Source organism: Streptomyces sp. NPDC049585, from assembly GCF_040675615.1.
Taxonomy (GTDB): Bacteria; Actinomycetota; Actinomycetes; order Streptomycetales; family Streptomycetaceae; genus Streptomyces; species Streptomyces luteosporeus.
The window spans coordinates 1-57,374 of record NZ_JBFAPE010000023.1 but is presented as its reverse complement, the minus strand read 5'-3'; the positions used below and the strand labels follow the sequence as shown (position 1 = coordinate 57,374).

At 73.9% G+C, this 57,374-nt stretch carries 47 protein-coding genes (1 of these 47 running past the window's edge); 22 read left to right on the top strand and 25 right to left on the bottom strand.

The genetic code is table 11. The annotated features are described in order from the left end of the window. A protein-coding gene (locus tag AB0K17_RS22355; protein ID WP_365983997.1) for an acyl-CoA dehydrogenase family protein crosses the window boundary here: on the bottom strand, positions 1 to 1,070 show its 5' portion. It extends 67 nt beyond the left edge of the window; only the first 1,070 of its 1,137 coding nucleotides appear in the window; its start codon is at positions 1,068 to 1,070; its stop codon lies beyond the left edge, outside the window. A 12-nt stretch (positions 1,071 to 1,082) separates the two neighbouring features. After that, positions 1,083 to 1,958: an enoyl-CoA hydratase gene (locus AB0K17_RS22350; RefSeq protein WP_365983996.1), complete on the bottom strand. Its 876-nt coding sequence runs from the start codon at positions 1,956 to 1,958 to the stop codon at positions 1,083 to 1,085. A 45-nt stretch (positions 1,959 to 2,003) separates the two neighbouring features. Here AB0K17_RS22350 and AB0K17_RS22345 point away from each other — a divergent pair, with 45 nt between their 5' ends. The 3 genes from AB0K17_RS22345 to AB0K17_RS22335 are packed head-to-tail and all read left to right on the top strand — an operon-like array spanning position 2,004 to position 4,604. Next, positions 2,004 to 2,795, top strand: coding sequence for an SDR family oxidoreductase (locus AB0K17_RS22345; protein ID WP_365983995.1), 792 nt, complete (start codon positions 2,004 to 2,006; stop codon positions 2,793 to 2,795). Between the two features lie 14 nt (positions 2,796 to 2,809). Continuing rightward, a complete protein-coding gene (locus tag AB0K17_RS22340) occupies positions 2,810 to 3,412 on the top strand; it encodes a TetR/AcrR family transcriptional regulator (protein ID WP_365968545.1) in 603 nt (200 codons plus the stop codon). A gap of 34 nt (positions 3,413 to 3,446) precedes the next feature. Further along, positions 3,447 to 4,604, top strand: a complete 1,158-nt coding sequence (locus AB0K17_RS22335; RefSeq protein ID WP_365968544.1) for an acetyl-CoA C-acetyltransferase — start codon at positions 3,447 to 3,449, stop codon at positions 4,602 to 4,604. Positions 4,605 to 4,614: 10 nt separating this feature from the next. Here AB0K17_RS22335 and AB0K17_RS22330 read toward each other — a convergent pair whose 3' ends face one another. Genes AB0K17_RS22330 through AB0K17_RS22305 form a run of 6 tightly spaced genes read right to left on the bottom strand, consistent with a single transcriptional unit; the run spans position 4,615 to position 9,609 of the window. Next, on the bottom strand, positions 4,615 to 5,265 hold the full coding sequence (locus AB0K17_RS22330; RefSeq protein WP_365968543.1) for an HAD-IA family hydrolase: 651 nt from the start codon (positions 5,263 to 5,265) through the stop codon (positions 4,615 to 4,617). Between the two features lie 22 nt (positions 5,266 to 5,287). Beyond that, positions 5,288 to 6,127 (bottom strand): hypothetical protein, encoded by an 840-nt coding sequence (locus AB0K17_RS22325; protein WP_365983994.1) that lies wholly within the window; start codon positions 6,125 to 6,127, stop codon positions 5,288 to 5,290. Positions 6,128 to 6,147: 20 nt separating this feature from the next. After that, positions 6,148 to 7,194 carry a nitronate monooxygenase gene (locus tag AB0K17_RS22320; protein WP_365984037.1) on the bottom strand — a complete coding sequence of 349 codons (1,047 nt, stop codon included), beginning with the start codon at positions 7,192 to 7,194 and terminating at the stop codon, positions 6,148 to 6,150. A gap of 29 nt (positions 7,195 to 7,223) precedes the next feature. Beyond that, positions 7,224 to 7,988, bottom strand: coding sequence for a CoA-transferase (locus AB0K17_RS22315; protein ID WP_365983993.1), 765 nt, complete (start codon positions 7,986 to 7,988; stop codon positions 7,224 to 7,226). Next, positions 7,985 to 8,833 (bottom strand): CoA-transferase, encoded by an 849-nt coding sequence (locus AB0K17_RS22310; RefSeq protein ID WP_365984035.1) that lies wholly within the window; start codon positions 8,831 to 8,833, stop codon positions 7,985 to 7,987. Before AB0K17_RS22310 ends, AB0K17_RS22315 begins: the two co-directional genes overlap by 4 nt. 14 nt (positions 8,834 to 8,847) lie before the next feature. Next, positions 8,848 to 9,609: an enoyl-CoA hydratase family protein gene (locus tag AB0K17_RS22305; RefSeq protein WP_365983992.1), complete on the bottom strand. Its 762-nt coding sequence runs from the start codon at positions 9,607 to 9,609 to the stop codon at positions 8,848 to 8,850. A gap of 85 nt (positions 9,610 to 9,694) precedes the next feature. Here AB0K17_RS22305 and AB0K17_RS22300 point away from each other — a divergent pair, with 85 nt between their 5' ends. Next, the gene (locus AB0K17_RS22300; RefSeq protein WP_365983991.1) at positions 9,695 to 10,492 is read left to right on the top strand and encodes an SDR family oxidoreductase; all 798 of its coding nucleotides are present in this window, start codon (positions 9,695 to 9,697) and stop codon (positions 10,490 to 10,492) included. Further along, the gene (locus AB0K17_RS22295; RefSeq protein WP_365983990.1) at positions 10,489 to 11,400 is read left to right on the top strand and encodes an SDR family oxidoreductase; all 912 of its coding nucleotides are present in this window, start codon (positions 10,489 to 10,491) and stop codon (positions 11,398 to 11,400) included. Before AB0K17_RS22300 ends, AB0K17_RS22295 begins: the two co-directional genes overlap by 4 nt. Here AB0K17_RS22295 and AB0K17_RS22290 read toward each other — a convergent pair. Beyond that, positions 11,385 to 11,972, bottom strand: coding sequence for a hypothetical protein (locus AB0K17_RS22290; RefSeq protein WP_365983989.1), 588 nt, complete (start codon positions 11,970 to 11,972; stop codon positions 11,385 to 11,387). The genes AB0K17_RS22295 and AB0K17_RS22290 overlap by 16 nt on opposite strands. Before the next feature lie 789 nt (positions 11,973 to 12,761). On the opposite strand from AB0K17_RS22290, the gene AB0K17_RS22285 reads away from it, so the two are divergent. Both AB0K17_RS22285 and AB0K17_RS22280 read left to right on the top strand, forming a co-directional pair. Beyond that, the gene (locus AB0K17_RS22285; protein WP_365983988.1) at positions 12,762 to 13,241 is read left to right on the top strand and encodes a hypothetical protein; all 480 of its coding nucleotides are present in this window, start codon (positions 12,762 to 12,764) and stop codon (positions 13,239 to 13,241) included. A gap of 462 nt (positions 13,242 to 13,703) precedes the next feature. Continuing rightward, a complete protein-coding gene (locus AB0K17_RS22280; protein ID WP_365984034.1) occupies positions 13,704 to 13,934 on the top strand; it encodes a transposase in 231 nt (76 codons plus the stop codon). 197 nt (positions 13,935 to 14,131) lie between these two features. Here AB0K17_RS22280 and AB0K17_RS22275 read toward each other — a convergent pair whose 3' ends face one another. Both AB0K17_RS22275 and AB0K17_RS22270 read right to left on the bottom strand, forming a co-directional pair. Further along, positions 14,132 to 14,554 (bottom strand): TipAS antibiotic-recognition domain-containing protein, encoded by a 423-nt coding sequence (locus AB0K17_RS22275; protein WP_365983987.1) that lies wholly within the window; start codon positions 14,552 to 14,554, stop codon positions 14,132 to 14,134. A 379-nt stretch (positions 14,555 to 14,933) separates the two neighbouring features. Then, positions 14,934 to 15,986 carry a LacI family DNA-binding transcriptional regulator gene (locus AB0K17_RS22270; protein ID WP_365983986.1) on the bottom strand — a complete coding sequence of 351 codons (1,053 nt, stop codon included), beginning with the start codon at positions 15,984 to 15,986 and terminating at the stop codon, positions 14,934 to 14,936. 369 nt (positions 15,987 to 16,355) lie between these two features. Here AB0K17_RS22270 and AB0K17_RS22265 point away from each other — a divergent pair, with 369 nt between their 5' ends. The 8 genes from AB0K17_RS22265 to AB0K17_RS22230 all read left to right on the top strand — a co-directional run bounded on the left by AB0K17_RS22265 (position 16,356) and on the right by AB0K17_RS22230 (position 29,577). Further along, a complete protein-coding gene (locus AB0K17_RS22265) occupies positions 16,356 to 17,654 on the top strand; it encodes a sugar ABC transporter substrate-binding protein (RefSeq protein WP_365983985.1) in 1,299 nt (432 codons plus the stop codon). Positions 17,655 to 17,663: 9 nt separating this feature from the next. Further along, entirely contained in the window at positions 17,664 to 18,557 is an 894-nt protein-coding gene (locus AB0K17_RS22260) for a sugar ABC transporter permease (RefSeq protein ID WP_365983984.1), read from the top strand. A gap of 2 nt (positions 18,558 to 18,559) precedes the next feature. Next, complete coding sequence (locus AB0K17_RS22255; protein ID WP_365983983.1) at positions 18,560 to 19,387, top strand: carbohydrate ABC transporter permease; 828 nt, start codon at positions 18,560 to 18,562, stop codon at positions 19,385 to 19,387. 20 nt (positions 19,388 to 19,407) lie between these two features. Then, positions 19,408 to 20,631 carry a glycosyl hydrolase gene (locus AB0K17_RS22250; protein ID WP_365983982.1) on the top strand — a complete coding sequence of 408 codons (1,224 nt, stop codon included), beginning with the start codon at positions 19,408 to 19,410 and terminating at the stop codon, positions 20,629 to 20,631. Positions 20,632 to 20,767: 136 nt separating this feature from the next. After that, complete coding sequence (locus AB0K17_RS22245; RefSeq protein ID WP_365983981.1) at positions 20,768 to 22,774, top strand: endo-beta-N-acetylglucosaminidase; 2,007 nt, start codon at positions 20,768 to 20,770, stop codon at positions 22,772 to 22,774. A 41-nt stretch (positions 22,775 to 22,815) separates the two neighbouring features. Next, entirely contained in the window at positions 22,816 to 25,827 is a 3,012-nt protein-coding gene (locus tag AB0K17_RS22240; RefSeq protein WP_365983980.1) for a glycoside hydrolase family 38 C-terminal domain-containing protein, read from the top strand. Positions 25,828 to 26,038: 211 nt separating this feature from the next. Continuing rightward, entirely contained in the window at positions 26,039 to 28,717 is a 2,679-nt protein-coding gene (locus AB0K17_RS22235; RefSeq protein WP_365983979.1) for an alpha/beta fold hydrolase, read from the top strand. Next, positions 28,714 to 29,577 (top strand): ABC transporter permease subunit, encoded by an 864-nt coding sequence (locus AB0K17_RS22230; protein ID WP_365965899.1) that lies wholly within the window; start codon positions 28,714 to 28,716, stop codon positions 29,575 to 29,577. The genes AB0K17_RS22235 and AB0K17_RS22230 overlap by 4 nt, the downstream gene beginning before the upstream one ends. A 41-nt stretch (positions 29,578 to 29,618) precedes the next feature. Here AB0K17_RS22230 and lysX read toward each other — a convergent pair whose 3' ends face one another. After that, positions 29,619 to 32,981 (bottom strand): bifunctional lysylphosphatidylglycerol synthetase/lysine--tRNA ligase LysX, encoded by a 3,363-nt coding sequence (gene lysX, locus AB0K17_RS22225; protein ID WP_365965898.1) that lies wholly within the window; start codon positions 32,979 to 32,981, stop codon positions 29,619 to 29,621. A 222-nt stretch (positions 32,982 to 33,203) separates the two neighbouring features. Between lysX and AB0K17_RS22220 the strand changes: the two genes are divergently transcribed. After that, complete coding sequence (locus AB0K17_RS22220; RefSeq protein ID WP_365965897.1) at positions 33,204 to 33,398, top strand: hypothetical protein; 195 nt, start codon at positions 33,204 to 33,206, stop codon at positions 33,396 to 33,398. Between the two features lie 39 nt (positions 33,399 to 33,437). Here the strand turns inward: AB0K17_RS22220 and AB0K17_RS22215 are convergent, their stop codons facing one another. The 3 genes from AB0K17_RS22215 to AB0K17_RS22205 form a co-directional block, all read right to left on the bottom strand. Further along, entirely contained in the window at positions 33,438 to 34,841 is a 1,404-nt protein-coding gene (locus AB0K17_RS22215; protein WP_365965896.1) for a family 2B encapsulin nanocompartment shell protein, read from the bottom strand. 176 nt (positions 34,842 to 35,017) lie between these two features. After that, on the bottom strand, positions 35,018 to 36,430 hold the full coding sequence (locus AB0K17_RS22210) for a family 2B encapsulin nanocompartment shell protein (protein ID WP_365983978.1): 1,413 nt from the start codon (positions 36,428 to 36,430) through the stop codon (positions 35,018 to 35,020). A 151-nt stretch (positions 36,431 to 36,581) separates the two neighbouring features. Next, positions 36,582 to 37,823 carry a phosphodiester glycosidase family protein gene (locus AB0K17_RS22205; RefSeq protein ID WP_365983977.1) on the bottom strand — a complete coding sequence of 414 codons (1,242 nt, stop codon included), beginning with the start codon at positions 37,821 to 37,823 and terminating at the stop codon, positions 36,582 to 36,584. Positions 37,824 to 38,025: 202 nt separating this feature from the next. Here AB0K17_RS22205 and AB0K17_RS22200 point away from each other — a divergent pair, with 202 nt between their 5' ends. Further along, the gene (locus tag AB0K17_RS22200) at positions 38,026 to 38,883 is read left to right on the top strand and encodes a phosphatidylinositol-specific phospholipase C/glycerophosphodiester phosphodiesterase family protein (protein ID WP_365983976.1); all 858 of its coding nucleotides are present in this window, start codon (positions 38,026 to 38,028) and stop codon (positions 38,881 to 38,883) included. Here AB0K17_RS22200 and AB0K17_RS22195 read toward each other — a convergent pair. Continuing rightward, positions 38,831 to 39,328 carry a hypothetical protein gene (locus tag AB0K17_RS22195; RefSeq protein WP_365965892.1) on the bottom strand — a complete coding sequence of 166 codons (498 nt, stop codon included), beginning with the start codon at positions 39,326 to 39,328 and terminating at the stop codon, positions 38,831 to 38,833. The genes AB0K17_RS22200 and AB0K17_RS22195 overlap by 53 nt on opposite strands. 153 nt (positions 39,329 to 39,481) lie before the next feature. On the opposite strand from AB0K17_RS22195, the gene AB0K17_RS22190 reads away from it, so the two are divergent. Next, positions 39,482 to 39,964 carry a hypothetical protein gene (locus AB0K17_RS22190; RefSeq protein WP_365983975.1) on the top strand — a complete coding sequence of 161 codons (483 nt, stop codon included), beginning with the start codon at positions 39,482 to 39,484 and terminating at the stop codon, positions 39,962 to 39,964. 258 nt (positions 39,965 to 40,222) lie between these two features. Here AB0K17_RS22190 and AB0K17_RS22185 read toward each other — a convergent pair whose 3' ends face one another. The 6 genes from AB0K17_RS22185 to AB0K17_RS22160 all read right to left on the bottom strand — a co-directional run bounded on the left by AB0K17_RS22185 (position 40,223) and on the right by AB0K17_RS22160 (position 47,822). Then, positions 40,223 to 41,167, bottom strand: coding sequence for an SWF or SNF family helicase (locus AB0K17_RS22185; RefSeq protein ID WP_365983974.1), 945 nt, complete (start codon positions 41,165 to 41,167; stop codon positions 40,223 to 40,225). Next, positions 41,164 to 44,064 (bottom strand): DEAD/DEAH box helicase, encoded by a 2,901-nt coding sequence (locus AB0K17_RS22180; protein WP_365983973.1) that lies wholly within the window; start codon positions 44,062 to 44,064, stop codon positions 41,164 to 41,166. The genes AB0K17_RS22185 and AB0K17_RS22180 overlap by 4 nt, the downstream gene beginning before the upstream one ends. A 112-nt stretch (positions 44,065 to 44,176) precedes the next feature. Continuing rightward, complete coding sequence (locus tag AB0K17_RS22175; RefSeq protein WP_365983972.1) at positions 44,177 to 45,208, bottom strand: TolB-like translocation protein; 1,032 nt, start codon at positions 45,206 to 45,208, stop codon at positions 44,177 to 44,179. Then, positions 45,205 to 46,491 (bottom strand): MFS transporter, encoded by a 1,287-nt coding sequence (locus AB0K17_RS22170; RefSeq protein ID WP_365983971.1) that lies wholly within the window; start codon positions 46,489 to 46,491, stop codon positions 45,205 to 45,207. The genes AB0K17_RS22175 and AB0K17_RS22170 overlap by 4 nt, the downstream gene beginning before the upstream one ends. 2 nt (positions 46,492 to 46,493) lie before the next feature. Next, positions 46,494 to 47,291, bottom strand: a complete 798-nt coding sequence (locus tag AB0K17_RS22165) for an alkaline phosphatase family protein (RefSeq protein ID WP_365984032.1) — start codon at positions 47,289 to 47,291, stop codon at positions 46,494 to 46,496. Positions 47,292 to 47,558: 267 nt separating this feature from the next. Then, positions 47,559 to 47,822 carry a hypothetical protein gene (locus AB0K17_RS22160; RefSeq protein WP_365965918.1) on the bottom strand — a complete coding sequence of 88 codons (264 nt, stop codon included), beginning with the start codon at positions 47,820 to 47,822 and terminating at the stop codon, positions 47,559 to 47,561. A 269-nt stretch (positions 47,823 to 48,091) separates the two neighbouring features. Between AB0K17_RS22160 and AB0K17_RS22155 the strand changes: the two genes are divergently transcribed. Continuing rightward, entirely contained in the window at positions 48,092 to 48,472 is a 381-nt protein-coding gene (locus tag AB0K17_RS22155; RefSeq protein WP_365965886.1) for a roadblock/LC7 domain-containing protein, read from the top strand. A 108-nt stretch (positions 48,473 to 48,580) separates the two neighbouring features. Next, a complete protein-coding gene (locus AB0K17_RS22150) occupies positions 48,581 to 49,528 on the top strand; it encodes a DUF6397 family protein (protein ID WP_365983970.1) in 948 nt (315 codons plus the stop codon). A gap of 53 nt (positions 49,529 to 49,581) precedes the next feature. On the opposite strand, the gene AB0K17_RS22145 is transcribed toward AB0K17_RS22150, so the two are convergent. Further along, positions 49,582 to 52,095, bottom strand: a complete 2,514-nt coding sequence (locus tag AB0K17_RS22145; RefSeq protein ID WP_365983969.1) for a DUF3516 domain-containing protein — start codon at positions 52,093 to 52,095, stop codon at positions 49,582 to 49,584. 133 nt (positions 52,096 to 52,228) lie between these two features. On the opposite strand from AB0K17_RS22145, the gene AB0K17_RS22140 reads away from it, so the two are divergent. Beyond that, positions 52,229 to 53,020, top strand: a complete 792-nt coding sequence (locus AB0K17_RS22140; RefSeq protein ID WP_365965883.1) for a metal-dependent hydrolase — start codon at positions 52,229 to 52,231, stop codon at positions 53,018 to 53,020. 99 nt (positions 53,021 to 53,119) lie between these two features. On the opposite strand, the gene AB0K17_RS22135 is transcribed toward AB0K17_RS22140, so the two are convergent. After that, positions 53,120 to 54,901 (bottom strand): ABC transporter ATP-binding protein, encoded by a 1,782-nt coding sequence (locus AB0K17_RS22135; protein ID WP_365983968.1) that lies wholly within the window; start codon positions 54,899 to 54,901, stop codon positions 53,120 to 53,122. After that, positions 54,898 to 56,739: an ABC transporter ATP-binding protein gene (locus AB0K17_RS22130; protein ID WP_365983967.1), complete on the bottom strand. Its 1,842-nt coding sequence runs from the start codon at positions 56,737 to 56,739 to the stop codon at positions 54,898 to 54,900. The genes AB0K17_RS22135 and AB0K17_RS22130 overlap by 4 nt, the downstream gene beginning before the upstream one ends. A gap of 195 nt (positions 56,740 to 56,934) precedes the next feature. On the opposite strand from AB0K17_RS22130, the gene AB0K17_RS22125 reads away from it, so the two are divergent. Continuing rightward, a partial coding sequence (locus tag AB0K17_RS22125; RefSeq protein WP_365983966.1) for a peptide-N4-asparagine amidase occupies positions 56,935 to 57,374 on the top strand: 440 nt, incomplete at its 3' end.

Below are 57,374 nucleotides of genomic sequence, written 5' to 3'. Positions count from 1 at the left end.
GTGCCGGCGTAGATCGGCCCGGCGAGGGCGAAGAGCCAGCCCTCCGCCCATGGTTGCCCCGCCACCTCGCCCTCGGGGCCCAGCAGGTCCAGGGCCGTCTCGTGCAGCGCGAGGTCCAGCTCGGACCAGAAGACCTTCGTCAGGCTGGCCTGCGCACCGGGCGCCGACGGGGGGCGGGACGCCTGCGCGTACCCGTACAACTGGTAGGCGCGGGCCCGGATCAGTGCGTCGGCGACCCGCTCGCGCAGGGCCGGATCGCCGCCGCGGGCGCGCCACAGGGCGGCCAGGCGCCGCGCGGCCGCACCGAAGCGGCCGGGGCTGCGCAGCATCAGCCCGCGCTCGTGGCCCGCCGTGCTCATGGCCACCCGCCAGCCCTGCCCGGGCTCGCCCACCACGTCCTCGTCGGGCACGAAGACGTCGTCCAGGAAGATCTCGGCGAAGGCCGGCCTGCCGTCCAGGCGGCCGACGGGCCGCACCGTCACGCCCGGCGCGCGCAGCGGGAACAGCAGGTACGTCAGCCCCTCGTGCGGCCGCCCCGCACGCGGATGGCTGCGGAAGAGCCCGAAGGCGCGGTCGGCGAACGCGGCCCGCGACGACCAGGTCTTGTGGCCGCGCAGCAGCCAGCCGCCATCGGTGCGGACGGCGGCCGAGCGCAGGGAGGCGAGGTCGGAACCGGCCTCCGGTTCCGACCATGCCTGCGCCCACACCACTTCGCCGCTCGCCATCGCCGGCAGGATCCGCGCCCGCTGCGCGGGCGTGCCGTGCGCGAAGAGGGTCGGCGCGAGCAACTGGGTGCCGTTCTGCGAGACCCGGGCGGGGGCGCCGGCCGCCCAGTACTCCTCCTCGAAGACCAGCCACTGCAGCAGGGAGCAGCCCCGCCCGCCGTACTCCTGCGGCCAGGACACCACCGACCAGCCGGCCTCGTGCAGCGTTCGCTCCCAGGCGCGGTGCGCGGCGAAGCCCGCTGCAGTCTCCAGCGACGGCAGCGGCCCCGGGGGCACGTGGGCCGCGAGCCACGCGCGGGCCCCGGCGCGCAGGGCGGCGTCCTCGGGTGCGAGGTCGAGGTCCATCCCGGCGTCCTTCTACGTGTCCTTCGCGGCCCGGGCCATGGCCTTGGCGTCCAGGCCGGCCAGCGGGTCCGCGGAGGTCTCGGCGTTGTGCGCGTGGGCGAGGTGGTGCAGCGCGAACGCCGCGTCCAGGCCGGTGTGCAGGCCCTGCAGGTCCTCGGCCTGGTTCACGGCGCGCTTGGCGAGCGCGAGTCCCAGGCGCGGCATGGTGGCCACGCGCTCGGCCAACCGGAGGGTGGCGGCGGCGAGTTCGGCGCGCGGCACCACGCGGTTGACCATGCCCAGCTCGTGCGCCCGCCGGGCGTCCATCCGGTCGCCGGTGTACAGCAGTTCCTTGGCGACGCGCGGCGGCAGCACCCACGGGTGCGCGAAGTACTCGACGCCGGGGATGCCCATGCGCACCACCGGGTCGGCGAAGAAGGCGTCGTCGGCGGCGACGATCAGGTCGCACACCCAGGCCAGCATCAACCCACCCGCCACGCACGCGCCCTGCACGCTCGCGATCATCGGCTTGGGCAGCTCGCGCCAGCGTCGGCACATGCCCAGGTAGACCTCCGCCTCGCGGGCGAAGCGCTGCTCGGCGCCCGCCTTGTCCGCGTGGTCCCACCACAGCCCGGCCACGCGCGCGTGCGGCAGGTGGGCGTCGCGCTGGGGCGTGCCGATGTCGTGACCGGCCGAGAAGTGCTTCCCGGCGCCCGCCAGGACGACCACCTTGACGGTGTCGTCGGCCGCCGCCGTGTACAGCGCCCGGTCCAGGGCGTAGGTCATCGCGGAGTTCTGGGCGTTGCGGTACGCGGGCCGGTTCATGGTGACCGTGGCCACGGGGCCCCGCCGCTCGTAGCGCACCACGTCGGAAGGGCTGTCGTCGAAGGGTGTCGGGTCAGCGGACATCAACCGTCCTTCCCTAACAAGTGTTTGGTAGGTTACCGTACGGCCATGAGCAGCGTCGAGGTGCCGTCCTACGTGCCCGGCCACGGCTTGCTCGCCGGCCGCGCCGCCGTCGTCACCGCCGCCGCCGGCACCGGCATCGGCGGGGCCACCGCCCGCCGCTTCCTGGAGGAGGGCGCCCACGTCGTCCTCGGCGACGCCCACGCACGCCGCCTCGCGCAGGCCGTGGACGCGCTCGCCGGCGAGTTCGGCGCCGACCGCGTCACCGGCACCCCCTGCGACGTCACCGACGAGCACCAGGTCGCCGGCCTGCTCGACCTCGCCGAGGCCCGCCACGGCCCCCTCGACGTCCTCGTCAACAACGCCGGGCTCGGCGGCACCGCCGAGCTCGCCGACATGAGCGACGAACAGTGGCACCGCGTCCTGGAGACCACCTTGACCGGCACCTTCCGCTGCACCCGCGCCGCTCTGCGCCGCATGCGGGCCCACGGGCACGGCGGCGTCGTCGTCAACAACGCCTCCGTCGCCGGCTGGCGCGCCCAGCGCGGCCAGGCCCACTACGCGGCCGCCAAGGCCGGCGTCATGGCCCTCACCCGCTGCGCGGCCCTGGAGGCGGCCGACTTCCACGTGCGCGTCAACGCCGTCGCCCCCAGCCTCGCCGCCCACCCGCACCTGGCCAAGGTCACCACCCCCGCCCTGCTGGAGGAGCTCACCGCACGCGAGGCCTTCGGCCGGGCCGCCGAGCCGTGGGAGGTCGCCAACGTCGTCGTCTTCCTCGCCAGCGACTACTCCTCGTACATGACCGGCGAGACCGTCTCCGTCAGCAGCCGCCACCCGTGACGGACAATGGCCGCGTGCCCACCACCACCCCCAGGCCCCACCCCGGGCGCCGCTCCGAACTGCTGGCGACGGCGGCGTCCGTCTTCGCCGAGCACGGCTACAGCGCCACCACCGTCCGCCGCATCGCCGACGAGGCGGGGATCCTCGCCGGCAGCCTCTACTACCACTTCGACTCCAAGGAGTCGATGCTCGACGAGATCCTCTCCGCGTTCCTCGACGAGCTGTGGGCCGGCTACGACGCCGTCCTCGCCGCCGGCCTGACGCCCCGCGAGACCCTGCGGGCCCTGGTCACCGAGTCGTTCCGGGAGATCGACCGGCACCGTGCCGCCGTCGCCATCTACCAGCGCGAGGCCCGCCACCTGGCCGGCCACCCGCGCTTCGGCTACCTCGCCGCCTCCCAGGAGCGCTTCGAGGACATGTGGCTGACGGTGCTGCGGCGCGGCGTCGCCGAGGACGCCTTCCGCGCCGACCTCGACGTCCGGCTCGCCTACCGCTTCCTGCGCGACACCGTGTGGGTCGCCGCCTCCTGGTACCGGCCGGACGGCACCCACGGCCCCGAGGAGATCGCCGAGCAGTACCTGTCCATCGTCCTGGAGGGCATCGCCCTGCGCGAGTGAGGAAGACGCCCTGCGCGAGTGAGGAGAGACGGTCATGGCCGAGGCCTACATCGCAGGAGCCGTACGCACCCCCGTCGGGCGGCGGGGCGGGGCCCTCGCCGGCGCCCACCCCGCCGACCTGGCGGCCCACGTCATCACCGAACTCCTGCGGCGCACCGGGGCCGACCCCGCCGCCGTCGACGACGTGGTCCTCGGCTGCCTGGACACCGTCGGCCCGCAGGCCGGCGACATCGCCCGCACCGCCTGGCTCGCCGCCGGCCTGCCCGAACACGTCCCCGGCGTCACCGTCGACCGGCAGTGCGGCTCCGGCCAGCAGGCCGTCCACTTCGCCGCCCAGGCCGTGCTCTCCGGCACCCAGGACCTCGTCGTCGCCGGCGGCACCCAGAGCATGTCGCAGGTGCCCATCGGCTACGCCTTCCACCGCGCCGCCGAACCCCTCGGCCTGGTCCAGGGCCCCTTCGCGGGTTCCCGCGGCTGGCGCGCCCGCTACGGCAACAAGCCCGTCAACCAGTTCCACGGCGCGGAGCTGATCGCCGACCAGTGGGGCATCACCCGCGAGCAGATGGAGGAGTACGCCCTGCGCTCCCACCGGCGGGCCGTGCAGGCCGCCGACGAAGGGCGCTTCGCCCGCGAGAGCGCCGCGTACGAGGGCATCGGCGCCGACGAGGGCCCGCGCCGGGACACCTCGGCGGCGGCCATGGCCGCCTTGCGCACCGTGGTGCCCGGCGGGCGGCTCACCGCGGCCGTCTCCTCGCAGGTCTCCGACGGCGCGGCGGCCCTGCTCCTCGCGAGCGAACGGGCCGTGCGCGACCACGGCCTCACCCCGCGCGCCCGCATCCACCACCTCTCCGCCCTGGGCGAGGACCCCATCCGCATGCTCACCGCCCCCATCCCCGCCACGGCCCGCGCCCTGCAGCGGGCGGGCCTCGGCGTCGACGACATCGACCTCTTCGAGGTCAACGAGGCGTTCGCGCCGGTGGTCCTGGCGTGGCTGAAGGAGACGGGCGCCGACCCCGGGCGCGTCAACGTCAACGGCGGCGCCATCGCCCTGGGCCACCCGTTGGGCGCCACCGGGGCGCGCCTGATGACGACGCTCCTGCACGAACTGGAGCGCACCGGTGGCCGCTACGGCCTGCAGACGATGTGCGAGGGCGGCGGGCAGGCGAACGTGACGATCATCGAGCGGCTGTAGGTGTTCTCCCTCAGCCGACCGTGACCCGGAGCCGTCCGTCCGGCGCGACGCGCACGGTGATCCCGGTGAGGTCCTCCACCGTCGCATCCGCCTCGAGATCGTGTGCGGCGTGGGTGGTCGTCAGGGCGATGGTCGTCATGCCCGCCGCCCGCCCGGAGGCCAGGCCGGCGGGGGAGTCCTCGACGACGGCGCAGCGGGCCGCATCGAGGCCGAGTCGCTCGGCTGCCAGGAGGAAGGGTTCCGGGTGGGGCTTGTGGTGGGTGATGTCGTCGACGGTGACGAGCACCTCGGGCAGCAGCCCCAGGTGGGCCAGGCGCGCCTCGGCGACGCGGCGGGAGCCGGAGGTCACCACGGCCCAGCGGTCCGCGGGCAGCGAGGCGATGAGCTCGGCGGCCCCGGCCACCGCGGTGACGTTGCCGGCCAGCGCGTCCGCCACCTCCGCCTCCTCCAGGCGCCGGACGGCGCCGGCCACGTCGGGGCCGGGCAGGAGCTCCGCGATGATCGCCCGGGCGGGCCGGCCGTGGACGGGGACCCGGGCCTTCACCTCGTCGAGGCTCATGCCGTACGACTGCGCCCACTGCCGCCATACGCGGGAGACCAGACGCGTCGAGACCACTGTGTCGTCACTGTCGAATAAAAGAGCGTCAACCGAAAAGTGCACGATGGGGGAGCGTACTCAAAGGTCAGCCTGCCGCGGGCAGGCGTGGCAGGCCGATCGGGTTCGGGAAGCGCAGGGCCGCCGTGCAGGCGCGCGCCAGCGGCGCGAGGGCGGCCGCCAGTTCGGCGTCCGGTGCTCCCTCCAGCGCGCGGCCCGCCGCCCGGTCCGTCGCCTCCTCCACAGCGGCCAGCAGCGCCCGTCCCTCCTCCGTCACGCGCGCGTCCGCCCTGAGCAGGCCCCGCGCCGCAAGCCGGCGCGCGGCCGCCTCCCACTCCTCGTCCGTCCAGCCCCGGTACGGCTGCAGCTCGGAGCGGGGCACGTCGCTGCCCGCCCGGAGCACCAGGGACTCGCAGCCGTCGAGGCCGGCGGCGACGAGGGCCGCGACGTGGCCGTCGCCCCGGTGCTCGCGCAGCACCGTCGCCGCGTGCCACAGGCGCTCCAGCGGGTCGTCCGGCAGGGCGAGGGCGGCGTTGGCGGCGGCCAGGACGCGCCCGGCGCAGTCGAGCCCGTCCACCACCGTGCTCAGCAGCCCGGCCGCCCGTACGGTCGCCTCCTCGTGCCCGGCGAGCAGGCGGCCCAGCGCGGCGCGGGCGCCCGTACGCCGCAGCCGCAGTGCGGCGTACGGGGGCACGGTGTCCCAGATCGCGGGCAGGGCGCGGGCCACGGTGGCGGGGGCGAAGCCGAAGAAGGAGGCGGTCACCTGGGCCGGTCCGACGGCGCCCAGCGGGGCGGCGCGGCCGGCGAAGTAGGCGCGCCACCAGCCGCGCAGCCCCGCCTTGTGGAAGGCCGCCGGCACCTCGGGCGCGAAGTAGGCCACGGCGTGCACCGGTTCGACGAGCTGCCACAACGAGCGGGCGTCCGGCACGGGGCCTCCTTCGGGCGCGGTCACGGTCGGGGCAAGCCTCGCAGAGTCGCGCAGGCCTGCGCCATCACCCGCTCCACGAGCTCCGCCACGCTCGGCAGGTCGTCGATGACGCCCGCGACCTGTCCCGCCGCCATCACCCCGGCCTCCACGCGGCCCTCCACCATGGCCGCGCGCAGCAGCATCGGCGCGTTCGCCGCCAGCAGCACCTGGCTCCACATCAGGTCCCGGGAGCGCTTCATGGCCCACCCGTCGCGCAGCAGATCCCTGCGCCGCATGCCGGTCAGCCGCCGGAAGGCGGCCGCGTGCCGCAGGGCCCGTACGAACGTCCCCGCGCGCCCGGCCCGTTCGAGGCCGGTGACGAAGGGTGTGCGCAGCATCCGGTGCGGCAGCCCGTCGACCTTGGTGGTGACGGTGACGTCCCGCACGCCGGCCGCCAGGTAGGCGGCCTTGACGGCCGCCGGCACGGTGGAGTCCGCCGTGAGCAGGAAGCGGGTGCCCATGGCGATGCCGCAGGCGCCGTAGGCGAGGGCGGCCGCCAGCCCGCGTCCGTCGTGGAAGCCGCCGGCGGCGATCACGGGGACGTCCACCGCGTCGAGCACCTGCGGCAGGAGCACGCCGGTGGCCACCGGCCCGGTGTGGCCGCCGCCCTCGGTGCCCTGCACCACGATCGCGTCCGCGCCCCAGGCGGCGACCTTCTCCGCGTGCCGTCGGCTGCCCACGGTGGGCACGACCACCACTCCGGCGTCCTTGAGGCGGGCGATCAGCTGCGGGACGGGGGCGAGTGCGAAGGAGGCGACCTTCACCCCCTCCTGCACCAGGATCGCGCAGCGCTCGGCCGCGTCCGCCGCGTCCGCGCGCAGGTTGACGCCGAAGGGCCGGCCGGTGCGCGAGGCGACCTCGCGCACCGCGGCGCGCAGGGCGGCCGGGGACATGGTGGCGCCGCCGAGGATGCCCAGGGCACCGGCCTCGGCCGTGGCCGCCACGAGGCGGGGGCCGGCCACCCAGCCCATGCCCGTCTGCACCAGGGGATGGGTGACACCGGTCAGCCGGGTGAGCGCGGTGGGCAGCACGGGCGTGGTGGGCAGGACGGGCGCGCTCACCGGGGCACCTCCTTCTCCCGCAGGCCCTGCGGGTCCAGCACCTCGCGGATCAGGTGCAGTTCGGCCGGGGTGGGCCGGCGGGTGCGCGGTGCGCCGGCGGGGACGTCGAGGGGGAATCCGGTGGCCTGCCGTACCTCCTCGGGCGTGACGTCCGGGTGCAGCGAGCGGACGCGCAGGCGGCCGTCGGGCGTGGCGAAGTCCAGGACGGCCAGGTCGGTGACCACGCGCCGCAGGCAGTGGTGGCGCATGGCGGACGGGCCGGCCGCGGCCGCGCGGTCGTTGCCGACGCCGCAGACCATGTCGACGCGCTCGACCAGCACGCGCGGAGAGTGCCGGGGAATCCAGTAACTGGTGGGATGGTTGAGCGTGTTGAGCGGCGCCCCGCGCACGCCCAGCAGCTGCCGGTCGGGCCGCTCCCAGGCGCCGATGCAGCTGATGTTCTGGTTGCCGTAGCGGTCGAGCTGGCTCGCGCCCATCATCACGTGCCGCCGGCCTCCCATCGCCAGGGCCAGGTGCCGCCGGTACGGCAGCCAGCCCTCGGCGACCCGCGCCCGGGCGCCGACGGCGGGCACGTCGGCGACCAGCAGCGCCTCGCCGTCCGTCAGCAGCAGGTCGGGGGCGAAGGTCAGCCGGGCCAGCCGGGCCGCGATCGTGGGGATCAGGCCCATGGGCGCGGCCAGGACCTCGCCGTCGCCGCGCCAGGCCTCCGCGCACGCCACCACGCAGATCTCCGCCCGGCTCGCCGGCCCCGTGCCGCTCACGCCGCCTCCCGTGCGCAGGCGGCGACCGCGGCCCGGTACTCCTCCTCGTCCCCCGACAGGAAGCGCGCCGTGAACGCGCGCCACGCCGCGGGGTCGGCGGCCGCCCGGGCGTACGCGGCCTGGAAGCGCTCGTCCCGCCCGTAGTCGGGCACGCAGGAGGTGAAGTGGGCGCCCTGCGGCGCCTCGATCACTCCGGTGACGCAGTGCCGCTGGACCAGCAGGCTCTGCGGGCCCGCGGCGGTCGCGAACTCCTGCGGCTCCACGACGCGTTCGCAACTGACGTACGCCTCGCGCGCGGCCTCGCAGAACAGGTCGTCGAAGTACGGGTCGGGGCCCAGGTACTGGGCGTTGCCGCGGGCGTCGGCGCGGTTGAGGTGCACCAGGGCCGCGTCCAGGGCCAGGGCGGGCACCGCGACCAGCTCCTCGCCGTCCTCGTACGGGGAGACAACCGTGCGCAGCTGCGGGTTGACCCGCAGCACGTCCGAGCCCAGGCCCGCGCGTACCGGCAGGAACGGCAGGCGGTGCGCGGCCGCGGTCAGGCCCCACATCACCATCGCCTCGTCCAGCTCGGTCAGCTCCAGCTCGCCGCGCTGCCGGGCCGCGCGGAAGTGCGGTTCGAGGGGGATGGAGTCGAGGGTGACGAAAGCCGCGACCAGCCGGCGGATGCGGCCGGCGGCCGCCAGCAGCCCGACGTCCGGGCCACCGAAGGAGACCACCGTCAGGTCCGTCACGGACGACCGCAGCAGGGCCCGTACCAGCGCCATCGGCTTGCGGCGCGAGCCCCAGCCGCCGATGCCGATCGTCATGCCGTCCGCCAGGCGGCCCACGGCCTCGTCGGCGGTCATCGTCTTGTCGGCGGTCACGACGGCTCCCTTCCATGGTGACGGCTGACGAAGGCGTCGCGGTGCCGGTCGCCGGCGCCCGCGAGCGTGGCCTCGAAGGTGAAGCCCTGTTCGTAGCGGTAGCTGCGGCGCACGTCGACGGGGTCGATGCCGTTGAGCGCGGCCTTGGCCAGGCGCAGCAGCACGCCGTCCTTGGCCGCGATCTCCCGGGCCAGGGCGAGGGCCGCACCGGCCAGTTCCGGGCGCGGCACCACGCGCCAGACCGCGCCGTGGCCGTGCAGTTCGCGGGCGGTGAGGGTGCGCGAGGTGAAGAAGAGGGTGCGCATCAGGTGCTGGGGGACGAGCCGCGCCAGATGGGTGGCAGCCCCCAGCGCGCCGCGGTCCAGCTCGGGCAGGCCGAAGACGGCGTCGTCGGAGGCGACCAGGGCGTCCGCGGTGCCGGCCAGGCCGATTCCGCCGCCCAGGCAGTGGCCGTGCACGGCGGCGACGACCGGGACGGGGCAGTCGTAGACGGCACAGAAGGCCTCCGCGCAGGCGCGGTTGACGGCCACCAGCGCGGTGTGGCCGTCGGGGCGCTGCAGTTCCTTGAGGTCGACGCCGGCGTTGAAGCCGCGCCCGGCGGCGGTCAGGACGACGCAGTTGACGGCCGGTTCGGCGCCCGCGGCGCGCACCGCGTCCGCCAGGGCGTGCCAGCCGTCGACGGGCAGGGCGTTGACGGGCGGGAAGTCGACGGTCACGACGGCGATGCCGCGCTCCGGGCGTGCGGTGGAGATGCCCATGGGCTACCTTTTCACCAAACATTTGTTAGGTGTACCGGTCGCTGTCGACGGTAGCAGCCGCCCGGTCGCCCGGGGAGGCGCGTGAATGAGCACAACCTGCTTGCTCCACGGCCGGGTCGCCCTCGTCACCGGCGGCACCCGCGGCGTCGGCGCCGGCATCGCCCGCGCCTTCCTGCACGCCGGAGCCCACGTCGTCGTCTGCGCCCGCCGGCCGCCCGCCGCCCCCGTCGAGGCCGCCGGCCGCAGCGCCCACTACCTGCCCGCCGACCTGCGCCTCCCCGGAGCCGCCGACGACCTCCTCGACCGCGTCGCCACCCTCGCGGGCAGGCTCGACGTCCTGGTCAACAACGCCGGCGGCACCCCCCACCGGCCCCTCGACGCCGCCCCCGCCGAACGCCACGCCCGCATCGTCGAACTCAACCTCCTCGCCCCGCTCGCCGCCTCCCTCGCCGCCCGGCGCATCATGGCCGGCCAACCGGAAGGCGGCAGCGTGGTGATGATCGGCAGCGTCAGCGGCACCCGCCCCTCGCCCGGCACCGCCGCCTACGGCGCCGCCAAGGCGGGCCTGGAGAACCTCGCCCGCACCATGGCCGTCGAATGGGCCCCGGCCGTACGCGTCAACACCATCGTCGCCGGCCTCGTGCGCACCGAATCCGCCCACCTGCACTACGGCGACGCCGCCCGCCTCGCCGCCGTCGCCGGCACCGTCCCCGCCGGCCGCCTCGCCGAACCCGACGAGATCGGCGAGGCGGCCGTCTTCCTCGCCTCCGACCGCGCCGCCTACATCACCGGGGCCAGCCTGCTCGTCCACGGCGGCGGGGAACGCCCCGCCTTCCTCGCCGCCGCCGGCGGGGGCCCCACGACCGAGGGAGCGGATCAGTGAACGGAATCTGCGCCGGCCGCGTCGTCGCCGTCACCGGCGCCGGCCGGGGCCTGGGCCGCGCCCACGCCCTCGCCCTGGCCGCCGAGGGCGCCCGCGTCGTCGTCGGCGACCTCGGCACCGACCCCGCCGGCACCGGCGCCAGTACGGACCCGGCACAGCGCACCGCCGAGGAGATACGGCGGCGCGGCGGCGAGGCCGTCGCCCACACCGGCGACATCGCCACCGCAGCGGGCGCGGCCTCCCTGATCGCCGCCGCCCTGGAGACGTACGGGCGCCTGGACGCCCTGGTCAACAACGCCGGGTTCGTGCGCGACCGGATGCTCGTCAACCTCGGCGAGGACGACTGGGACGCCGTCGTCCGCGTCCACCTCAAAGGCCACTTCCTGCCCCTGCGCCACGCCGCGGCGCACTGGCGCGCCGAGGCCAAGGCCGGCCGCACCCCGCAGGCGCGCGTGGTCAACACCACCTCCGGCGCCGGACTGCTCGGCAGCGTGGGCCAGGCCAACTACGCCGCCGCCAAGGCCGGCGTCGTCGCCCTGACCCTGGTGGCCGCCGCCGAACTCGCCCGCTACGGCGTCCAGGTCAATGCCCTCGCCCCCGCCGCCCGCACCCGCATGACCGAGGGCCCCTTCGCCGAGGCCATGGCCCCGCCCGCGGACGGCGGCTTCGACGCCATGGCCCCCGCCAACGTCTCACCGCTGGTGGTGTGGCTGGCCTCGGCGGACTCCGACGGCGTCACCGGCCAGGTCTTCGAGGCCGAGGCGGGCCGCATCACCGTCATGGAGGGCTGGCACCCCGGCCCCACCACCGACAAGGGAGAACGCTGGACCCCCGCCGAGGCGGGCCGCGCGGTACGCGCCCTTCTGCCCCGCATGCGCCTGCCGGGCCCGGTCTACGGCGCTCCGTGAGGCGGGCGCGTCCACAGGCTCAGGTCGCTGCTGGTGGCCACCGCGAGCGTACGTCCCGACGGGGAGAAGCCCGCCGCACGGAACTCCGAGTAGTGCGCATGGAAGACGTGCCACCAGCTCTCGCCGTGCGCTCCCCGCCGGATCCCGCCGCCGGCCGACAACAGCACCCGGTGGGCGGGCCAGTCGGGGCCGACCGCCTCCACGCACCACCCGTCGCCGGTCCCCGAGTGCAGACCGCCCCCGAAGAGCCCCGCGATGTGCACGCGCGTGCCCGCCACCGGACCGAGCCCCGGGCACGTCAGATCGGCCACCCCGTCGGGGGTGGCGTCCTCGCCGTCCGGGTCGTACTCGCGCGCGATCTTCTCCCCGGTGACCGCGTCGAAGAGCCCGTGGCCGCCGGTGGAGACCACCATGACCAGATCGTGCCCACTGCCGGGATCGACGGCGAAACCGATGCCGAGCAGCCCCCCGACGGGTATGCACGTGCGCCCGACCCGCTCCCAGGGCGCCGGCGCCTCGACGACCGGCGCGGCGAGCACCGCCTCCCGCAACCTCTGCTGGTACTCGCTCATTACAGCTCCCGCTCCTTCGGCCCCGGCCGGATCCGCGCACCGGCACCTTACTCCCGCGGGTGCGGGGACGACGGCTTCTCCGGATCGGGCTTGCCCGGGTCCCGCGAGCTAGCCCGCGGGTGTGGGGACGACAGGGCCAGCGGGGCGGCGCCCATGTGAAGCTGAGGCACTGACGTGGCACGATGCAAATCTCCGCAGGTCATAAGGCTCCGCCTAAGGCTGCAGGACAGGCTGATGACGGCCTCCCACCGCGCCCAGCGGCAGCGCTCCACGTCATCGGTCACCGCCAGTCGAGACCGGTCCCTTCGAGGTCTGCACGACCCTGCAGACACTCGCGAACCTGGGCGGCCGCCGTGGCCCCGCAGCTCCACCCGACCTCGCCACCGTCCAACGGCCACGCCATTTCGCTACCGCCCGCGCGCCCCAACTCGATCCCGTCCACGGACCGGCTAACGCCGCCCGGCGACCTCAAAGAGACGCCCGTGGATGACAAGAGCCCCGCACCCGAGAGTGCGGGGCTCTTGTCATCACCTACTGCGCCCGATCCGGGAGCCGACAGCGCCAAAATCCCACCCTGGACCTTTGGGGTATCCGTGGCGAAAAGCTGTTCCGCTTCTGGGACGATCCCGAAGTCGACCGAAATCCCGCCGGAGACCTCCCCTGGTTCAGCCGGTACCAGGAGGTCAACAGCAACGGCTGGGATGCGCTGATCGCCCTAGGCTGAACACAGCACGCCACCCCCGCCAGAAGCGATCCGTCAGCACGCTGCAGACCATAGGGTGATTCGACATGTCATTGGTGTCCTATGTAGACCTACGACCCTCGGTTCAGTACGGCACCACCGACGTTGGCACAATCGTCTTCTCCCAACGTCCCCACGACGATGGTGTCGTAGTAGTCCCAGGCGCAGGGATACGCCTCAACAGCGATGACCCGTCGGCCTGTCCGGCTGTGAGGCTCGAGCATCTCTCCCAGGCTCCGGAGAACACCCCGCCCGGCCACTGGGACTACCAGCGCAGCTTTCTCGGTGTCACGCTCGGTGACAAGGTATCTGTACTGAGCCTGTTTGGTGACCCCGTGGGGCAGCTGGAGCTCCCGAACGGCCGATACGACCTCCGCCTCCTGATGCGCCGTGACGACGTCCCCGTCCACGAGGAAGATCCTCCCCAGTTCATCGACCCAACCTACGACGAGGACGAACTCGACGACATAGACGAAGAGCCGGTGGAGCACTGGCTGATCCAATTCTGGCCCAGCATCGGCTGGTGACAGGAACCCAAGGCCACCATCTGACGTGCTCCCACCCGCCTGGGTGGGGGCACGTTACGTCTCAACGCGCCGGTTTTGCGTGCCGGGCTCGTCACTCGGACGGTCCTTCCACGACTCGGAGTGCCCGCGCAAAATGTCCTGCACCTCGGGCGAGCTGCCAACAGTGATCGCTGCGGCATGCCGCCGCCGGGCCCGCCCGGCTGCTCCACAGGCTGCTGGCTGAGATCCGGAGCTACCCCCGCAGGCGCGGGAACGACTCGAAGCCCATGCTGCTGCGGGTGGCACGGCCAACGCGGAAGGTGCGATCACATGGGACCTGAGCGTCGACTCCACGGCGTGCCGCGCTCATCAGCATGCGGCCGGGGCCCGCAAGCAGGGTGACCTGCAGAAAGAACCACAGGGTGGCGTGTTGACCGAGACCGGCGATCACGGGCCGGGACGTTCGCGCGGCGCCGGCGCGGGATCCGCTGCACCATCCCGGACAAGGCCGACCAGGCGCGCAACCGCCGGAAGCTCGGCTCCCGCGGCGGCCGGCCGCCGGGATGCGACCCGGCCGACTACCGCGAGCGTCACGCGGTCGAGTGCGGGATCAACCGCCTCAAGAGACATCGCGCTGTCGCCAGGCGATACGACAAGCTCGCCGTCCGCGACGAGGCGACCGTCCTCGTCGCGACCATTGACGAGTGGCTGTGACCCGCGGTCTCACGCAGCGGGATCCACGTTCCACGCCGCGGGCAGATCACTCCCGCAGAAGGCGCAGACGAAGTCGTCCTCACGCACGATGTTGTCTCGGCACCAGCCCGAGACCCTGGTCTCTGCTTCCTTCTCCCAGGGGCTGAGGCAGCCTGGGGCCCACCCCGTCCATGCACGTCCTGGCCCGTGCCGCCCGACTACGCCGAAGCCTCGGCCCCTGCGCTGGGGGCGAACCCGCTCCCCTGCTCGGCGAACACCTTGATCGCGGCGCCCAGGAAATCCACCAACCCGGGGTGGTAGGAATCGTGGAACGCCCTCATGGCCTCGTCCTCGGCGTAGAAGAGCGACATGCCGACGTAAGCCTCCCTGGAGGGGGTGTAGAACCGGCAGGCGATGTCGAAGTGCCTGCGGACGAGCTCCTGGACCTGCTGGTCCCCTGGCAGGGAGCCGCCGTCCAGGAAAGCCGTGATCTCCCGGTACAGGACGTCCCAGTCCTGGTGGACCCGCTCCCTGTCCACATGTTCCCAGTGGTTGGTCTCGGCAAGGCTCTTCGCCTGCTCCTCGGCCAACGACCGGCGACACTCGTCCTCGTAATTGTTGCCCACGGCACCGGTTCCCATCGTTTCGTCACCTCTCCGGTGGATCCCCGAGAGGTCGCCGACATGTCGACATCGACCGGCCGCCGATGATCAACTGCCGGTCCAGGCCGAACGGTGACACACAGCCACCGGGTCGGCAAACCATTTCTTGGACCCTCCGGCGCTCCGTCCCGGTCGGCCGGCGGCGGAAAGGCGCAGCTCGAACGGCGAGCCGTCGGAGCGGGGCGTCCAGCCGCTCGACCGCGCGGCCCGGATTCCCGCGGCTGCCGCCGCGTGGGCGCGATCAGCCGGCGACGGCCCGCAGTCGACACGCCACCCCGGGGTCCGGGAATCTGCGGGCGCGTCGTGGCTTGTCGCGCCCACGCGGCGGCAGCCGCAATTCGGCGCTGCCCCGCGCCCCTTACGGGGCTCCGCGCACCGGTCCCGTGCTCTCGCGCACGAGCAGGCGGGGGAGCGCGGCCGGGACGTCCGCCGGCGGGGAGCCATCGAGCAGGGGCAGGAGCAGGCCGGCCGCGACGCGGCCGAACGCGGCCGGGTCGCGCGCGAGCGCGGTCAGCGGCGGGTGGGCGGTGCGGCACAGCACCGAGTCCTCCCATGCCACCACCGACAGCCCGGCCGGCACCGGCACGCCGCGGGCGGCGGCGACCGCCAGGCCCGCCACCGCCATCACGTCGTTGTCGTAGACGAGCGCGGTCGGCGGGTGCGCCGAGGCCAGCAGGCGCCGGGTGACCTCCGCGCCCCGGGCGTCGGAGTAGTCGGTGGTCAAGGACGCCACCTCCGGCAGGTCGCGCGCGGCGGCCTCCGTCCGCAGGGAGGCGATCCGGCGCCGGGTGTGCGCGAGCTCCGGCGGCCCGGCGACGTGCACGATGCGCCGGTGCCCCAGCGCGCACAGGTGCTCCACGACCGAGGCCATGGCCGCGGCGTCGTCCGACCGCAGCACGCTCACCGGCGCACCCGGCGGCGCCGCGTCGCGGCCGGGGGCACCGACGAGCACGGCGGGCAGGCCCAGTTCGGCCAGCAGGGCCGGCCGTGGGTCGTGCTCGCGCGGGTCGACCACCAGCAGGCCGTCGACCCGGTGCTCGGCCCACCACCGCCGGTGCACCGCGCACTCGGCGGCCACGTCCTCCACCACCTGGAACAGCAGTCCCAGTCCGCGGGCGGCCAGCACCTCCTGCACGCCCGAGACCAGGCCGAGGAAGAACGACTCGACGCCCAGGGTGCGGGCCGGCCGCGCCAGTACCAGCCCCACGGTGGCCGCGCCCTCGCCCGACAGGGCGCGGGCGGCGGTGCTCGGCCGCCAGCCCAGCTGCTGCGCCACCCGCAGCACGCGTTCGCGCGTCGCCGCGGAGACGCCCGGGCGGCCGTGGAGCGCGAAGGACACCGCGCTCTCGGAGACCCCCGCGCGCCGGGCGACGTCCTTCATCGTCGGGCGACGGGCCGGCAGTCGGCGCATGCGCCCACACTAGGGCGTGTCCGGCGGATCACGCAGTGCCCCGTAGGGGCGCGGGGCAGTGTCCGATCTGCGGCTGCCGCCGCGTGGGTGCGACCGGCCACCGACGGCCAGGCGTGTCCGGCGGATCGCGCAGTGCCCCGTCAGGGGGGGCGGCGCAGCCGCAGAGCGACACCGCCCCGCGCCCCTGACGGGGCGCCATGGTGGCGCGTGACGACAATCCGCCGGACACGCCCTAAAGCGCATTAGCGCGCGGCGGCAGTGTTGACGCAACTCCCTTCGCGGGTGCAGGTTTTGTGCTGCCCGAATTCTTGTGCAGTCTCCGCCCGGCCCACCGGCACCACCCGGCCCGACCGAAGGAGCTCGCCGGCCATGCCCGCACCGCACAGAACCACCGCGGCCACCGCCCTCCTGCTCGCCGCGGCCCTTGCCCTCACCGGCTGCGGCACCGGCGGGGAGGAGGCCGCGGACACCCCGGCGGACGGAAAGCCCGAAGGCCGCATCACCTTCCAGACCTGGAACCTGCGGGCCAAGTACAAGGACTATTTCGAGGGCCTCGTCCGCGACTTCGAGAAGCAGTACCCGGACGTGAAGGTGACCTGGCTCGACCAGCCGGCCGAGCACTACGCCGACAAGCTCGGCGCCGATGCCGCGGCCGGCACCCTGCCCGACGTCGTCAACGTCTCGCCCGACCTCTCCCACCCCCTGGCCAAGGCCGGGCTGCTGGTCGACCTGGACAAGGAGAAGGCCGCCGCCCGCTACAAGGACGAGTACACGCCGGAGGCCTGGGAGGGCAACACCCTGCCCGGGCTGGGAGGCGCCTACTCCTTCCCCTGGTACCTCAACACCGGGCCCCTCTTCTACAACAAGAAACTCTTCAAGGACGCCGGACTCGACCCGGAGAAACCACCGAAGACCTACGACGACCTCTTCGCCGCCGCCGAGACGATGGCCCGCGTCTCCGGCGGCCGCATCGCCACCCTCGCCGGCACCCCTTCCATAGAGGACTTCGGCCGCTACGGCGTGCGCCTGATGAACGACGACGCCACGAAGTTCACCTACAACGAACCCAAGGGCGTCGAACTGCTCACCCGCTACAAACAGCTCTACGACCACGGCGGACTCGACCCGCAGGCGCTGACCAACACCCCCGAGAAATCGGGCCAGAAATTCCTGGAACGCAAAGTCGCCATGAATCCCGGCAGCGCCCACGACCTCGACACCTTCAAGAAGGACGCGCCCACCCTCTACCGCGACCTCGGCATCACCGACGCGCCCAACAACACCGGCCGGCCCAACATGTACGTGATGGGCCTGGCCGTCGGCCGGCGCAGCCCGCACAAGGCCGCCGCCATCGCCTTCGCCCACTTCGTCACCGACCGCAGGAACCAGGAGGCCTTCGCCCACCGCGTCGCCGTCTTCCCCAGCACCAGGGGCTCCCTCGACGGCCCCTACTGGACCCGCGACGACGGCACCGACGAAGGACGCGTCCGCGTCGCCTCCGCCCGCATGCTCAAGGGGGCCGTCAACTACACGCCCGTGGTGATGAGCGACGAGATGAAGACCGTCCTGAAGAACGAGGTCGCCAAGGCCCTCCAGGGCAGCAAGTCCCCCCGGCAGGCCCTCGACGACGCCGTCGCCCGCAGCAACCAGCTGCTGCGCCAGGACTGACCCCGCCCCATGCCGCGCCGCCGACCCGCCCGCGTCCGTACGCACCGCGCCGCGAGCCCCTGGCTGTTCCTGCTGCCCGGCCTCGCCGTCGTCACCGCCTTCGGCCTCCACCCCTTCCTGGCCACCGTCCGCAGCGCCTTCACCGATGCCCGCGCCCTGAGCCCCGGCCACTGGGTGGGCCTCGCGAACTTCCGCGCCATGGCGGACGACGAACAGTTCTGGACGGCCCTGCGCAACAGCACCCTCTACGTCGTCCTCGTCGTGCCGTTCACCGTCGTCCTGCCGCTGCTGCTCGCCCTGCTGGTCCACAAGCAGCTGCCCGGCGTCACCTTCTTCCGCTCCGCCTTCTACACCCCCGTCGTCGCCTCGGTGGTCGCCGCCGCCCTCATCTGGGCCTGGATCCTCGACGACCGCGGCCTGGTCAACGGCATCCTGCACACCCTCGGCGCCGGGCCGGTGTCCTTCCTCGGCGACGCCTGGCTGCTGCTGGCCAGCGCCATGGCCCTGACCGTGTGGAAGGGTCTGGGCTACTACATGGTCGTCTATCTCGCGGCCCTCGCCAACGTCCCCCGCGAACTCCACGAGGCCGCCGCCGTCGACGGCGCCGGCGCCCTGCGCCGCTTCGTCAGCGTCACCGTCCCGGCCGTACGCCCCACCATGGTGCTGGTCGCCGCCCTGTCCTCGGTGTCCGCCTTCAAGGTCTTCTCCGAGGTCTTCCTCCTGGCCGGCCCCACCGGCGGCCCGGCCGGCCAGGACACCACCCTCGTGATGCTCGTCCAGCGCGCCGGCACCGGCCTGGGCGGCCGCCTGGGCTACGCCTCCGCCCTCTCCCTCGTCGTCTTCGCCGTCGCCCTGCTGCTCATGCTGCTCGTCCTGCGCGCCGACCGGAAGGAGGACGCCTGACGATGCGCACCCCCGCCTGGGAGAAAGCCCTGCGCTACACCCTGATGCTGGCCGTCCTGGCCCTGACCGTCGGCCCCTTCCTGTGGCAGCTGTCCACCTCCTTCAAGGGCACCACCGAGGACATCTACACCACCCCGCCGCGCCTGGTGCCCCGCCACCCCACCGCGCACAACTACGCCGAGGTCGCGGACATCATCCCCGTGTGGGACTACGCCCTGAACTCGCTCAAGGTCGCCCTCGCCTCCGTCGTCACCAACGTCACCGGCGCCTCCCTCGCCGGCTACGCCCTGGCCCGACTGCGCTTTGCCGGACGCCGGGCCGCCACGCTGGTGTTCGTCGCCGCCCTGCTGGTGCCCGTGGAGTCCGTCGTCGTCGCCCAGTTCACCCTGATGCGGCAACTGCACCTGAACAACACCCTCACCGCCGTCGTCCTGCCCGGCTCCATCGGCGCTCTCAACGTCCTGCTCATGCGCGGCGCCTTCGCCGCCGTCCCCCGCGAACTGGAGGAAGCCGCCGTCATCGACGGCGCCACCGTCTGGCAGCGCTTCACCCGCATCGGCCTGCCCGCCGTACGCGGCACGCTCGCCGTCGTCGCCATCTTCTCCTTCATGGGCGCCTGGGACGACTTCCTGTGGCCACTGATCGTCCTGTCCGACCCCCGGCACTTCACCCTCACCGTCGGCCTGAACTTCCTGCACGGCACCTTCACGCAGAACCCGCGCCTGGTCGCCGCCGGAACCGTCATCGCCGTCGCCCCGCTCGTCGTGATGTTCGCCTGCCTGCAGCGGTACTTCTTCCGAGGCGTCGGGGAGGGCGCCGTCAAGGGCTAGCCGAAGGGACGGCACACACCATGCGATTCGGCGTCAACTACACCCCCACCCACGGATGGTTCCACCACTGGCTCGACTTCGACCTCGACGAGATCCGTACCGACCTCGACTCCCTCGCCTTCCTGGAACTCGACCACATCCGCGTCTTCCCCCTGTGGCCCCTCTTCCAGCCCAACCGCACCCTCATCCGCCCGCGCGCCCTCGACCAGCTCGCCCACCTCGTCGACGCCGCCGGCGAACGCGGCCTCGACGTCGCCGTCGACGGCCTCCAAGGACACCTCTCCAGCTTCGACTTCGTCCCCTCCTGGACCACCACCTGGCACCGCCGCAACCTCTTCACCGACCCCGACGTCACCGAGGCCCAGGCCGCCTACCTCCACGCCCTCGCCACCACCCTCGCCGACCGACCGAACTTCCTGGGCCTGACCGTCGGCAACGAGACCAACCAGTTCTCCGCACCACCCCACCCCGACCCCGACCCCCTCGCACCGCCCGACGCCGAACGCTGGCTGCGCCGCATGCTCGCCGCCTGCGAAGCCGGCGCCCCCGGACGCACCCACCTCCACGCCTCCTACGACATCGCCTGGTACGACGGCACCCACCCCTTCACCCCCGCCCACTCCGCCCGCCTCGGAGCCCTGACGGCCGTCCACTCCTGGGTCTTCAACGGCACCACCCAGCGCCACGGGCCCACCGGCGCCGCCACCGCGCTCCACGCCGCCTACCTCGTCGAACTCTCCAAGGCCTGGGCCGACGACCCCACCCGCCCCGTCTGGCTCCAGGAAGTCGGCGCCCCCGCCCCCCACGTACCACCCGACCAGGCACCGGCCTTCACGACGGCGACCGTCGAGGCCGTCCTCGACTGCCCGGACGTCTGGAGCATCACATGGTGGTGCTCCCACGACGTCGACCGGCGACTCGCCGACTTCCCCGAACTCGAATACGGCCTCGGCCTCCTGACGAACGACCGCCACCCCAAACCGGTGGGCCGGGCGCTGGCCCGCTGCATCCGCGAATCCCGCGGAACCCCGCCCCCGCGCCCCCGCGAGGTGGCCCTCGCCCTCGACGCGGGCGACCCGACGACGGCCCCGGGCCGTACGACGTGCGCACCGGGAGGTGCGTTCTTCGAGGCGTGGATGCGTCTCGCTGCGCGGGGCGCGCGCCCGGCGGTGGTGCTGGCCCAACGGGCCGCCGACGCGGCGCATCTGGCCGCCCGAGGCATCACGGAGGTGGTGAGCCCGTGACCGCTGGTTGCTGTCCCCCTCCAGCCCGTCCGGCGTTTGAGGACCGGGGTCCGGGGCGGAGCCCCGGGAGACGGGGAGAGGGCGGGACTGGGGCACCAGCCCGCCGCAGGCGCCCACCCGCACCACAAGGAGCCGCATGAGACCCACCCGCCGTGCCGTCCTCGCCGCCGGCCTGGCCACCGCCCTGACCACCCTGCGACCCGCGCACGCCGCGTCCGACCTCCAACCCCACGCCTCCTACTGGTTCCCCGACGCCCTCCTCTCCTGGAACCCCCACTCCGACCCGGACCTCCCCTTCAACCGCGCCACCGTCCCCCTGGCCCCCCGCTTCACCCCACCACCCCCCACTCCCACGGCTCACGCCGACCGCGCCCGCATCAGCGCACTGGTCTCCTTCGCGCCGACCTCCGGCAACCCGTCCCAGGGCTCGCCCACCGCCGATCATTACGCGCTGACCCATTGGGCGTACCTGGACGAGCTCGTCTTCTGGGGCGGCTCGGCCGGCGAGGGCCTGATCCTCGCCCCGACCGCGCCCGTGATCGACGCCGCGCACCGCAACGGCGTACCCGTACTCGGTACCGTCTTCCTGCCGCCCACCGCCTACGGCGGCCGGCTGCGCTGGACGCGCGACCTCCTGCGACGGGGCACCGACGGCGGCTTCCCCGTCGCCGACAAGCTCCTCACCGTCGCCCGGGAGTACGGCTTCGACGGCTGGTTCCTCAATGCCGAGACCGGCGGCGGGGACGCCGCCCTCGCCGCGGACATGCGCGACTTCGTCGCCTTCCTCCGCGAGCGCGGCCGCCCCCTGCGGGTGACGTGGTACGACGCGATGGCGGTCTCCGGCGACATCGCCTGGCAGAACGAGCTCAACGAGCACAACGCCCCCTTCTTCCGCGCCGCTGACAGCATGTTCCTCAACTTCGGCTGGAACCGTCCCGGCCTGGTCTCCTCCGCCGGCCTCGCCCGCGGCCTGGGCCGCGACCCGTACGAGCTGTGGGCCGGCGTCGACGTGGAGGCGCGCGGCTGGGACACCCGCGTGGACTGGGAGGCGCTCCTGCCGCCCGACGGCCCGCCCCTGACCTCCGTGGGGTTCTACCGCCCCGAGTGGACGTGGAAGGCGGCGCCCGCCGGCGAGCGCGCCCCGGCGGCCTTCCACCGGCGCGACGACCGCTTCTGGTCCGGCGCGGCCCCCGACCCGGCGCGGCCCGCGCCCGGGCCGGGAACGTGGCGGCCACCGGCGGCCTTCGTCGCCGACCGCTCCACCCTCACGTCCCTCCCCTTCGCCACGACCTTCAACACCGGTCACGGCCTGGCCTGGTACGAGCGCGGCCGCCGCACGTCCACCGCCGCCTGGAACCACCTCGGCCTGCAGGACCGCCTCCCCGGCCGTCGCTGGGTGATCCGCACCGACGGCGACCGCCCGGACGTCGGCTTCGACTTCGCCGACGCCTGGCGCGGCGGCAGCAGCCTCCTGGTCACCGGCACGGGCACCGCAGCGCCCGCCACGACGGAGCTGTACTCCGCCCGCCTGCCCCTGACGACGGCGACCGTGGTCGAGCTCGCCCACCGCACCGACCCGGGGTCGGGGGCGGTCCGCGTGGAGCTGGCGGTCGCCCTCGCCGAGGAGCAGCCGTACCCGTTCACGTACGTCCCCGTGGCCACCCTTCCGGCGGGCGACGGCACGGGCTGGACCACGGCCGCCGTGCCCCTGGAGGCGCTGCTGCGCGGCCGGTCCGCGGCCACGGTGTACGCCCTGGGGATCCGGCTGGCCGCGCCGGACGGCGGCCCGGTGCGCTGGCGGCTGGGGGAGCTCGCCGTGCACGACGGCACCCCGCCCGCGCCCCGCCCGCCCACCGCGCCGGTCGTGACCGCGTCGTCGACCGCCGCGGACGGCACGGCGGCGCTGCGGCTGGCGTGGGGGCCGCCCGCGCCGCGGCGGGGGGCCGGGCGGCCGCGCCACTACGAGGTGCACCAGGTGCTGCCCGGCGGTGAACGCCGCTTCCTGGGCGGCACGTGTGGGCATGCCTACTACGTTCCGGTGCTGAGCCGGACGGCCGGCGAGCCGGCCACCCGCCTGGAGGTGCGTGCCGTGGACGAGCTGTACACCGCGTCGGCGCCCGCGCCCGTCACGTTCCACTGGTAGTCAGCTGGTAGTCACCCGACCGGTACCGGGAGGAATCGCCGATGCACGACGACCGCACCGTCACCGAAGCGCGCCTCAAGCGCGTCCTGGACGAGCGCATCCGGCCGGCCGTGTACCCGCAGTCGGTGCCGCTGGCCGTCTCCGTGTGGCACACCCCCGGGGAACCGGTACCCGTCGCCGAGGGTCTCGCGGCCGCCGGCACCCCGATCGAGGCGGGCGCGCCGTGGGGGCCGCCGTGGGGCACGAGCTGGTTCACCGTCACGGGCACGATCCCCGCCGAGTGGGCGGGCCGCACCGTCGAGGCCCTGCTCGACCTCGGCTTCGACGAGAACATGCCCGGCTTCCAGTGCGAGGGGCTGGTGTACCGCCCCGACGGCTCGCCCGTGAAGGGGCTCAGCCCCCGCAACCACTGGGTGCGCGTCAGCGACAGGGCCACCGGCGGGGAGGCCGTCGTCCTGCACGTCGAGGCCGCCGCCAACCCCGTGATCCTCGACTACCACCCCTTCGTGCCCACCGAGCTCGGCGACCGCACCACCGCCGGCGACGCCCCGCGCTACCGGCTGGCCCGTATGGACCTGGCCGTCCTCGACCGCACGGTGTGGGAGCTGGTGCAGGACCTGGAGGTGCTGGGACAGCTCATGGCCGAGCTGCCCGTGGAGGGGGCGCGGCGCTGGGAGGTGCTGCGGGCCGTCGAACGGGCACTGGACGCCCTCGACCTGCAGGACGTGGGCGGCACGGCGCAGCGGGCGCGCGCGGCGCTGCAAGGCGTGCTGTCCGCGCCCGCCCACGCCTCCGCCCACCGCCTGAGCGCGGTCGGGCACGCGCACATCGACTCGGCGTGGCTGTGGCCGCTGCGCGAGACGGTGCGCAAGGTCGCCCGTACGACCGCGAACATGACCGCGCTGCTGGAGGACGAGCCCGACTTCGTCTACGCCATGTCGCAGGCACAGCAGTTCGCCTGGCTCAAGGAGCACCGGCCGGAGGTGTACGCGCGGGTGAAGAAGGCCGTCGCGGACGGCCGCTTCGTCCCCGTGGGCGGCATGTGGGTGGAATCCGACACGAACATGCCGGGAGCGGAGGCGCTGGCCCGGCAGTTCGTGCACGGCAAGCGGTTCTTCCTGGAGGAGTTCGGCATCGAGACGGAGGAGGTGTGGCTGCCGGACTCCTTCGGCTATTCGGCCGCTCTGCCGCAGCTGGTGCGGCTGGCCGGGGCCAGGTGGTTCCTCACCCAGAAGATCTCCTGGAGCCGGACGAACAAGTTCCCCCACCACACCTTCTGGTGGGAGGGCATCGACGGCACCCGCGTCTTCACCCACTTCCCGCCGATCGACACCTACAACTGCCAGCTCTCGGGCCAGGAGCTCGCCCACGCGGTGCGCAACTTCCAGGAGAAGGGCCGGGCCACGCGCTCGCTCGCCCCCACCGGCTGGGGCGACGGCGGCGGGGGCACGACCCGGGAGATGGTGGCGCGGGCCAAGCGACTCGCGGATCTCGAAGGCTCCGCCCGGGTGCGCTTCGAGAAGCCGTCGGCCTTCTTCGAAAAGGCGCACGCCGAGTACCCGGACGCGCCGGTGTGGGCCGGCGAGCTGTACCTGGAGCTGCACCGCGCCACGCTCACCAGCCAGGCCCGCACCAAGCAGGGCAACCGGCGCTGCGAGCACCTCCTGCGCGAGGCGGAGCTGTGGTCGGCCACGGCGGCCGTGCGCACCGGCCTCCCGTACCCGTACGAGGCGCTGGACCGGCTGTGGAAGACCGTCCTGCTGCACCAGTTCCACGACATCCTGCCCGGGACGTCCATCGCCTGGGTGCACCGCGAGGCGGTCCGGACGTACGCGCAGGTCGCCGCCGAACTGGAGGCGCTGATCGCCGAGGCCCTCACCGCCCTGGCGGGCGACCCCGCCGGCGGCCACACCCTCGTCTTCAACGCGGCCCCCCACCCCCGGGCCGGAGTGCCGGCGGGCGGCGCGGCGCCGGCGGCCGCGCCGGACGGCGCGCCGACGGGCGTACGGCCGCGCGAGAGCGGCGGATTCGTCCTGGACAACGGGCTGCTGCGGGTCGAGGTCGACGGACGCGGGCTGATCGTCTCCGTGTACGACCCCGCGGCGGACCGCGAGGCGCTGGCACCCGGCGCCGCGGCGAACCTCCTGCAGCTGCACCAGGACTTCCCCGCCATGTGGGACGCCTGGGACGTCGACCACTTCTACCGCAACACGGTCACCGACCTCACCGGCGCCGACCTCGTGGAGGCGGCGGGCGACGACGGCGTACGCGTCGTGCGCACCTTCGGCTCCTCACGCGCCGAGCAGCACATCACCCTGCCCGCGGGGCAGCGCAGGGTGGACATCGCCACGGACGTCGACTGGCACGAGACGGAGAAGTTCCTCAAGGCGGCCTTCCCGCTGGACGTCCACGCCGAGCGGATCGCGGCCGAGACGCAGTTCGGCCACCTGTACCGGCCCACCCACACCAACACCAGCTGGGACGCCGCGAAGTTCGAGGCATGCGCCCACCGGTTCGTCCACCTGGAGGAACCGGGCTGGGGCGTGGCCCTGGTCAACGACTCGACGTACGGCTACGACGTGACCCGCACCGTCCGCGAGGAGGACACCGGTACCACGACCACCGTCCGCCTCTCCCTCCTGCGCGCCCCCCGCTTCCCCGACCCCCGCACCGACCAGGGCACCCACCGCTTCCGCTACGCGCTCGTCCCGGCGGCGACGGTGGGGGACGCGGTACGCGAGGGACACCGCATCAACCTGCCGGAACGACAGGTGCCGGGCAGCGTGCAAGCTGTGGCCCCGCTGGTGACGGTGGACGACGACGCGGTCGTGGTGTCGGCGGTGAAGATGGCGGACGACGGCAGCGGGGACGTGGTGGTACGCCTCTACGAATCCCGCGGCGGCCGCGCCCGCCCCCACGTGACGGCGGACTTCCCCGTGAAGCGAGCATCCCACTGCGACCTCCTGGAACGCCCCCAGAGGCGGTGCGACCTCGGATCGGCGCTCCCCCTGCGCCCCTTCGAGATCGTGACACTGCGCTTGACGCGAGGCTGAGCGCGACCGCCACCTGCCGGTTTGTGGGCAGGCGTTCCGCAGGGCGATGGGGGTACCCCCATGGCCGTTCAGGCCTATGGGGGAGGGTGGGCACAAACCGGCCCACCGGGCGGCAATCGGCCCGGGGTCCGGGGCGCAGCCCCGGGAAACGGTGAAAGGGCGGGGCGGGGGCAAACCAAACCTGGACGACGGCTCCGCTTAGCATTCGAACATGAAGCTGCGACTCCCGCGCCTGCGCCTGCGGCTGGCGGCCGCGGCCGCCGCCGTCGCCCTGCTGGGCGCCGGCACCTGGACCGTGGCGGCCACCGCCGCCGGCGGTGATCCGCCCGTCCACCGCGAGGACCGCATGCTGAGCGTCCCGGACGCCCGCATCGACATGTCGTTCTTCACGTCCGGCCCGGCCACCGACCACCGCCGTCCCGCCGTGCTCCTCGCGCACGGCTTCGGGGGCAGCAAGGACGACATGCGGGCCCAGGCCGAGGACCTGGCCCGTTCGGGCTACGCGGTGGTGACGTGGTCGGCCCGCGGGTTCGGACGTTCGACCGGCCGCATCGGCCTGAACGACCCCGACCACGAGGTCGCCGACGTCAGTCGGCTCCTGGACTGGCTGGCCCGCCGCCCGGAGGTGCGGCTGGACGCCCCGGGGGACCCGCGCGCCGGCATCGCCGGCGGCTCCTACGGCGGTGCGATCGCCCTGCTCGCCGCCGGCCACGACAAGCGCGTCGACGCCATCGCCCCGCAGATCACGTACTGGAACCTGGCCGACGCGCTCTTCCCCGGCGACGTCTTCAAGAAGCTGTGGACCGGCATCTTCTTCACCACGGGAACCACGGAACCGACAGGGCCAGCCCGCTCCGCGGGCCACGGCTGCGGCCGCTTCGCGCCCGACCTGTGCCGCATGTACGAGCGCGTGGCCGTCGCAGGCCGCCCGGACGCCGCCGCCCGTGAACTCCTGGAGCGCCGCAGCCCCTCCGCCGTGGCGGACCGCATCAAGGTGCCCACTCTCCTGGTGCAGGGGCAGAGCGACTCCCTCTTCCCGCTCGACCAGTCCGACGCGGCCGCCGCCGCGATCCGCCGCAACGGCGCGCCGGTCGCGGTCGACTGGATCGCCGGTGGTCACGACAGCGGTACCGGCGACGAGGCCGACCGCATCGCGGGCCGTACCCGCGCATGGTTCGACCGTTACCTCAAGGGCGACACCACAACCGGCACTGGCCCGGCCTTCCGCATCAGCCGTACCGGTGGCGTCGACACCACCGACGGCCGGGCCCGGCTGCGGGCGGCGACCGCGGACGCCTACCCGGGCCTGCTTGACGGCACCCGTACGGTGCGTCTGTCGGGCGGTCGGCAGGTGTTCGGCAACCCGGCGGGGGCGGCGCCCCCGGCCCTGTCCGCCGTGCCGGGCCTGGGCGCCGCGGCCGGGCTGCAGTCCCTGGGCGCCGGCGCGGGCATCGGCTTCTCCCTGGACTTCCCCGGCCAGCACGCCCGGTTCGACTCGGCGCCGCTGACCGAGGGCGTGCACGTCACCGGCACGCCCACCGCCACCGTGCGCGTCGCGTCGGACACCGGCGAGGCGGTCCTCTTCGCCAAGGTCTACGACGTCGGCCCGGACGGCCGCCAGGTGCTGCCGGGTCAGCTGGTGACGCCGGTGCGGGTGACCGACGCCAAGGACGGCAAGGAGGTGCGGCTGCGGCTGCCCGCGATCGACCACACCTTCGAGGCCGGCCACCGGATGCGGCTGGTGCTCGCCGCCACCGACCTGGGCTACGCCTCGCCGGCCGCCCCGGCCACGTACACCGTCTCCCTCACCCGGCCGGACCTGAGCGCGCCGACCGCGCCGGGCGTACGGACCGGTTCCTCCGGGCTGCCGTGGTGGACGTGGGGTCTGCCGGCCGGGGGCCTTCTCGTCGCGGCCGCGATCCTGTTCACCGGCCGCCGCCGCTCCTTTGCGCCGCCCGCCGACCCGGCACTGGCCGACGTACCGCTGCAGATCACGGACTTGAACAAGCGGTACGCGGGGAGCACCGACCGGTACGCCGTGCGGGAGCTGTCCTTCCGCGTCGAACGCGGCCAGGTGCTCGGCCTGCTGGGCCCGAACGGCGCCGGCAAGACGACGACGCTGCGCATGCTCATGGGCCTGATCCGGCCGGACGCGGGCGAGATCCGCGTCTTCGGCCGGGCGGTGCGGCCGGGCTCGCCCGTGCTCTCGCGCGTCGGCGCCTTCGTCGAGGGCGCGGGCTTCCTGCCGCACCTGTCGGGACGCGCCAACCTCGACCTGTACTGGCGGGCCACCGGCCGGCCCACCGAGGACGCCCACCTGGACGAGGCCCTGGACATCGCGGACCTGGGCCCGGCGCTGGAGCGGCCGGTGCGCACCTACTCCCAGGGCATGCGGCAGCGCCTGGCGATCGCCCAGGCCATGCTCGGCCTGCCCGACCTGCTGATCCTGGACGAACCGGCCAACGGCCTGGACCCGCCCCAGATCCGCGAGATGCGCGAGGTGATGATCCGTTACGCCGCCGCCGGCCGGACCGTCATCGTCTCCAGCCACCTGCTGGCCGAGGTGGAGCAGTCGTGCACGCACCTGGTGGTCATGGATCGCGGCCGGCTCGTCGCGGCGGGTCCGGTGGCCGACATCGTCGGCTCCGGCGACACCCTGCTCGTCGGGGTCGACGGCCGGCTGTCCGACGTCACGACGGAGAAGGTGGCCGCCCTGCCCGGCGTGGCCTCGGCGGTGCGCACCGACGAGGGGCTGCTGGTGCGGCTGGACGGCGCGAGCGCGTCCGAGCTGCTCGCCGAACTGGTGCGACTGGAGATCCCCGTCTCCAGCGCCGGGCCCCACCGGCGGCTGGAGGACGCGTTCCTGACCCTGATCGGAGGATCGGCATGAGCACGGCGGCGCAGTCCACGACTGCCGCGCCCGGCTACCGCGCCCGGCACACCCTGCCGCTGCGGGTGGAGGCGGCCCGGCAGCTGCGGCGACGGCGCACGGTGGTGATGGGCGCCCTGCTGGCGGTGCTGCCGTTCGTCCTCATCGCCGCCTTCGCCGTCGGCGGGGACGGCCGGGGTCGCGACGGGCGGGTGACGCTGATGGACACCGCCACCGCCTCGGGGCTGAACTTCGCGGCGACCGCGCTGTTCGTCTCGGCGGGCTTCCTGCTGGTGGTGCCGGTGGCACTGTTCTGCGGCGACGCGGTGGCCTCGGAGGCGAGCTGGTCCTCCCTGCGCTACCTGCTGGCCGCGCCCGTGCCCCGGGCCCGGCTGCTGCTGAGCAAGCTGACGGTGGCCCTGGCCTTCAGCGCCGCGGCGATCGTGCTGCTGCCGGCCGTGGCCCTGGCGGCGGGCACGGCCGCCTACGGCTGGGGCCCGCTGCGCATCCCCACCGGCGGCTCCCTGGACGCGGCGACGGCCACGGGCCGGCTCGCGCTGGCGGTGGCGTACGTCTTCGTCGGCCAGCTGGTCACCGCGGCGCTGGCGTTCTGGCTGTCCACCGTGACCGACGCGCCGCTGGGCGCGGTCGGCGGCGCGCTGGGGCTGACCATCGTCGGCAACGTCCTGGACGCCGTCACCGCGCTCGGCGACTGGCGCGACGTGCTGCCGGCGCACTGGCAGTACGCCTGGGCGGACGTCCTGCAGCCGCATGCCGAATTCGCCGGCATGATCAAGGGCACGGCCGTCTCCACCGGCTACGCGGTCGTCCTGATCGCCCTCGCCTTCCGCCACTTCGGCCGCAAGGACGTCGTCTCGTAGCAGTCGTCTCGTAGCACTCGTCTTGTGGCAGCCGCCCGCCCTCAGCGGTGCCGCACCAGCGGGAAGGGCAGGGTCTCGCGGATCGACAGGCCGGTCAGGAACATCACCAGCCGGTCGACGCCGATGCCCAGCCCGCCCGTCGGCGGCATCGCGTACTCGAGAGCGCGCAGGAAGTCCTCGTCCAGCTCCATGGCCTCGGGGTCGCCGCCGGCCGCCCGCAGCGACTGCGCCGTCAGCCGGCGGCGCTGCTCGACGGGGTCGATCAGCTCGGAGTACGCCGTGCCCAGCTCGGTGCCGAAGGCCACCAGGTCCCAGCGCTCGGCCACCCGCGGATCGGACCGGTGGGGGCGGGTCAGTGGCGAGACGTCGGTGGGGAAGTCCTTGTAGAACACCGGCAGCGTCGTGCGCTCCTCCACCAGCCGCTCGTACAGCTCCAGCACGATGTCGCCGTGGCCGTCCTCCGGCCGGTACGGGGTGCCGGTGGCCGCGCAGTACGCGCGCAGCGCCTCGATCGTGCTGTCCGCGCCGATCTCCTCGCCCAGCACCTCCGACAGCGCGCCGTAGACGGTCTTGACCGGCCACGTACCGGAGATGTCGTGCTCGGTGCGCTTGCCGTCCTCGTCCGCGCGCACCGCGATCGCCGAGCCGTGGGCGGCCACGGCCGCCTGCTGGATCAGCTCGCGGGTCAGCTCCAGCATCACGTCGTAGTCGGCGCAGCCCTGGTAGGCCTCCAGCATCGTGAACTCGGGGTTGTGCTTGTAGGACACGCCCTCGTTGCGGAAGGTGCGGCCCAGCTCGAAGACCTTCTCCAGGCCGCCCACGCACAGGCGCTTGAGGTACAGCTCGGGGGCGATGCGCAGGTACAGGTCGAGGTCGTAGGCGTTGATGTGGGTGGTGAAGGGCCGGGCGTTGGCACCGCCGTGGACCTGCTGCAGCATCGGCGTCTCCACCTCCAGGAAGCCGCGGTCCAGCAGCCCCTGGCGCAGCGCCTGGGCCACGGCGCTGCGGGCTTGCAGCGTCCGGCGCGCCTCCGGCGAGACGGCCAGGTCCACGTACCGCATGCGCACCCTGGCCTCGGGGTCGGCCAGGCCGCGGCGCTTGTCGGGCAGCGGGCGCAGGCACTTGGCGACGAGCCGGGCGCGGGTGACGAACAGCGTCGGCTCGCCGCGGTCGCTGGTGCCGCTCACGCCCTCGGCCTCCAGGTGGTCGCCGAGGTCGACGTGGGTGGTGAAGCGCCCGAGCAACTCCTCGCCCGAGCCGTCGCGGGTGAAGGCCAGCTGCAGGTCCCCGGACCAGTCGCGCAGGACGGCGAAGGCGATGCCGCCGTGGTCGCGCACGAGCATGACCCGCCCGGTCACCGTGGCGTGCTCACCGGTGCGGGAGCCCGGGGCGAGGCCGGCGGCCGCCGCCCGGACCTGCGCGCAGGTGTGGGTGCGACGGGCGTCGACGGGATAGGGGTCCACTCCGGCCGCGCGCAGCCTCTCCAGCTTGCGCCGGCGCACCCGTACCTGCTCGGGCAGCCCGGCCAGTTCGTCCACGGCCGCGCCCGCCTCCTCGGCGCCGGCCAGGCCCAGCTCGGTCAGCGAGGGCAGCCCGGCGGTGGAGGCGGGCCGGGACAGCCCCCGGGCCCGGCCGCGGCGCCACAGCTTGCCCAGGCTCGGGACGGCCACGAAGCCCTCGGCGATGCCGGCGGCCAGGCCGATGCGGGCCAGGGCACCGGCGTCGGCGTAGCACAGGAAGCGGGGGTGCCACTCGGGGTTGTACTTGACGTTCGAGCGGTACAGGGCCTCCAGCTGCCACCACTTGGAGAAGAACAGCAGCAGCTTGCGCCACAGGCGCAGCACCGGGCCCGCGCCGATGCGGGCCCCCTCCTCGAACGCCGAGCGGAAGACGGCGAAGTTCAGCGAGATCCGCTTGACGCCGAAGCGGCCCGCCCGGGTGCACAACTGGGCGACCATGAACTCCATGACGCCGTTGGGCGCGGCCCGGTCCCGGCGCATCAGGTCCAGCGAGATGCCGTCCGGCCCCCACGGCACGAAGGACAGCAGCGCGATCATCGTCCCGTCGGCGTCCAGGGCCTCCACCAGCAGGCAGTCGCCGTCGGCCGGGTCGCCCAGGCGCCCCAGCGCCATCGAGAAGCCGCGCTCGGTCTCGGTGTCCCGCCAGGCGTCGGCCCGCCGGATGACCTCCTCCATCTCCTCGTCGCCCAGCTCGAAGTGGCGCCTGACGCGCACGGTGGCCCCCGTGCGCTCGACGCGGTGGACGGCCTGCCGGGTCACCCGCATCTCCCGGCCCTCCAGGTCGAACGTGGCGACCTGCAGGATCGCCTCGTCGCCCAGCTGCAGCGCACCCAGCCCCGCCCGCGCGTACGCCCGGGCCCCTTCCTCGCCGGCGCCCATGACGGCCGGCTGCCAGCCGTAGCGCCCCGCCACCTCCAGCCAGGCCCTGATGGCCGGGTCCCAGGCTTCGGGGTCGCCCAGCGGATCGCCGGAGGCCAGGCACACGCCGGCCTCGACGCGGTAGGTGACGGCGGCCTTGCCGCTGGGGGAGAAGACGACGGCCTTGTCGCGCCGGGTGGCGAAGTAGCCGAGCGAGTCCCGGGCGCCGTAGCGGCGCAGCAGGGCGCGGATGCGCGCCTCCTCGTCGCCGTGCAGCGCCGCCTCCAGCCGCTGCGAGCGGAACAGCGCCATCGTCGCGTTGAGCAGCGCCAGCGCCCCGAACAGGCCCAGCAGGAAGTAGACCCAGTGCGGCGGGTGCCCCGTGAAGTGCCGCGAGCTGACCAGCCCGCCGCACACCCGGTTGGCCACGAACAGCAGCCGCTTGCCGGCTCCCGGCTCCAGGGTCCCGGGGAACAGGGCGACCAGACCCCAGCCCACCAGGGTGGCCACCACCAGCCCGGCCACCAGCACCAGCAGGGCCCGCAGGAAGGCGCCGCGCCGCGACGCGGCGTAGAACTCGCGCCGGGCCAGGAACAGCAGCGCCATGGCGCCCACGCACAGCGCGAGCGAGGGCAGGGTGTCCCAGTAGCCGACCGCCAGCAGCAGCGCGTCCGCCAGCAGGAGCAGCGCCAGGTAGGCCAGGACGAACCAGAGGGTGACTCTCTTGCGCGCGGCCGTGGCGGCGGCGAGCAGCAGCAGGAAGACGGCGAGGGCGAGGTTGGCGGCGGTGGGCACGGTGAGCAGGTCCAGCGCGCGCGTGACCGGCGCGAGGGCCCGGCGCAGGGGCGGGATCAGCGAGGTGACCGCACAGTACGTGCCGAGCAGCGCGAAGAAGATCGCGAACCCGTTGGGCACCCGCCGCAGGAAGCGGTGCCACCCTGTCACCCGTTCGGTCTCCGGTGCGCCCTGCCGTACCTCCGTCCTGCCCGCCGCGTCGGCTGTGCGGCCCTCGGCTGTGCGGCTCATTCCGTCAGCCTAGGCAGGTACGGGGCGCCCCGCCCGCCGAACGCGGCACCCGATCGTGTCCCGTGGCGGACCATGCCCGCGACTCTGGGACATTTGGGGAGGCTCCGCACGTCCGAACTGGTTGATTCCCACCCGAATGGAGTATGCCCGCGAAGGGCTCCGCCACGGTGGGATAGGCGAGACTGGCGCACGTCCACCGCCGCTTGGCCGAGGAGGTCCACCATGGCCGTTTCGATTTCCGTGGTCCTGTTGCTGCTGATCCTGTCGGTGGTCTTCATGCGCAGCGGGGGCCTGCGGGCCTCGCACGCGATGGTCTGCGTGCTGCTCGGCTTCCTGCTCGCCAGCACGAGCGTCGCGCCGACCATCTCCCACGGGCTCTCCGCCACCGCCGAACTCGTCAGCGGCGTCAGGCCCTGACCGGGCGCCCGAAGGCGCCCGGCGCTGCGGCGCGGCCCCTCAGCGGCCGATCTCGACGTCCTCCAGGATGCCGAGCGCATCGGGGACGAGCACGGCGGCCGAGAAGTAGGTGCTCACCAGGTACGAGGTGACCGCCTGCTCGCTGATGCCCATGAACCGCACGTTCAGGCCGGGCTGGTACTCGTCGGGGATCCCGGTCTGGTGCAGACCGATGACGCCCTGGTTGTCCTCGCCCGTGCGCATGGCGATGATCGAGCTGGTGCCCGTCTCACTGATGGGGATCTTGTTGCACGGCAGCAGCGGCACGCCCCGCCACGAGCGCACCGCACTCCCCAGCACCTCGATGTTCTTCGGGTACAGGCCCCGGCTGTTGCACTCCCGGCCGAAGGCGGCGATCGTGCGCGGATGCGCCAGGAAGAACTGCGTCTTGCGGCGCCGGGAGAGCAGTTCGTCGAGGTCGTCGGGGGTGGGCGGGCCGCTGCGGGTGTGGATGCGCTGGCTGAGGTCGGCGTTGTGCAGGAGCCCGAACTCGCGGTTGTTGACCATTTCGTGTTCCTGGCGTTCGCGCAGGGCCTCGATGGTCAGGCGGAGTTGCTGTTCGAGCTGGTTCATGGGCTCGTTGTAGAGGTCGGCGACGCGGGTGTGCACCCGCAGCACCGTCTGCGCCACGCTCAGCTCGTACTCGCGCGGCCTCGGCTCGTAGTCCACGAAGGTGCCGGGGATGACCGGCTCGCCCGCATGACCCGAGGTGATGGCGATGTCGGCCTCGCCGCGCTTGTTGGCCTTCGGCGCGGGCCGGGAGGCGAAACCCTCCACGTGCGCCCGCAGCGACTCCGACCGCTCGGCCAGCTCCCGGAACGCCCGTACCGGCAGGGCCAGAACGGTGCACCGGGTCAGCGCCCGCACGGTGAAGCCCCAGGTGGCCTCCGGCTCCAGCGGCACCCGCTCGCCGAAATAGTCGCCGTCGGCCAGCGTGCCCAGCGAGGTCTCGTCCCCGTACTTGCCCGCACCGGTCTTGGCGAGCTTGCCGTGGGCGATCAGGAAGACCTCGTCCGCGGGCGTGCCGGCCTCGACGAGCGTCTGGCCCGCCGTGTACTCCCGCTGCACGAAGGCGTCGGCCAACGCTTCGAGCACGTCCGCATCGTGGTAGTCGCGCAGCAGCGGCAGCTCGCCCAGCTCCGGCGGAATGACCCGCACCTCGGCACCCGTGGAGATGAACTCCACCCGGCCGTCGCCGACGGTGTACGTCAGCCGCCGGTTGACGCGGTACGTGCCGGCCGAGACCTGGACCCAGGGCAGGACGCGCAGCAGCCAGCGGGAGGAGATCCCGCGCATCTGCGGGACGGATTTGGTCGTCGTCGCGAGCTGGCGGGCCGCGCCCGTCCCCAGGCTCAGCTGCTGCGCGGCCTGGTCGGTGGGCTCCGGCTCCACTGATGTGGTCATGTGCGGTGATCACCCATCTGTGAGGAACATGCGGGGAACGTGCTGCGAACGTGCTGCGGGAAAACGTGCTGCCGAGGGCGGCCCCGGAGCGGGGCGTCCGCAAGAGCCGGGCGGCGGCTGTCGCCCATGACCATGGGCCCGCCCGGCCGTTGCGGTGGCACCGGAATGCGCGGCTGTCAGTGCCCGATCTCGACGTTCTCGAGAATTCCCAGGGCGTCCGGCACCAGGACCGCCGCCGAGTAGTAGGCGCTCACCAGATAGGAGATGATCGCCTGGTCGCTGATTCCCATGAAGCGCACCGAAAGGCTGGGCTGGTATTCGTCGGGAATTCCCGTGCGATGCAGCCCGATGACACCCTGCGACTCCTCCCCGGTGCGCATCAGGAGGATGGAGCTCACGCCGTTCTCGGTGACGGGGATCTTGTTGCAGGGAAAGATCGGCACCCCGCGCCAGGCGGGGAGGTTGTGCCCGCCGATCTCGGTGCTGTCCGGGTAGACGCCCCGGCGGTTGAACTCGCGGCCGATGGCGGCGATGGCGCGCGGGTGCGCCAGCAGGAACCCGGGGTCCTTCCAGACCGTCGCGAGCAGTTCGTCGAGGTCGTCGGGGGTGGGCGGGCCGCTGCGGGTGTGGATGCGCTGGCTGAGGTCGGCGTTGTGCAGGAGCCCGAACTCGCGGTTGTTGATCATCTCGTGTTCCTGGCGTTCGCGCAGGGCCTCGATGGTCAGGCGGAGTTGCTGTTCGAGCTGGTTCATGGGCTCGTTGTAGAGGTCGGCGACGCGGGTGTGCACCCGCAGCACCGTCTGCGCCACGCTCAGGCCGTACTCGCGCGGGGCGGGCTCGTAGTCGGCGAAGACACCGGGCAGCGCCGGCTCGCCCACATGGCCGGAGGCGACGTCGATGGCCGCCTCGCCGTGCTCGTTGTGCGGGCGGGTGGTCCGCGTCCGGTACGCCTCGACGTGGGAGCGCAGGGCGGGGGAGCCGTCCAGCACCTCGTGGAAGGCCTGGTGCGGCAGGGTCAGCACCGTGCACGCGGTCACCGCCCGCACGGTGAAGTCCCAGTTGCCCTCCTGGCCCGCGGCCAGCGCCTGGTCGCCGAAGTAGCCGCCGTCGGCGAACACGCCGAGGACGGCCGGCTCGCCGTACGCGCCGTCGTGCACCTTCTCCGTCTTGCCGTGGGCGATCAGCACCACCTGGTCCGCCGGGCGCCCCGCCTCCACCACCAGCTCGCCGGGCGCGAACTCGCGCTGGGTGAAGCGGTCCGCCAGCGTCTGGAGCACCTCGGCGTCCGAGAAGCCGCGCAGCAGCGGCAGCTCGCCGAGCTCCGCGGGGATGACCCGGACCTCGGCGCCGGTGGTGAAGAACTCCACCCGGCCGTCGCCGAGGGTGTGCGTCAGCCGCCGGTTGACCCGGTAGGTGCCGCCGGAGAGCTGGACCCACGGCAGCAGGCGCAGCAGCCACCGGGAGGTGATGCCCTGCATCTGCGGCACGGACTTTGTCGTGGTCGCCAGATTCCGGGCGGCCTCCGTACCCAGACTCAGCCGGTCCGGTGGATTCTCCGTGCCCGCCCCGGTCTCCACTGACGTCGTCATAAGCGAATGCCCACCCATCCCGTCGGGAACTGGCCAAGAGAGAACTGACCGTTACCGGCCCGCGGAGGGAAATTCCCGCGGGCCCCCAGCGAAGCTAGCAGTGGGATTGTGCCGTGGCGATCACTCAAAAGGATGGGATTGACCGGTGGTATCACCGTCGGACAAAAACTCCGATCCCATTGGGCACCGGCCGTTCCGCGCCCCCCGAGGGGTGATTGCGCACCACGGCGTGCCGGTCGTGCGGGCCCTTGGTGACCAGGGTCGAGGACCCGCCGCCGTCGAGGTTGAACGCGTCGTCCGCCCCCAGCCGGTCCAGGGTGCGCGCCAGCTCGGCCACGGTCAGGCCCGGCCGCCAGGCCGCGCCGCCGTCCAGCGCCAGCAGGTACAGCCGGTGCCCGTCGTCCGCCAGGCCCGCCGCCGTGCGCACCGCCGGCGTCGTCGCATCCAGGCCCCGCAGCGGCCGGCCGTCGCGCAGGACGGGGAAGCCGCCGATGGCGAAGCGCAGCGCCCCCGCGCGGCGCGCTCTGAGGTGCTGCTCCACCGACACCCGGTCGCCGACCTCCAGCCGGCGCAGGTCGCGCGCCCCGCCCTCGCGCCCCACCAGCACCACCGAGCCCCGGGGGACCGGGCCGCTCCCGGGCCGTCGCGCCGTCCGGGACACCCTGCCGCCCCGCACGGTCACCTCGTACGTCTCGCGGGCGCAGCGCGCGCCCCGGTCGCGGTCCGTGCCGCAGGTCGACCGCAGCCGTGAGGCCCGCCCCCAGGCCGGGGTGAACGCCCCGATGCCGTCGACGGGGATGGCGTACTGGTTGAAGCCGCTGAGCGGCAGATCGTCGTCGGGCGTCTCCACCGACCCGTCCAGCTCCAGCTCCTCCAGCCGGCCCACCCCGTCGGTGCCCACCGCCAGGACGTCCTCGGTGCTCGCACCGCGCGGCAGCGCCGGGCCGAAGCGCTGTCCGTCCGGCACGGCGGCCTTGAGCGCCCGTCCGCTCGCGATCGCCGGGCCCACCGGCGCGCCCGTGGCATCCACGCCCGGGTGCTGGGCCTCGGCGATGTTGAAGAAGTCGCCGTTGATCCCGCCCACCGCACCCTCGCGGTCGGCCAGTTGGGAGATCTTGGCCCGGGCCGCCACCGCGCCCGGGTACAGCAGGTCCACCGAGACCCGCCGGTTGCGCAGGTCGACGGTGAGCAGGTGCCCGTACGCCGTCCCGTGCGCGCCGCGCACCTTGAAGCCCCGGTAGCTCACGCCGGGCGCCACCGAGGAGGCCTTCTCCAGCACCAGGGGGGCGGCGGGCTCGCCGGCCCCCGCGTGCGCGGTGCCCCCGCCGACCCATGAGAACCATGTCACCAGCACCGTCAGCACCGCGCGCACGCGGCGTCCACGTCCAGCCACCGTCACCCCGCAGGTCTCGTCAACCCGGTCACGTAGCAAGGGACTTATCCATGCCCCGTAGAACGGCGGGAAAAGCACCGGCATACACTCCGGCAACTCTCCGCCCGCCTCTGTCGAACAGCCCTGCGGGCCTCGATACTCACCAGCGACAGTGTGCGCAGCCTGCGCCTATTCGCCCGTCCGCTCGCAGAGAGGCAGTCAAATGTCGCGTACGCGCCGAGCCGTGGTCCTGTCCCTGGGAGGGGTACTCGCCGGATCCCTCACCCGTCCGGCGTACGCCGCCGTCCCGGTCGAACGGCGCGCCGAGTGTTCCCGCGCGCCGCTCACGCACGCCCACGCCCACAACGACTACGCCCACCCCCACCCGCTCACCGACGCGCTCGCCCACGGTTTCAACAGCGTCGAGGCGGACATCTGGCTCGTCGGCGACCAGCTCCTCGTCGCGCACGACGCCTCCGGCCTCGACCCCTCGCGCACCCTCGAAGCCCTCTACCTGGAGCCGCTCCTGCACCGCGTCAGAGCCAACGGCGGACGCGTCTACCGCGGCCACGACCAGACACTGCAGCTGCTCATCGACATCAAGACCGAGGGCGCGAGCACCTATCGGGCGCTCGAGAGGCACCTGCGCCCCTACCGCCCGATCCTCAGCTCGGCCTCCGGCGCGGTCGTCCGCCGCGCGGCCGTCACCGCTGTGGTCTCCGGCGACCGTGCCGCGCGCGAGCCGATGCAGCGCAAGTGGACGCGGTACGCCTTCTACGACGGCCGCCTGGCCGACCTCGGCGGCCCGCCCGCCTCCTTCATCCCCCTGGTCAGCGACGACTGGACGAAGAACTTCACCTGGCAGGGCGTGGGCCCGATGCCCGCCCGCGAGCGGGCCGCCCTGCGGCGCATCGTGGCCGCCGCGCACGCCGAGCACCGCACGGTGCGCTTCTGGGCCACGCCGGACACACCCGGACCGGCCCGCGACGCGCTGTGGCGGGAACTGCTCGCCGCCGGCGTCGACTACCTCAACACCGACGACCTGGCGGGCCTGGAGGCGTTCCTGCGCGCAGCTGGGTGAGCACCCGGCGCATCGCCGGCGCCGGCACCGACGGCAGCAGCAGCGCCACGGCCTGGACGAGCTTGCCGAGCACGAAGGTGGTGTCGGGCGTGGCGCGCACCAGGTCCCGTACCGTCTCGGCGTCCCCGCGCCACACGGATTCGAGCAGCACTGCGACATCCGGTGCGGCCTCCTCGTCCGTCTCCACCCAGCCCGGTTCGTCGGGCACGCGCCGGACGATGTGCCGCAGCACCCGGTCGGCGACGTCGGGCCGGTACGCCTTGTGCACGGCCTCGTTGGCGACCCAGGCGAGCGCGCGCACGAGCTCGCGCGCCTCCTCGGCCGACGGCTGCGTCGGCAGAGCGTCGTCGAACGCCGCCTGGTTGCCGTGCCGGTACGCCAGCAGGAGGCGTGCCGCCCTCGCCTTCGCGTCGGTGACCCGTAGCTGGGTGATCTCGGCAGTCACCCGTCGAATCGTACTGTTAGCGGATATTTATCCCGGTAGCGCCACGCGGCGCCGGACCGGGCGAATGGCGGAATGTCGACGTCCGGAGCGAAGCCTGTACCGGTACGGTCACATCCCGCTGCCGCCCCGGGCGCCCCGGGGAACGCTGGCTGCATGGCCACTCCACCCCCGCCGGGACCGCCGTACGGACCGCCGTACGGGCAACCTCCGTACGGACCGCCCCCGGGGCCGCCGCCCGGTGGCTTCGGCCCCGCGCCCGGGGGCTTCGGCCCCGCCGGGCCGCCCGGCCCGCCGCGCCCGGGCGGCGGCCGGCGCGTCGCCCTGGTCGTCGTCGCGCTCGTGGCGGTGGCGGGGCTCGCCGCAGGCGCGGTGAAGGTCCTGTCCGACCGGACGGGGAACGCGCCGGACCACCGTCCGTCCGGCGCGTCGGCCTCCTCCGGGGCACCCAGCGGACTGCCGAGCGGATTGCCGTCCGGTTTCCCGAGCGAGCTGCCCAGCGATCTGCCCAGCAGCTTGCCGTCCACGTGGCCGAGCGGGCTGCCGAGTGGATTCCCGTCCGCATTCCCCTCGGCGCTGCCCTCGGGCCTGGCCACGTCCCTGCCGAGCTCCCTGCCGACCGACGTATTCGGGCTTTAGGGCGAATCTGGCAGATCATGCGGTGTCCCGTCTGCGGGTGCGTCGTGGCTTGTCGCGCAGTTCCTGACGGGGCGCCCCGTCAGGGGCGCGGGGCGTGCCGATGTGCGGCTGCCGCCGCGTGGGCGCGATCGGCCACCGACGGCCCGCAGTCGACGCGCCACCCCCGAGGCCCGGGCGGAGCACGTTGCCTGCGGGCGCGCCGTGGCTTGTCGCGCCCACGCGGCGGCAGCCGCACATCGACAACGCCCCGCGCCGGTGTCAGCCGGCCGCCGCCAGGCGGGCGGCGACGCGGCCGGGCGGGCCGGAGGCGGCCAGGTGCGCCAGGTCCTGCGCGAACGCCGGCGGCGCGGGCACCGGCGTCAGCTCGTGGCCCGGCGCCAGCGCCGCGGCCAGGAGCAGCCGGGCCCGCTCGGCGGCCACGGCGGCCAGGAACTCCAGCGCCTCCAGGTCCACCTCCGTCGAGTCCTCGGCGCCGGTGACGCTCAGCAGCACCGGGCGGCCCGCGGTCCCGACCGCCGGGGGCGGAGCCGGCAGCGGGGGCAGCCCTGCGCGCCCCGCGAACGCCTCACGCGCCGATACGCCCGCCGGTGGCTCCGGCGCGGCGGCCGGCGCGTCGTCGCGGGCGGCGGGCGCGCTGCGCGCCCGCAACCCGTCCAGCACCGCAGCCTCGGCGCGCCCGCGTATCAACAGCAGCACGAACGGGTCCTCGTCGAGCAACCGCGCCACCTGGTGGCACAGGGCCACCGTGTGGGCGCAGTGGTCCCAGGCCTCGCAGGCGCACTCGGCCTCCAGGTCCCCGATGCCGGGCAGCAGTTCGCAGCCGCTCGCCGCCGCGTCCTCGGCCAGCCCCTGCGGCAGGTCGTGGTCCAGCAGGGCGGCGGTGTACCCGGCCCGGCCGGCCACCAGTTCCAGCAGCCGCTCCCAGTCGTCCGCCGGCAGCGTCCGCACGAGCACGTCCGCGCGCTGCGGAGTGCCGTCCCGGTCGCGCACCAGGGCGGTGACGCGACCCGGCCGTACGGATATCGCGCCGACCGCCCCCGCCCGGGCGTACCGGCGGCCGGCCTTGACCTGCGCGCCGTCCAGCGCCGTGTCCTCCAGCGCCTGCAGCCAGGCCCGCCCCCACCAGCTGCGGGCGAACACCCCGCCGGACACGGGCGGCAGCGCCGCGAAGACGCGCTCTTCTTTTGCCGTTGCGTCCGTCATCGTCCCGTCCCCCTCAGTGCCACGAGTTCCGCCAGCTGGGCGTCCGTCAGTTCGGTCAGTGCCGCCTCGCCGGAGCCGAGGATCGCGTCCGCCAGTGCCTGCTTGCGCGAGAGCAGCTCCGCGATGCGGTCCTCCACGGTGCCCTCGGCGACGAACCGGTGGACCTGTACGGGCTGCGTCTGGCCGATGCGGTACGCACGGTCGGTGGCCTGCGCCTCGACGGCCGGGTTCCACCAGCGGTCGAAGTGCACGACGTGCCCGGCACGGGTCAGGTTCAACCCCGTGCCCGCCGCCTTCAGCGACAACAGGAACACCGGCACCTCGCCCTCCTGGAAGCGGCGGACCATCTCCTCGCGCCGCGCCACCGGCGTGCCGCCGTGCAGCAGCGCGCACGGCAGCCCGCGTGCCGCGAGGTGGTGCTCCAGCAGCCGCGCCATCCGCACGTACTGGGTGAACACCAGCACGCTCGCCCCTTCGGCGAGCGCCGTGTCCAGCAGCTCGTCCAGGAGCTCCACCTTGCCGGAGCGGCCCGTGAGCATCGAGGTGCGGCGCCTCTTGGCGGGCTCCTCCTTCAGGAACTGCGCCGGGTGGTTGCAGATCTGCTTGAGGCCGGTGAGCAGCTTGACGATCAGCCCGCGGCGCTCGATGCCGTCCGCCTCGGCCACCTCGGCGAGCAACTCCCGTACCACCGCCTCGTACAGGCCGGCCTGCTCCTCGGTGAGGGCGACGACGTGATCGGTCTCGGTCTTGGGCGGCAGCTCCGGTGCGATGCCCGGATCGCACTTGCGCCGGCGCAGCAGGAAGGGGCGCACGAGGGCCGCGAGCCGCTCGGCGGCCTGCTGGTCGCCGCCCTCGGCGGCGCGCGCGTGGCGCCTGCGGAAGCGGTCCAGGGGGCCGAGGATGCCCGGGGTCGTCCAGTCGAGGATCGCCCACAGTTCGGAGAGGTTGTTCTCCACCGGGGTGCCGGTCAGCGCGACGCGCGCGGCGCCGCCGATGCCGCGCAGCGCCCTGGCGGTCGCCGAGCGGGGGTTCTTCACATGCTGCGCCTCGTCGGCGACGACCAGGCCCCAGCCGGTCCCGGCCAGCCGCCGGGCGTCGAGCCGCATCGTGCCATACGTGGTGAGCACGAACTCGCCCTCGGCCAGGCCGCCGAGGTCACGGGCCGGGCCGTGGAAGCGGCGCACCGGCGTGCCGGGGGCGAAACGTTCGATCTCCCGCTGCCAGTTGCCCATGAGGGAGGCCGGGCAGACCACCAGGGTCGGGCCGGCGCCGCCGGGCAGGGTCTGGCGGTGCAGGTGCAGGGCGATGAGCGTGACGGTCTTGCCCAGGCCCATGTCGTCGGCCAGGCAGGCGCCGAGGCCGAGCGAGGTCATCCGGTCCAGCCAGGCCAGGCCGCGCAGCTGGTAGTCGCGCAGGGTGGCGGCGAGCGCGGCGGGCGGCGCGAACGGCTCGGTCGCGGCCTGCGGGTCGGCGATGCGCTCGCGCAGCGCCGCCAGCCAGCCGGTGGCCCCCACCTCGACCGGCTCCTCGCCCTCGGCGGTCTCCGCGCGCCCCACGAGGGCCACACCCAGCGCCTCGACCGGCGTCATCTTGCGGTCGCGCCGGGAGCGGGCGCGGCGGACGGCCTGCGGGTCGAGGAGCACCCACTGGTCGCGCAGGCGCACCACCGGTCGGCTGGCCTCGGCCAGCCGGTCGAGCTCCTGCCGGCTCACCTCCCGGCCGCCGACGGCGAATCGCCAGCTGAACGTCAGCAGTGCCTCGGCGGACAGCATCGGCGGCAGTCCCGAGGACCGGTCGAAGGCCGGCCCGGCCTCGCCGTCCGGCGGCCCGACGACGGCCCGCGCGGTCAGGCCGCGGACCAGTTCCTTGGGCCAGTGAACCTCGACGCCGGCCCGGTCCAGGGCAGTGGCGGCGGCGCCGAGCAGTTCGGTGACCTCCTCGTCGGCGAGGTCGAGAGGACCGGGCACGGCGTCCGCGAGCAGAGGCTGCAGCACGGGCCAGGCGTGAGCGGCGCGGCGCAGGGCGAGCAGGGCCGTCGGCCGCGCGCCCGCGCCCAGGGCGGCACCGGCGGCGCTCGCGCCCGTCCAGACGTCCGCCGCGTCGGCGACCAGCGCCGGGTCGGCGATGCCGTGCACCTGGGGCACGACCCGCAAGCGCAAAGCCGCCTCCTGCACGTCGTCGCCCTTGGCGCCGGCCGCGGTCAGGCCGAGGACCTCGACGCGCAGGGAGAGCCGCACGGGCGTTTCCGGCACGGACCCGCCCCGCCTGCGGCGAAGGCGCTGCGGGGCGGCCGCGGTGAAGGCACGGTGGCCGGCGGCCGCCGGGGCGGCGGGGGAGCGCGGCAGGCCGTCGGCGACGGCGTCGAGGAAGGAGCGCAGCAACTGCCCCGGTTCGGGCAGCAGGAGGTCGGCGCCGGTGTGCGGGAGCGGTACGGCGTGGGCGGCGGGCGGCATGGCGGCGGCCAGGTCGGCGATGCGGCGCGCGTCCTCGGCGTCGAACGGGCCCGCCTGCCAGGTGTCGTACCCGGCCTCGCTCAGGCCCGGCAGCAGCCGGCCGCGCGCGGCGAGCTGCAGGGCGAGCACGGCGGCCGCACCCCAGAAGGCGGCGGCCTCGTCGCCGCCGGCGGTGCGGGCGCGGGTCAGCACGGGCAGGGCCTCGCGTACCGGCAGCACGGTGGCGCGTACGGTCGTGGTGGTGACGTCCGCGCCGGCGGGGACGGCGACGGTCAGCTCTTCGGTCGTGGCGTGAGGGGAGGCGGCGTGGTCGAGGGGCGGTTCGCCGTCCGGCAGCCAGAAGGCGATGCGTCCGGTGCGAGCGGGGTCGCCGGGCAGGAAGGCCGCCCGGCAGCGGCTGAGCAGGGAGACGTGGGCGGGTGTCACGGCGGAGGACGGAGCCACAGGTTGGACTGCTCCTCAAATTTGACTAGCGATGCTCGGAGCGCCCGAGGGTACAGGAGAAGCGCCGCACATGCGCGCGAGCAGCGGGTGAAGCGCGTCACATGACGTGCGCTCAGGGGCGTGGAGCGGGCGCGGCGAAGGCCGGGGCCAGCGCGGCCTTCATCAGCAGCCGGGAACGCCCCGAGCCGTCGGCCGCTACGGTCCACAGGTCCGAGCCGAAGTCGCCGGGCAGGGAGTAGACCAGGGTGTGCGCGTCCTGCCAGACGGCCTGATCGTCGACGTTGCGCCGCTCGGCGGTCGCCGTCTCCCGCATCGTGTGCAGGTCCAGCACGTACAGCCGCCAGGGTGCGTCCGCCGGGGCGCCCTCGACGCGCTTCTTGTAGGCGATGCGCGTGCCGTCGGGGGACAGCGACGGGCACTCGACGTTCTCGTGCAGGGCGCGCAGGGTACGGGCCGTGCGGTCGCCGTCGACCAGGTACGTCCTGCCGCCCGTGGCGACGGTGGCGTAGAAGTGCCGGGCGTCGGCGAACGTCACGCCCCACACGTTGATGTCGGCCGCCCGGTGCTGCCGGCCGTCCAGCAGGAACCGGTACGTCTCCAGGTCGCCGTCCAGTTCGCCGGTGCGCGTGTCGAGGACGGACGTGCGGGTCGAGAAGGCGGTGCCGGCGTAGGAGTCGCCGCTGACGAAGACCGTCCATGCCGCGGCGCGGCCGTCGGGGGAGACGCGGGCACGGGTCGGGATGCCGGCGAGATCGTAGCGCCGCAGCTCGCGCAGGTGCGCGTCGAGGAGGACGGCACGGTAGTCGTCCCGCAGACCGTTGCGCACGGACTGCAGGCAGATCCCGGTACCGGCCGCCGCATGGAAGCGCAGACAGCGGACACCGGAGGAAGTGCGCGCCCCCGTGGGATCGGCCGTGGGGACCGAGGCGACCTCGTCACGGTGCGGGCCCCAGGCCATGTTGCGGAAGACGCTGCGACCCGGCGCGTCCAAGGTGACCTCGCCCGGGTGCACGGCGGGCCCGCCCGCGCGGGGCCGGTCCTTCTCGGCCGCGCGGCCGGCGGCGTGGAGCGTGACCCCGATCGCGACGCCGGCCAGGACGAGCACGGTGGCCAGCAGGATCAGGATCCGGTGCGTTCGGGTCAACGGGCGCTCTCCGGTGCGATGGGAGGAATCCCGGCGGAGGAGGGGCGCAGCAGCCGTGCGCTCAGGACGGTGGCCGCGCCCAGCCCGGCGGCGCCCGCGGCCAGGGCCGTGCGCTCGCCCCAGGCCGTCCAGGCCGCGCCGAAGGCGATCGAGCACGCGAAGCGGGCGAGGGCCTGACCGGTCTGCACGACGGCCAGGCCGCTGCCACGAGCCTGCCGCGGCACGGCGTCGGCGGTGGCGGCGGCCAGCACCCCGTCGGTGGCCGCGTAGAAGCCGCCGTGCAGGACCAGGACGCAGCAGACCGTCACCAGGGAGGCGCCCGGCGGGGCGAGCAGGAGCACGGCGTACGCGGTGAGCAGGGCGAGATGGCCGCACAGGAACAGGCGGCGCCGTCCCCAGCGGTCGGCCACCGCACCCAGGGGAACGGCCAGCAGCAGGAACACCGTGGCGGTACCCAGCGGCAGCAGCGGGAACCACGCCTCCGGCAGGTGCAGTCGGCGCTGCAGGGTGAGGTAGAGGAAGGAATCGCTCACGGTGGTCAGGCCCAGGAGCACCGCACAGCCGGTGAGCCGGCGCACGGCGGGCAGACGCAGCAGCTCCCGGGCTCCGGTGCGGGCCGCCGCGCCGCGCGGGTCGCCGGCCCCGCCGGTGTGCGCGGGGACGAACAGGACGAGGACGACCACGCCGAGCACGGCGATGCACGCGCTCGCGGTGAAGACGGCGTCGAACCCGTCCGCCCCCGCGCGCAGGATCACGAAGGCCAGCAGCGGCCCCAGCAGCGCGCCGGCCGTGTCCATCGCGCGGTGCACGCCGAAGGCGCGGCCACGGGCCGCGGGTTCGCAGGACAGCGAGATCAGCGCGTCGCGCGGCGCGGTGCGCAGCCCCTTGCCCGCGCGGTCCGCGGCCAGGACGGCACCGATCAGCGGCATGCTGTGCACGAGGAGCAGCAGCGGCTTGCACAGCGCCGACAGTCCGTAGCCGGCGGCGGCCACGGTCTTGTGGCCGCCGGCGCGCCCGTCGGAGATCCGGCCGCCGAGGAGGCGGACGAGGGCGCCCGCGCCGTTGTAGACGCCGTCCAGCAGGCCGAAGCCGAGCGGGGTCAGGCCCAGTCCGGTGACCAGGTACAGCGGCAGGACGGCGCCGACCATCTCGGAGGAGACGTCGGTGATCAGGCTGACGGTACCCAGCGCGAGGACCGTCGCGGGCACGGCGGCCCGCCGCCGGCCGGGGGCGGATTCCCGGCCGGCGGCGGGTGGGGTGGTGCGGCTGTCCGCGAGGTACACGGTCAGCCGTTCCAGATCCCGGTGATGTCCTTGCCGCCGGCGGCGTTGCCGGCGTGCGGCAGGCCGTACATGCTCTCCAGCGTCCGCAGCACGTCGTAGTGGTTGTAGGTGGTGCCGGAGGTGGCGCCCGCCTTGACGGGCTCGCCGTACAGGACGGTGGGGATGCGGTTGCCGCTGAGGCGGTTGTCCTCGTCGAAGGTGATCAGCAGCAGGCTGTTGTGCGTCTTCGCCCAGTCGGCATAGCCCTTGAGGTTGTTCTTCAGCCACGTGTCGCCGGTGCCGATGGAGCAGTCGTGCATGTCGCTGCACAGGTTCGGCACGACGAAGGAGACCGCGGGCAGGGCGGAGTAGTCGCGGGGGAAGGCCGAGAAGGTGTGCGCGCTGCTGGTGGGCACGTTGGAGAAGCCGAACCAGGGGTTGTGCTTCTGGCGGTACTTGCCGCTGCTGCACGTCGTGGAGCCCTCGGCGGGCAGCGATTCGTTGTAGCTCGCCCACGTTCTGCCCGCGTCGAGGAGCTCGGAGGCGAGGTTCGGCGCGTCGCTGAAGCCGGGGTCCACGCAGCTGTCGTCGGTGACGCCCTGGGTGTCGCCGGAGAACAGCGCATAGTAGTTGGGCTGGCTGGGATGCGTCTCGGCGTAGGAGGCGGTCAGGTTCGCGCCGTCCTTGGCCAGCGTGTTGATGTACGGGGCGCTGGAGCTGCCGATGACCTGGTCGTAGGCGTGGTTCTCGAACACGACGACCACGACGTGGTCGGGCGTGGGCACGGCGGTCGCGGCGGCGGAGTCGGGGGCCCACAGCAGAGGGGAGGCCGCCGCGAGGCCGAGGGCCGTGGCGAGGGCGACGGCGTGGCGCCGGCGAAGGCGGGAAGGTCGGGGAAGTCGGGGACGGCGGGGACCGGCTATGGCGTGCACGGGCGCACCTCCGGGCAGGGGGAGTGGGGGGAGTTCGCTGACGTGGGGGCAGCGTAGGAGCGCGTGCTGGCATGGGCACGACTTCAAGGTGACGGGCTCGCGAACGGCCGCGGAGCGGGGCGCGACGCCAGGGACCTGCGGTGCCGCAGTGGGGGGCTAGGCGGTCGGCAGGCCCATGAGCGAACGGGCCACGGCCTGCGGTGACTGGTCGCGCTCGCGCGCGAGGGCGATGACGGCCCGGCAGGCGAGCTCGTTCACGCCGAAGCTCAGGGCCTCCGGCGAGACCCAACGGGCCGCCTCCAGGCTCCTGTCGTGGTCGTTCTCGGCGCAGGCGGCGACGTAGGCCGCCGCCGCCTCGAAGAGGTTGTGCCGCCTGGCGGTCGGCGGGCGGGGCGCGGGTGGTTGCCGCACCACCTCGATGCGTTTGCGGAGTTTGTCGAACACGCGGATCACCTGCCCCCGTGAGCGGCCATACCTGCGGTCGTTCAAGTGTGCCCGCCGGTCGTGGAGTTGAACCCCGCGTGCACATTCCGGGCGCCTCGCGTGCATATTCGGTGGGGCCGGTGTGACCAAGCCCCTGGCATGTACCGACGAGCGGGGGCGGGTTGCCGTGGGCGCGCGGGTGGGCAAGGCTGGCACGGCAGTCACGGGGACACCCACGGGGACATCGCGCAACGGGGAGGCGGCGCATGACGAGCGGCAAGGGACTCGACGGGGTGCTGGACGAGTTGACCGAGCGCGTCGGGGAGATACGCCACGCCCTGGTGCTCTCCAGCGACGGGCTGGTCACCGGGGCGAGTGCAAGCCTGAGCAGGGAGGACGCCGAGCGCCTGGCGGCGGTCGCGTCCGGGCTGCACAGCCTGGCCCGGGGCACCGGACGGCAGTTCCGGGCGGGCGAGGTGCGGCAGACGATGGTCGAATTCGACCAGGGGGTTCTGTTCGTCACGGCCGCCGGGGCCGACGGGTGCCTGTGTGTGCTCGGGGACGGCGAAGCCGACATCGGACTGATCGCGTACGAGATGACGCTGCTGGCCAACCGCGTCGGCAAAGACCGGCCGACGAGCCGCTGACTTGCGGGAACATCAGCCGCACCGAAGTTATCCACAGGCTTGCCCGGGCCGTACCCGCCCGCGCTAATGTCGTCACTGTCCGTGATGGAACGGTGGCGGGGAGGCGTCATGGCGGTGCAGCAGGAGCAGGCCGGCCGCGAAGTGCAGCGGCACGAGGCACGGCAGGGTCGGGTGCGGGCGGAGGTTCCCTTCGCGCGGGCCGCGCGGGAATTGGGGCTCGGCTCGCGGGAGTTCGAGCTGGCCGTGCAGCTGGGGGAGGTGCGGACCGCCGGCGACGGGCTGCGCGTGAGCCGCGCGGAGATCGAGCGGCACAGATCCGCCACCGTTTTCCCCGAGGCCCTGCGCAGCCGGCTGTGGACCGTGGGCACGGCCGAGGGTGCCGAGTTGCTGGCGATCGGCGCGGCCCGCTTCACCCGTCTCGCCCGCGCCGGATGCTTCACGCCCGTGAAGTTCTACGTCAACCGCTATCGCGTCGTGGTCTGGCACTACCTCGCGAGCGAGCTGGTCGACTTCGCGGAGGCGAGCCCGGATCTGCTGTCCGGCCGGATCCCCGCACCGCTGCGCCAGGCACTGGAGGAACAGCCCGACCGGCGCCCGCGCGGCTGGCGCGCCCGCCGCGTCGCCCAGCTGACGGCCGCGGCCACCGGGCCCTGGCAGCGGGCGGCCGCCGTCGCGGCGGTGCTGGAGACCGCCGACGTGGCGAGCGCCGCGGCGGACGCACGGGAAAGGGCGTGCCTGGAGGCCCTGCGGCCGGTCCTCGCCCGGGCCCGGCCCGGGGCGCGGGCCGCCGGCGAGGTCACCGCCCGCCTGGTCCTGGCCGCCGACCCCGACGAGCGGGACCACTACCGCCACCGCCTGGCCGCCGCGCTGGCCGAGGCCCGCGCCGGAGGGCCACCGCCCGCGCCGCCGCAGGCCGGCGACGCGACGGGCCGGGGAGCGGACGGGCATGCGCAGCGGGCCGCGCCGGCGCCGCCGGACGGGCCCGGGGCAGGGGAGCCGGCCGGCGCGCCGGCCCGGCGCAGGGGGCTGTGGTCATGGCTGCGCGGCCGGGCGTGAGCGCCGTGGCGGTGCTGCTCGGGCTGCACCGCCACGGGCGCCGGACGCCGACGTCAGAGCTGGCCGACGTCCGTCACACGCACGACGGCCCGGCCCTCCTCGTCCGAGGCCACGAGATCCACCTCGGCCGAAATGCCCCAGTCGTGGTCGCCGTTGGGGTCGGCGAAGGTCTGGCGGACGCGCCACAGCCCGTCCTGCGGCCGCTCCTCGATCCGCAGCAGCTTCGGGCCGCGCGCATCCGGGCCGGTGCCCAGCTCCTCGTACTCGTCCCAGTAGGCGTCCATGGCCGCCGCCCAGCGCTCCTCGTCCCAGCCGGAGTCGGCGTCCATCGCGCCGAGCTCCTCCACCTTGTCCAGGGCGGCCAGCTCGACGCGGCGGAACATCGCGTTGCGCACCAGCACCCGGAAGGCCCGCGCGTTGGTGGTGACCGGCTGCACCTGGTCGGCGCGCTCGCGCGCCTCCTCGGCGGACTCCTCCGACGGGTTCGCCAGCTGCTCCCACTCGTCCAGCAGGCTGGAGTCGACCTGGCGCACCATCTCGCCCAGCCAGGCGATCAGGTCCTGCAGGTCGTCGGACTTCAGGTCGTCGGGAACGGTGTGCTCCAGCGCCTTGTACGCGCTCGCCAGGTACCGCAGCACGATGCCCTCGGTGCGCGCGAGGTCGTAGTGGGCGACGAACTCCGTGAACGTCATCGCCCGCTCGTACATGTCGCGCACCACGGACTTCGGCGACAGCGGGTGGTCGCCCACCCACGGGTGGCTCTTGCGGTAGAGCCCGTAGGCGTGCGACAGCAGCTCCTCCAGCGGCTTGGGATGGGTGACGTCCATCAGCCGCTCCATGCGCTCCTCGTACTCGACGCCCTCCGCCTTCATCTCGGCCACGGCCTCGCCACGCGCCTTGTTCTGCTGCGCCATCAGGATCTGGCGCGGGTCGTCCAGCGTCGACTCCACCACCGAGACCATGTCCAGCGCATACGAGGGGGACTCGGGGTCCAGCAGCTCGAAGGAGGCCAGTGCGAAGGTCGACAGGGGCTGGTTGAGGGCGAAGTCCGACTGCAGGTCCACCGTCAGGCGCACGATGCGGCCCTCGGCGTCGGGCTCCTCCAGCCGCTCGACCACCCCGCCGTCCAGCAGCGAGCGGTAGATGGCGATCGCCCGGCGGATGTGCCGCAGCTGGTTCCGGCGCGGCTCGTGGTTGTCCTCCAGCAGACGCCGCATCGCCTCGAAGGCGTTGCCGGGCCGGGCGATGACCGCCAGCAGCATGGCGTGGGTGACCTTGAAACGGGAGGTGAGCTGCTCCGGCTCGGAGGCGATGAGCTTCTCGAAGGTGTTCTCCGTCCAGTTCACGAAGCCCTCGGGCGCCTTCTTGCGCACCACCTTGCGACGCTTCTTGGGGTCGTCGCCCGCCTTCGCCAGCGCCTTCTCGTTCTCGACGACGTGGTCGGGCGCCTGCGCGACGACGAAGCCCGCCGTGTCGAAGCCCGCCCGGCCGGCGCGGCCCGCGATCTGGTGGAACTCCCGCGCCCGCAGGGTGCGCACCCGCTGGCCGTCGTACTTGGTCAACGCGGTGAACAAAACCGTGCGGATCGGGACGTTCACGCCCACGCCGAGCGTGTCCGTCCCACAGATCACCTTCAGCAGGCCCGCCTGCGCCAGCCGCTCCACCAGGCGCCGGTACTTCGGCAGCATGCCGGCGTGGTGCACGCCGATGCCGTGGCGCACGAAGCGCGAGAGATTACGGCCGAACTTGGTCGTGAAGCGGAAGTTGCCGATGAGCTCGGCGATCTTGTCCTTCTCCTCGCGCGAGCACATGTTGATGCTCATCAGCGCCTGCGCCCGCTCCACCGCGGCGGCCTGGGTGAAGTGCACGATGTACACCGGGGCCTGCTGGGTCTGCAGCAGCTCGGTGAGCGTCTCGGTCAGCGGCGTCGCGCGGTACTCGTAGGACAGCGGCACCGGGCGGGTGGCCGAGCGGACCACCGCCGTCGGCCGGCCCGTGCGCCGGCTGAGGTCCTCCTCGAAGCGCGTGACGTCGCCCAGCGTCGCCGACATCAGCACGAACTGCGCCTGCGGCAGCTCCAGCAGCGGGATCTGCCAGGCCCAGCCGCGGTCGGGCTCGGCGTAGAAGTGGAACTCGTCCATGACGACCTGGCCGATGTCGGCGTCCTTGCCGTCGCGCAGCGCGATCGAGGCGAGCACCTCGGCGGTGCAGCAGATGACCGGGGCGTCGGCGTTGACCGAGGCGTCGCCGGTGAGCATGCCGACGTTCTCGGTGCCGAAGATCTTGCACAGGTCGAAGAACTTCTCCGACACCAGCGCCTTGATGGGGGCCGTGTAGAAGGTCACCTGGTCGTTGGCCAGCGCGGTGAAGTGCGCCCCGGCCGCCACCAGGCTCTTGCCCGAGCCCGTCGGTGTGGACAGGATCACATTCGCCCCGGAGACCACCTCGATCAGCGCCTCCTCCTGGGCGGGGTACAGCGAGATGCCCCGCTCCTCGGCCCAGGTCGAGAACGCTTCGAAGAGGGCGTCGGGGTCGGCATGGCTCGGCATCTGATCGATAAGGGTCACGCCACCATAGTGCCTGGCCCGGGCCCCGATCAGGCAACCGGCCGTTCCGGCGTTGATCATCCGGACGTTACCCTGAGTCGCCGACAGCGCGTCAGAAAGGCCCCGCGCGGGCCGGCGAAGGGGTGGAACGACCATGATGGGACCGGCGCACTCGCTCTCCGGAGCGGCAGCCTGGCTGGGCGTGGGGGCCGCAGCGGCCGCAACCGGGCATCCGATGCCCTGGCCGGTGCTCGTCGTCGGGACGCTCATCTGCGCCGGCGCCGCCCTGGCCCCGGACCTGGACCACAAGTCGGCGACGATATCGCGGTCCTTCGGCCCGATATCCCGGATCCTGTGCGAGATCATCGACAAGCTCTCGTACGCCGTCTACAAGGCGACCCGGACCAAGGCGGACCCCCGCCGCAGCGGCGGCCACCGCACCTTGACCCACACCGCGCTGTGGGCCCTGCTCATCGGGGCCGGAGCCTCCGTGCTGGCGGCGACCGGGGGCCGCTGGGCCGTCCTCGGCATCCTCTTCGTCCATCTGGTGCTCGCCGTCGAGGGGCTGCTGTGGCGGGCGGCCCGCACCTCCAGCGACGTCCTGGTCTGGCTGCTGGGTGCGACCGGGGCCTGGATCCTGGCCGGGGAGCTGGACCGGCCGGGCAACGGCGCCGGCTGGCTGCTGACCGGCGACGGCCAGCAGTACCTGTGGCTGGGCCTGCCCATCGTCCTGGGCGCCCTCGTGCACGACATCGGGGACGCCCTGACGGTCTCCGGCTGCCCGATCCTGTGGCCGCTGCCCATCGCCCGCAAGCGCTGGTACCCCCTCGGCCCGCCGAAGTCCCTGCGCTTCCGCGCCGGCAGCCGCGTCGAAACCAAGATCCTCATGCCGGCCTTCCTGCTGCTCGGCGGTGCCGGCGGCCTGGCGGCCCTGAACCTGGGCTGACCACCCGCTGACCACCCGCCCGCCGGTCGGCACCGTCCGGACAGACACCCGGGCGCCCCGCGCCCCTTACGGGGCACTGCATGATCCGCCGGACACGGCCTAGCGGTGCCAGGAGCGCCACAGCGCTGCGTACGCGCCGTCGGCGGCGACCAGCTCGTCGTGCGAGCCCAGCTCGCTGATCCGGCCGTTCTCCGCGACCGCGATCACATCGGCGTCGTGCGCGGTGTGCAGCCGGTGCGCGATCGCCACCACCGTCCGGCCCCGGAGCACCTTGCCCAGCGAACGCTCCAGGTGCCGGGCCGCGCGCGGGTCGAGCAGCGAGGTCGCCTCGTCCAGCACCAGCGTGTGCGGGTCCGCCAGCACCAGCCGGGCGAGTGCGACCTGCTGGGCCTGCGCCGGGGTCAGCGCGAGCCCGCCCGATCCGACCTCCGTCTCCAGGCCCTCCGCCAGGGACCGGGCCCAGCCGTCGGCGTCCACCGCCGCCAGCGCCGCCCACAGCTCCTCGTCACCGGCGCCGGTCCGGGCCAGCAGCAGGTTGTCGCGCAGCGAGCCCACGAAGACGTGGTGCTCCTGGTTGACCAGCGCCACGTGCCGGCGCACCCGCTCGGTGGGCATGCGCGACAGCTCCGCCCCGCCCAGCGTCACGCTCCCCTCCCTGGGGGCGTAGATGCCCGCCAGCAGCCGGCCCAGCGTGGACTTGCCCGCACCCGACGGGCCCACCAGGGCCACCCGGGTGCCCGGCCGCACCGCGAGGGAGACCTCGTGCAGCACGTCCGCGCCCGCCGTGTAGCCGAAGCGGACCCGGTCGGCGGCGACGTCGCGGCCGTCGGGGCGCACCTTCTCGTCACCGGCCCCCGGCTCGATCTCCTGCACCCCCACCAGCCGGGCCAGCGCCACCTGGGCCACCTGCAGCTCGTCGTACCAGCGCAGGATCAGCCCGAGCGGCTCGACGAGCATCTGCGCCAGCAGCGCGCCGGTGGTGAGCTCGCCCACCGACATCCAGTCGTGCAGCACGCAGAACCCGCCGATGAGCAGCACGGCGCCCATCAGCAGGAAATGCGTGGCGTTGACCACCGGGAAGAGCACCGAGCGCAGCCAGAGCGTGTAGCGCTCCCACCCGGTCCATTCCGTGATGCGCCGGTCGGACAGGGCCACGCGCCGCCCGCCCAGGCGGTGCGCCTCGACGGTGCGGCCGGCGTCGACCGTCTCGGCCAGCGCCGCGGCGACGGCGGCATAGCCCGCGGCCTCCGAGCGGTAGGCGGCGGGGGCCCGCCGGAAGTACCAACGGCAGCCGGCGATCAGCAGCGGCAGGACCACCAGCAGCGACAGCGCGAGCGGCGGCGCCGTGACCGTCATCGCCCCGAGCAGCAGAGCGGCCCACACGAAGCCGATCGCCAGCTGCGGCACGGCCTCGCGCATGGCTTCGGCCAGCCGGTCGATGTCGGTGGTGATCCGCGAGAGCAGGTCACCGGTGCCCGCCCGCTCCAGGACGCCCGGCGGCAGCGCGACCGAGCGCACCAGGAAGTCCTCGCGCAGGTCGGCCAGCATCCGCTCGCCGAGCACCGCGCCGCGCAGCCGCACCATGCGGGTGAAGAGCGTCTGGACGGCGAGGGCGAAGCCGAACAGGGCGATGGTCCGGCCCAGGTGGAGGTCCCGCGCGCCCGCGGACAGCTCGTCGACCAGCCCGCCCAGCAGGTACGGGCCCGCCATGGAGGCGACGACGGCGACCGCGTTGGCGCTCACCAGCACCACGAAGGCCCGGCGGTGCCGGCTGAGCAGGGCCCGCACATACGCCCGTACCGTGGCCGGCCCGGCGACCGGCAGGGTCGTCGCCGACTCCGGTGCGGCCGGGTCGTACTGTGGCGGTGCTGCGCCGATCATGCCGATTCCCCTATCTGTTCGCGCTCGTCGGCCGGATCACCGGCGGTCTCGTCGGCCCCGTCGTCCTCGTCGTCCGTCCGGCGGGTGACGACGTCGCGGTACGCCGGGTGGGTGTCCACCAGTTCCGTGTGCGTACCGACGGCGGCCACGCCGTCCTCGTGGACGAAGACGACCCGGTCCGCCCGGTCGAGCACCAGCGGGCTGGAGGTGAACACCACCGTCGTCCGCCCCCGGCGCAGGGCCCGCACCCCGTCGGCGACGCGTGCCTCGGTGTGGGCGTCCACGGCCGAGGTCGGCTCGTCGAGCACCAGCACCTCGGGGTCGGTCACCAGCGAGCGGGCCAGGGCGAGCCGCTGCCGCTGGCCGCCCGACAGCGAGCGCCCGCGCTCGGTGATGCGGGCCGCCATCGCATCGCCGCGGGCGCCGGCCGGAAGGGCCGACGAGCGCACGAGCGAGGCCAGCACGTCGTCGCACTGTGCGGCGGTCAGGGCCTCCTCGGCGGTCACCGCGCCCGAGGAGGGCACGTCCAGCAGCTCGGCGAGCGTGCCCGACAGCAGCACCGGGTCCTTGTCCTGGACGAGCACCGCCGCCCGGGCCGCCGGCAGCGGCACCTCGTCCAGCGCCACCCCGCCCAGCAGCACGGAGGGCTGCTCCCCGGTGCCGGTGCCGGTGGCGTGCCCGCCGAGCCGGGCGGCCAGGCGGCCGCCGGCATCCGGGTCGCCGCACACCACCGCGGTCAGCCGCCCGGCGGGGGCGAGGAGACCGGTGACGGGGTCGTACAGATCGCCGCGGAGCGCGGCGTCCCCCACCGGGGCGGACGGCTGCCCCTGCGTGGAGGCCGCCGGGCGTTGCAGACCCAGCACCTTGACGGCACGCCGGGCCGAGGGCAGCGCGAAGGAGTACGCCTGGGCGATCTCCTCGAACTGCCGCAGAGGGAAGAGCAGGAAGGTGACGATGCCGTAGACCGTGACCAGTTCGCCGACGCCGATCGTGTTCTGTTGCACCAGGTGCACCCCGTACCAGACGACTGCGATCAGCAGCAGTCCCGGCAGCACCACCTGGACGGCGGCGATCAGCGCCCACATCCGGGCGCTGTGCACGGCCGCCGACCGCACCTCCTGCGAGGCACGGCGGTAGCGCTCCAGGAACAGCTCCTCGCCGCCGATGCCCCGCAGCACCCGCAGCCCCGCCACGGTGTCCGAGGCCAGCTCGGTGGCGTAACCGGCCTTGTCGCGCTGGGCGTCCGCCCGCGCGGTCGCCGGCGGCAGCAACGGCAGCACGGCCAGCACCAGCAGGGGCACGCCCAGGGCGATCAGACCGCCCAGGACCGGCTGGTAGATCACCAGTCCCGCGCACAACACCACGGTGGTGAAGGCGGCTGCGGTGAAGCGGGAGAACGCCTCGACGAACCAGCCGATCTTCTCCACGTCGCCCGTCGAGACGGCCACCACCTCGCCGGCCGCCACGCGTTGGGTCAACGCCGCACCCAACTCGGCCGCCTTGCGCGCCAGGAGCTGCTGCACGCGGGCCGCGGCCAGGATCCAGTTGGTGACGGCCACCCGGTGCAGCATGGTGTCCCCGAGCGTGGTGAGGGCGCCGAGCAGCAGCATCAGGCCGCCGGAGGCCACCAGGCGGCCGCCCGAGCGGTCCACGACCGCCTGCACGGCCAGGCCCACGGCCACCGGGAAGAGGGCGACGGAGGCCATGTGCACCGTGCCCCAGAGCACCGCCTTGAGCTGGCCGCCGAGTTGACCGCGCCCCAGCCATACCAGGAAGCGCGGTCCGGACCGGACGTCCGGTCGGCCGGGATCGGTGTACGGAAGATCGCGAATCTGCATGGGATTCCGAGTTCGCAGGGGACGGGTGGAGTCGTGCCAGGCTGGCCCGCCCGCGCGCCCTGTTTCAACTGGTTTTCCACGCCTGCGGATCGCCGGGCGGCGGCGGCCGTGCGATTCGGGCCAAAGGAGGCCGGATGGCACTCGGGCCGGTGGAGTACTGGTGCGCCCCGCGGCAAAGCGCTTCACTCCTGCCCCATGAGACGACTGCTCCAGGTACTGTGCGCCGTCACCGCCGCCCTGCTGCTGAGCACCGGCCAGGCCACCGCGGCCCCCGCCGAGTTCGGCACCGACTGGCACGACCCGGTCACCGCCGGTCCGCCGGTGGCCACGCCCGGCACGACCTCGTGCACGGTCACCGTGGCCGAGACCGCATTCCGCGACTACACGCCCTACAAGAGCACCTACGCGCCCCCCGAGCGCTGCGGCGACCGCTGGAACAAGGTCGTCCTGCGCCTGCAGGGATCGGTGGCCGGCCGGCAGTACGACCGCCTGGGCTACCTGCGCATAGGCGGCGGGGGGGGGGGGGGGGGCCCCCCCCCCCCCCCCCCCCCCCCCGCGCGGCCCCCCCCCCCCCCCCCCAAAAAAAAAAAAGTAAAGCAAAAAACAAATAAAAAAAAAAACAAAAAAAAAAAAAC

Coding starts and splice junctions, on each gene's coding strand:
- AB0K17_RS22290 (WP_365983989.1), bottom strand. CDS start 11,972: ATGAGCGAGTACCAGCAGAGGTTGCGGGAGGCGGTGCTCGCCGCGCCG.
- AB0K17_RS22135 (WP_365983968.1), bottom strand. CDS start 54,901: ATGATCGGCGCAGCACCGCCACAGTACGACCCGGCCGCACCGGAGTCG.
- AB0K17_RS22215 (WP_365965896.1), bottom strand. CDS start 34,841: ATGACCACATCAGTGGAGCCGGAGCCCACCGACCAGGCCGCGCAGCAG.
- AB0K17_RS22155 (WP_365965886.1), top strand. CDS start 48,092: ATGACGAGCGGCAAGGGACTCGACGGGGTGCTGGACGAGTTGACCGAG.
- AB0K17_RS22210 (WP_365983978.1), bottom strand. CDS start 36,430: ATGACGACGTCAGTGGAGACCGGGGCGGGCACGGAGAATCCACCGGAC.
- AB0K17_RS22150 (WP_365983970.1), top strand. CDS start 48,581: ATGGCGGTGCAGCAGGAGCAGGCCGGCCGCGAAGTGCAGCGGCACGAG.
- AB0K17_RS22305 (WP_365983992.1), bottom strand. CDS start 9,609: ATGGGCATCTCCACCGCACGCCCGGAGCGCGGCATCGCCGTCGTGACC.
- AB0K17_RS22255 (WP_365983983.1), top strand. CDS start 18,560: ATGCGCACCCCCGCCTGGGAGAAAGCCCTGCGCTACACCCTGATGCTG.
- AB0K17_RS22335 (WP_365968544.1), top strand. CDS start 3,447: ATGGCCGAGGCCTACATCGCAGGAGCCGTACGCACCCCCGTCGGGCGG.
- AB0K17_RS22350 (WP_365983996.1), bottom strand. CDS start 1,958: ATGTCCGCTGACCCGACACCCTTCGACGACAGCCCTTCCGACGTGGTG.
- AB0K17_RS22270 (WP_365983986.1), bottom strand. CDS start 15,986: ATGCGCCGACTGCCGGCCCGTCGCCCGACGATGAAGGACGTCGCCCGG.
- AB0K17_RS22130 (WP_365983967.1), bottom strand. CDS start 56,739: ATGCAGATTCGCGATCTTCCGTACACCGATCCCGGCCGACCGGACGTC.
- AB0K17_RS22285 (WP_365983988.1), top strand. CDS start 12,762: ATGTCATTGGTGTCCTATGTAGACCTACGACCCTCGGTTCAGTACGGC.
- AB0K17_RS22260 (WP_365983984.1), top strand. CDS start 17,664: ATGCCGCGCCGCCGACCCGCCCGCGTCCGTACGCACCGCGCCGCGAGC.
- AB0K17_RS22300 (WP_365983991.1), top strand. CDS start 9,695: ATGAGCACAACCTGCTTGCTCCACGGCCGGGTCGCCCTCGTCACCGGC.
- AB0K17_RS22310 (WP_365984035.1), bottom strand. CDS start 8,833: ATGACCGCCGACGAGGCCGTGGGCCGCCTGGCGGACGGCATGACGATC.
- AB0K17_RS22200 (WP_365983976.1), top strand. CDS start 38,026: ATGTCGCGTACGCGCCGAGCCGTGGTCCTGTCCCTGGGAGGGGTACTC.
- AB0K17_RS22250 (WP_365983982.1), top strand. CDS start 19,408: ATGCGATTCGGCGTCAACTACACCCCCACCCACGGATGGTTCCACCAC.
- AB0K17_RS22235 (WP_365983979.1), top strand. CDS start 26,039: ATGAAGCTGCGACTCCCGCGCCTGCGCCTGCGGCTGGCGGCCGCGGCC.
- AB0K17_RS22190 (WP_365983975.1), top strand. CDS start 39,482: ATGGCCACTCCACCCCCGCCGGGACCGCCGTACGGACCGCCGTACGGG.
- AB0K17_RS22230 (WP_365965899.1), top strand. CDS start 28,714: ATGAGCACGGCGGCGCAGTCCACGACTGCCGCGCCCGGCTACCGCGCC.
- AB0K17_RS22240 (WP_365983980.1), top strand. CDS start 22,816: ATGCACGACGACCGCACCGTCACCGAAGCGCGCCTCAAGCGCGTCCTG.
- AB0K17_RS22345 (WP_365983995.1), top strand. CDS start 2,004: ATGAGCAGCGTCGAGGTGCCGTCCTACGTGCCCGGCCACGGCTTGCTC.
- AB0K17_RS22265 (WP_365983985.1), top strand. CDS start 16,356: ATGCCCGCACCGCACAGAACCACCGCGGCCACCGCCCTCCTGCTCGCC.
- AB0K17_RS22275 (WP_365983987.1), bottom strand. CDS start 14,554: ATGGGAACCGGTGCCGTGGGCAACAATTACGAGGACGAGTGTCGCCGG.
- AB0K17_RS22185 (WP_365983974.1), bottom strand. CDS start 41,167: ATGACGGACGCAACGGCAAAAGAAGAGCGCGTCTTCGCGGCGCTGCCG.
- lysX (WP_365965898.1), bottom strand. CDS start 32,981: ATGAGCCGCACAGCCGAGGGCCGCACAGCCGACGCGGCGGGCAGGACG.
- AB0K17_RS22220 (WP_365965897.1), top strand. CDS start 33,204: ATGGCCGTTTCGATTTCCGTGGTCCTGTTGCTGCTGATCCTGTCGGTG.
- AB0K17_RS22245 (WP_365983981.1), top strand. CDS start 20,768: ATGAGACCCACCCGCCGTGCCGTCCTCGCCGCCGGCCTGGCCACCGCC.
- AB0K17_RS22140 (WP_365965883.1), top strand. CDS start 52,229: ATGATGGGACCGGCGCACTCGCTCTCCGGAGCGGCAGCCTGGCTGGGC.